General features: G+C 62.0%; 56 protein-coding genes and 1 pseudogene (1 of these 57 cut by a window edge). 26 read left to right on the forward strand and 31 right to left on the reverse strand.

Annotation, left to right across the window (positions count from 1 at the left end):
* A partial coding sequence (locus G9X68_RS31680; RefSeq protein WP_206679920.1) for a hypothetical protein occupies positions 1-219 on the forward strand: 219 nt, incomplete at its 5' end.
* Here the strand turns inward: G9X68_RS31680 and G9X68_RS30350 are convergent.
* The 6 genes from G9X68_RS30350 to G9X68_RS30375 all read right to left on the reverse strand — a co-directional run bounded on the left by G9X68_RS30350 (position 216) and on the right by G9X68_RS30375 (position 6,504).
* The gene (locus G9X68_RS30350) at positions 216-1,667 is read right to left on the reverse strand and encodes a homospermidine synthase (protein ID WP_171605535.1); all 1,452 of its coding nucleotides are present in this window, start codon (positions 1,665-1,667) and stop codon (positions 216-218) included. The two genes, G9X68_RS31680 and G9X68_RS30350, sit on opposite strands and share 4 nt — an antisense overlap.
* A gap of 197 nt (positions 1,668-1,864) precedes the next feature.
* Positions 1,865-2,230, reverse strand: a complete 366-nt coding sequence (locus G9X68_RS30355) for a nuclear transport factor 2 family protein (protein ID WP_171605536.1) — start codon at positions 2,228-2,230, stop codon at positions 1,865-1,867.
* A 17-nt stretch (positions 2,231-2,247) separates the two neighbouring features.
* Positions 2,248-2,532, reverse strand: coding sequence for a YciI family protein (locus G9X68_RS30360; RefSeq protein WP_171605537.1), 285 nt, complete (start codon positions 2,530-2,532; stop codon positions 2,248-2,250).
* 2 nt (positions 2,533-2,534) lie between these two features.
* A complete protein-coding gene (locus tag G9X68_RS30365) occupies positions 2,535-3,164 on the reverse strand; it encodes an aminotransferase class IV family protein (protein WP_171605538.1) in 630 nt (209 codons plus the stop codon).
* Entirely contained in the window at positions 3,161-4,315 is a 1,155-nt protein-coding gene (locus G9X68_RS30370) for an aminodeoxychorismate synthase component I (protein ID WP_171605539.1), read from the reverse strand. Before G9X68_RS30370 ends, G9X68_RS30365 begins: the two co-directional genes overlap by 4 nt.
* A gap of 335 nt (positions 4,316-4,650) precedes the next feature.
* A complete protein-coding gene (locus tag G9X68_RS30375) occupies positions 4,651-6,504 on the reverse strand; it encodes a M3 family oligoendopeptidase (protein ID WP_171605540.1) in 1,854 nt (617 codons plus the stop codon).
* Positions 6,505-6,829: 325 nt separating this feature from the next.
* Here G9X68_RS30375 and G9X68_RS30380 point away from each other — a divergent pair, with 325 nt between their 5' ends.
* Both G9X68_RS30380 and G9X68_RS30385 read left to right on the forward strand, forming a co-directional pair.
* Positions 6,830-8,371 (forward strand): sigma-54-dependent transcriptional regulator, encoded by a 1,542-nt coding sequence (locus tag G9X68_RS30380; protein WP_171605541.1) that lies wholly within the window; start codon positions 6,830-6,832, stop codon positions 8,369-8,371.
* Between the two features lie 178 nt (positions 8,372-8,549).
* Positions 8,550-10,400 carry a peptidoglycan L,D-endopeptidase MepK gene (locus tag G9X68_RS30385; RefSeq protein ID WP_171605542.1) on the forward strand — a complete coding sequence of 617 codons (1,851 nt, stop codon included), beginning with the start codon at positions 8,550-8,552 and terminating at the stop codon, positions 10,398-10,400.
* A gap of 154 nt (positions 10,401-10,554) precedes the next feature.
* Here G9X68_RS30385 and G9X68_RS30390 read toward each other — a convergent pair whose 3' ends face one another.
* The 3 genes from G9X68_RS30390 to G9X68_RS30400 form a co-directional block, all read right to left on the reverse strand.
* On the reverse strand, positions 10,555-10,818 hold the full coding sequence (locus G9X68_RS30390) for a DUF2312 domain-containing protein (protein ID WP_008533181.1): 264 nt from the start codon (positions 10,816-10,818) through the stop codon (positions 10,555-10,557).
* Positions 10,819-10,909: 91 nt separating this feature from the next.
* Complete coding sequence (locus tag G9X68_RS30395; RefSeq protein ID WP_003542852.1) at positions 10,910-11,215, reverse strand: DUF1244 domain-containing protein; 306 nt, start codon at positions 11,213-11,215, stop codon at positions 10,910-10,912.
* A 31-nt stretch (positions 11,216-11,246) separates the two neighbouring features.
* Positions 11,247-12,035: an N-formylglutamate amidohydrolase gene (locus tag G9X68_RS30400; protein ID WP_171605543.1), complete on the reverse strand. Its 789-nt coding sequence runs from the start codon at positions 12,033-12,035 to the stop codon at positions 11,247-11,249.
* A 201-nt stretch (positions 12,036-12,236) separates the two neighbouring features.
* Between G9X68_RS30400 and G9X68_RS30405 the strand changes: the two genes are divergently transcribed.
* The 3 genes and pseudogenes from G9X68_RS30405 to G9X68_RS30415 all read left to right on the forward strand — a co-directional run bounded on the left by G9X68_RS30405 (position 12,237) and on the right by G9X68_RS30415 (position 14,918).
* Positions 12,237-12,722 (forward strand): DUF1036 domain-containing protein, encoded by a 486-nt coding sequence (locus G9X68_RS30405; protein ID WP_020051593.1) that lies wholly within the window; start codon positions 12,237-12,239, stop codon positions 12,720-12,722.
* Positions 12,722-14,161 carry a pyruvate kinase gene (pyk, locus tag G9X68_RS30410; protein ID WP_171605544.1) on the forward strand — a complete coding sequence of 480 codons (1,440 nt, stop codon included), beginning with the start codon at positions 12,722-12,724 and terminating at the stop codon, positions 14,159-14,161. The genes G9X68_RS30405 and pyk overlap by 1 nt, the downstream gene beginning before the upstream one ends.
* Positions 14,162-14,283: 122 nt before the next feature.
* Positions 14,284-14,918, forward strand: a pseudogene (locus G9X68_RS30415) (LysE family translocator).
* A gap of 2 nt (positions 14,919-14,920) precedes the next feature.
* Here the strand turns inward: G9X68_RS30415 and G9X68_RS30420 are convergent.
* A complete protein-coding gene (locus tag G9X68_RS30420; protein ID WP_171605545.1) occupies positions 14,921-15,478 on the reverse strand; it encodes a DUF4865 family protein in 558 nt (185 codons plus the stop codon).
* Positions 15,479-15,509: 31 nt separating this feature from the next.
* A complete protein-coding gene (locus G9X68_RS30425; protein ID WP_171605546.1) occupies positions 15,510-15,929 on the reverse strand; it encodes a tautomerase family protein in 420 nt (139 codons plus the stop codon).
* Positions 15,930-16,046: 117 nt separating this feature from the next.
* Between G9X68_RS30425 and G9X68_RS30430 the strand changes: the two genes are divergently transcribed.
* The gene (locus G9X68_RS30430; RefSeq protein ID WP_171605547.1) at positions 16,047-16,943 is read left to right on the forward strand and encodes a LysR substrate-binding domain-containing protein; all 897 of its coding nucleotides are present in this window, start codon (positions 16,047-16,049) and stop codon (positions 16,941-16,943) included.
* Between the two features lie 229 nt (positions 16,944-17,172).
* Positions 17,173-17,979, forward strand: a complete 807-nt coding sequence (locus G9X68_RS30435; RefSeq protein WP_171605548.1) for a phytanoyl-CoA dioxygenase family protein — start codon at positions 17,173-17,175, stop codon at positions 17,977-17,979.
* Positions 17,980-18,120: 141 nt separating this feature from the next.
* Here G9X68_RS30435 and G9X68_RS30440 read toward each other — a convergent pair whose 3' ends face one another.
* The gene (locus G9X68_RS30440) at positions 18,121-19,065 is read right to left on the reverse strand and encodes a GlxA family transcriptional regulator (RefSeq protein WP_171605549.1); all 945 of its coding nucleotides are present in this window, start codon (positions 19,063-19,065) and stop codon (positions 18,121-18,123) included.
* A gap of 127 nt (positions 19,066-19,192) precedes the next feature.
* On the opposite strand from G9X68_RS30440, the gene G9X68_RS30445 reads away from it, so the two are divergent.
* Positions 19,193-19,990 (forward strand): SDR family NAD(P)-dependent oxidoreductase, encoded by a 798-nt coding sequence (locus G9X68_RS30445; protein ID WP_171605550.1) that lies wholly within the window; start codon positions 19,193-19,195, stop codon positions 19,988-19,990.
* A 57-nt stretch (positions 19,991-20,047) separates the two neighbouring features.
* Here G9X68_RS30445 and G9X68_RS30450 read toward each other — a convergent pair whose 3' ends face one another.
* The 8 genes from G9X68_RS30450 to G9X68_RS30485 form a co-directional block, all read right to left on the reverse strand.
* Positions 20,048-21,022: a threonine ammonia-lyase gene (locus G9X68_RS30450; RefSeq protein ID WP_171605551.1), complete on the reverse strand. Its 975-nt coding sequence runs from the start codon at positions 21,020-21,022 to the stop codon at positions 20,048-20,050.
* Positions 21,023-21,177: 155 nt separating this feature from the next.
* Positions 21,178-22,914: a gamma-glutamyltransferase gene (gene ggt, locus G9X68_RS30455; protein WP_171605552.1), complete on the reverse strand. Its 1,737-nt coding sequence runs from the start codon at positions 22,912-22,914 to the stop codon at positions 21,178-21,180.
* A gap of 239 nt (positions 22,915-23,153) precedes the next feature.
* Positions 23,154-24,230: an alpha/beta fold hydrolase gene (locus G9X68_RS30460; RefSeq protein WP_171605623.1), complete on the reverse strand. Its 1,077-nt coding sequence runs from the start codon at positions 24,228-24,230 to the stop codon at positions 23,154-23,156.
* A 114-nt stretch (positions 24,231-24,344) separates the two neighbouring features.
* Positions 24,345-24,980 (reverse strand): tetratricopeptide repeat protein, encoded by a 636-nt coding sequence (locus G9X68_RS30465; RefSeq protein ID WP_171605553.1) that lies wholly within the window; start codon positions 24,978-24,980, stop codon positions 24,345-24,347.
* Positions 24,981-25,090: 110 nt separating this feature from the next.
* Positions 25,091-25,216, reverse strand: a complete 126-nt coding sequence (gene ykgO / locus G9X68_RS30470) for a type B 50S ribosomal protein L36 (RefSeq protein WP_003566454.1) — start codon at positions 25,214-25,216, stop codon at positions 25,091-25,093.
* A gap of 163 nt (positions 25,217-25,379) precedes the next feature.
* Positions 25,380-26,456, reverse strand: a complete 1,077-nt coding sequence (locus tag G9X68_RS30475) for a 5-(carboxyamino)imidazole ribonucleotide synthase (protein ID WP_171605554.1) — start codon at positions 26,454-26,456, stop codon at positions 25,380-25,382.
* Entirely contained in the window at positions 26,453-26,947 is a 495-nt protein-coding gene (purE, locus tag G9X68_RS30480; protein ID WP_011653459.1) for a 5-(carboxyamino)imidazole ribonucleotide mutase, read from the reverse strand. The genes G9X68_RS30475 and purE overlap by 4 nt, the downstream gene beginning before the upstream one ends.
* Positions 26,948-26,965: 18 nt before the next feature.
* The gene (locus G9X68_RS30485; protein WP_171605555.1) at positions 26,966-27,169 is read right to left on the reverse strand and encodes a YdcH family protein; all 204 of its coding nucleotides are present in this window, start codon (positions 27,167-27,169) and stop codon (positions 26,966-26,968) included.
* 228 nt (positions 27,170-27,397) lie between these two features.
* Here G9X68_RS30485 and G9X68_RS30490 point away from each other — a divergent pair, with 228 nt between their 5' ends.
* Entirely contained in the window at positions 27,398-27,571 is a 174-nt protein-coding gene (locus tag G9X68_RS30490) for a YdcH family protein (RefSeq protein WP_003542831.1), read from the forward strand.
* Positions 27,572-27,777: 206 nt separating this feature from the next.
* Here the strand turns inward: G9X68_RS30490 and G9X68_RS30495 are convergent, their stop codons facing one another.
* The gene (locus G9X68_RS30495; RefSeq protein ID WP_003542830.1) at positions 27,778-28,038 is read right to left on the reverse strand and encodes an ArsR/SmtB family transcription factor; all 261 of its coding nucleotides are present in this window, start codon (positions 28,036-28,038) and stop codon (positions 27,778-27,780) included.
* A gap of 123 nt (positions 28,039-28,161) precedes the next feature.
* The gene (locus tag G9X68_RS30500; protein WP_171605556.1) at positions 28,162-28,926 is read right to left on the reverse strand and encodes a sulfite exporter TauE/SafE family protein; all 765 of its coding nucleotides are present in this window, start codon (positions 28,924-28,926) and stop codon (positions 28,162-28,164) included.
* Between the two features lie 107 nt (positions 28,927-29,033).
* Here G9X68_RS30500 and G9X68_RS30505 point away from each other — a divergent pair, with 107 nt between their 5' ends.
* Positions 29,034-29,687 carry a thiamine phosphate synthase gene (locus G9X68_RS30505; RefSeq protein ID WP_171605557.1) on the forward strand — a complete coding sequence of 218 codons (654 nt, stop codon included), beginning with the start codon at positions 29,034-29,036 and terminating at the stop codon, positions 29,685-29,687.
* Positions 29,688-29,697: 10 nt separating this feature from the next.
* Complete coding sequence (locus G9X68_RS30510; protein WP_171605558.1) at positions 29,698-30,780, forward strand: tetratricopeptide repeat protein; 1,083 nt, start codon at positions 29,698-29,700, stop codon at positions 30,778-30,780.
* 135 nt (positions 30,781-30,915) lie between these two features.
* On the opposite strand, the gene G9X68_RS30515 is transcribed toward G9X68_RS30510, so the two are convergent.
* Positions 30,916-32,658, reverse strand: coding sequence for a chemotaxis protein (locus tag G9X68_RS30515; protein ID WP_171605559.1), 1,743 nt, complete (start codon positions 32,656-32,658; stop codon positions 30,916-30,918).
* A gap of 341 nt (positions 32,659-32,999) precedes the next feature.
* On the opposite strand from G9X68_RS30515, the gene G9X68_RS30520 reads away from it, so the two are divergent.
* The 13 genes from G9X68_RS30520 to G9X68_RS30580 all read left to right on the forward strand — a co-directional run bounded on the left by G9X68_RS30520 (position 33,000) and on the right by G9X68_RS30580 (position 47,949).
* Entirely contained in the window at positions 33,000-33,329 is a 330-nt protein-coding gene (locus G9X68_RS30520) for an STAS domain-containing protein (RefSeq protein ID WP_171605560.1), read from the forward strand.
* Complete coding sequence (locus tag G9X68_RS30525) at positions 33,326-33,694, forward strand: response regulator (protein WP_003552634.1); 369 nt, start codon at positions 33,326-33,328, stop codon at positions 33,692-33,694. Before G9X68_RS30520 ends, G9X68_RS30525 begins: the two co-directional genes overlap by 4 nt.
* A complete protein-coding gene (locus G9X68_RS30530; protein ID WP_171605561.1) occupies positions 33,691-35,751 on the forward strand; it encodes a chemotaxis protein CheA in 2,061 nt (686 codons plus the stop codon). The genes G9X68_RS30525 and G9X68_RS30530 overlap by 4 nt, the downstream gene beginning before the upstream one ends.
* Positions 35,748-36,257 carry a chemotaxis protein CheW gene (locus G9X68_RS30535; RefSeq protein WP_171605562.1) on the forward strand — a complete coding sequence of 170 codons (510 nt, stop codon included), beginning with the start codon at positions 35,748-35,750 and terminating at the stop codon, positions 36,255-36,257. Before G9X68_RS30530 ends, G9X68_RS30535 begins: the two co-directional genes overlap by 4 nt.
* 31 nt (positions 36,258-36,288) lie before the next feature.
* On the forward strand, positions 36,289-37,995 hold the full coding sequence (locus tag G9X68_RS30540; protein WP_171605563.1) for a methyl-accepting chemotaxis protein: 1,707 nt from the start codon (positions 36,289-36,291) through the stop codon (positions 37,993-37,995).
* Positions 37,996-38,217: 222 nt separating this feature from the next.
* Positions 38,218-40,140, forward strand: coding sequence for a HAMP domain-containing methyl-accepting chemotaxis protein (locus G9X68_RS30545; RefSeq protein WP_171605564.1), 1,923 nt, complete (start codon positions 38,218-38,220; stop codon positions 40,138-40,140).
* A gap of 170 nt (positions 40,141-40,310) precedes the next feature.
* On the forward strand, positions 40,311-42,131 hold the full coding sequence (locus G9X68_RS30550; protein ID WP_171605565.1) for a methyl-accepting chemotaxis protein: 1,821 nt from the start codon (positions 40,311-40,313) through the stop codon (positions 42,129-42,131).
* On the forward strand, positions 42,128-42,610 hold the full coding sequence (locus tag G9X68_RS30555; protein WP_003552622.1) for a chemotaxis protein CheW: 483 nt from the start codon (positions 42,128-42,130) through the stop codon (positions 42,608-42,610). The genes G9X68_RS30550 and G9X68_RS30555 overlap by 4 nt, the downstream gene beginning before the upstream one ends.
* 29 nt (positions 42,611-42,639) lie before the next feature.
* Entirely contained in the window at positions 42,640-43,494 is an 855-nt protein-coding gene (locus tag G9X68_RS30560) for a CheR family methyltransferase (RefSeq protein ID WP_171605566.1), read from the forward strand.
* A 61-nt stretch (positions 43,495-43,555) separates the two neighbouring features.
* Positions 43,556-44,653, forward strand: a complete 1,098-nt coding sequence (locus G9X68_RS30565) for a protein-glutamate methylesterase/protein-glutamine glutaminase (RefSeq protein ID WP_171605567.1) — start codon at positions 43,556-43,558, stop codon at positions 44,651-44,653.
* A gap of 244 nt (positions 44,654-44,897) precedes the next feature.
* Positions 44,898-45,698 (forward strand): inositol monophosphatase family protein, encoded by an 801-nt coding sequence (locus G9X68_RS30570; RefSeq protein ID WP_171605568.1) that lies wholly within the window; start codon positions 44,898-44,900, stop codon positions 45,696-45,698.
* 112 nt (positions 45,699-45,810) lie between these two features.
* Complete coding sequence (locus G9X68_RS30575) at positions 45,811-46,914, forward strand: MotA/TolQ/ExbB proton channel family protein (protein ID WP_171605569.1); 1,104 nt, start codon at positions 45,811-45,813, stop codon at positions 46,912-46,914.
* Positions 46,915-46,917: 3 nt separating this feature from the next.
* The gene (locus tag G9X68_RS30580; protein WP_171605570.1) at positions 46,918-47,949 is read left to right on the forward strand and encodes a peptidoglycan -binding protein; all 1,032 of its coding nucleotides are present in this window, start codon (positions 46,918-46,920) and stop codon (positions 47,947-47,949) included.
* 84 nt (positions 47,950-48,033) lie between these two features.
* Here G9X68_RS30580 and G9X68_RS30585 read toward each other — a convergent pair whose 3' ends face one another.
* The 5 genes from G9X68_RS30585 to G9X68_RS30605 form a co-directional block, all read right to left on the reverse strand.
* The gene (locus G9X68_RS30585) at positions 48,034-49,299 is read right to left on the reverse strand and encodes an RNA polymerase sigma factor (protein ID WP_171605571.1); all 1,266 of its coding nucleotides are present in this window, start codon (positions 49,297-49,299) and stop codon (positions 48,034-48,036) included.
* Positions 49,300-49,306: 7 nt separating this feature from the next.
* A complete protein-coding gene (locus G9X68_RS30590) occupies positions 49,307-49,645 on the reverse strand; it encodes a YciI family protein (protein WP_171605572.1) in 339 nt (112 codons plus the stop codon).
* Positions 49,646-49,908: 263 nt separating this feature from the next.
* Positions 49,909-50,097 (reverse strand): YegP family protein, encoded by a 189-nt coding sequence (locus G9X68_RS30595; protein WP_064651210.1) that lies wholly within the window; start codon positions 50,095-50,097, stop codon positions 49,909-49,911.
* 285 nt (positions 50,098-50,382) lie between these two features.
* Positions 50,383-51,375 (reverse strand): Bug family tripartite tricarboxylate transporter substrate binding protein, encoded by a 993-nt coding sequence (locus tag G9X68_RS30600; protein WP_171605573.1) that lies wholly within the window; start codon positions 51,373-51,375, stop codon positions 50,383-50,385.
* A gap of 143 nt (positions 51,376-51,518) precedes the next feature.
* The gene (locus tag G9X68_RS30605) at positions 51,519-53,321 is read right to left on the reverse strand and encodes an ABC transporter transmembrane domain-containing protein (RefSeq protein ID WP_171605574.1); all 1,803 of its coding nucleotides are present in this window, start codon (positions 53,319-53,321) and stop codon (positions 51,519-51,521) included.
* 192 nt (positions 53,322-53,513) lie between these two features.
* Between G9X68_RS30605 and rpmE the strand changes: the two genes are divergently transcribed.
* Positions 53,514-53,735: a 50S ribosomal protein L31 gene (gene rpmE / locus G9X68_RS30610; RefSeq protein ID WP_003542805.1), complete on the forward strand. Its 222-nt coding sequence runs from the start codon at positions 53,514-53,516 to the stop codon at positions 53,733-53,735.
* Positions 53,736-53,924: 189 nt separating this feature from the next.
* Here the strand turns inward: rpmE and rcdA are convergent, their stop codons facing one another.
* The 3 genes from rcdA to G9X68_RS30625 all read right to left on the reverse strand — a co-directional run.
* Positions 53,925-54,440 carry a protease adaptor protein RcdA gene (gene rcdA, locus G9X68_RS30615; RefSeq protein ID WP_171605575.1) on the reverse strand — a complete coding sequence of 172 codons (516 nt, stop codon included), beginning with the start codon at positions 54,438-54,440 and terminating at the stop codon, positions 53,925-53,927.
* Positions 54,441-54,831: 391 nt separating this feature from the next.
* Positions 54,832-55,023, reverse strand: a complete 192-nt coding sequence (locus G9X68_RS30620) for a DUF1192 domain-containing protein (RefSeq protein ID WP_171605576.1) — start codon at positions 55,021-55,023, stop codon at positions 54,832-54,834.
* Between the two features lie 81 nt (positions 55,024-55,104).
* Positions 55,105-55,498, reverse strand: the 3' portion of a protein-coding gene (locus G9X68_RS30625) for an MFS transporter (RefSeq protein WP_171605577.1). Its footprint extends 905 nt past the window's final position; 394 of the gene's 1,299 nt are visible here — the last part of the coding sequence; the start codon falls outside the window, past its right edge; the stop codon is at positions 55,105-55,107.

A 55,498-nucleotide genomic window follows, 5' to 3' on the forward strand; every position in this document is an offset into this window, starting at 1 on the left:
CATCCGATGCTGGCCTCCACTCCAGCCAGCATCTTGAATCACAAAACAGCCAAAAACGGAATCCCTTCCGATTCAACTAAATCCGGATACGCTCTAGAGCGGTGCAGCTTTTCATGGAAACGCAGAACCGCTCTAAGTTTTTATCACGCAATTCCCGGCAAAAGCGCTTCGCGCCTTGCCTCGGAAAACCGCTGCGCACTTTTCCTGGAATTGCTCTAGCGAACCAGAATGTTCCTGAACTGCCAGGGATCCTTGGTGTCGATATCCTCGGGGAAGAGGCCCGGACGGCCGTCGAGCGGGGTCCAGTCGGTGTAGTGGCCTTCGACCGGGCCGAGATAGGGCATCTGCACTTCGAGGCAGCGCTTGTAATCGATCTCGTCGGCCTCGACGATGCCGGCATTCGGGTTTTCCAGCGCCCAGACCATGCCGGCCAGGACGGCTGATGTGACCTGCAGGCCGGTGGCGTTCTGGTAGGGCGCGATGCGGCGGGTTTCTTCCAGCGACAGGCGCGAGCCATACCAATAGGCATTCTTCTCATGGCCGTAGAGCAGGACGCCGAGTTCGTCGATGCCGTCCTCCAGCTCGTCCTCGTCGAGAACGTGATGGACCGGCTGCGGCGTGCCGCCATTGCCGAACATCTCATGCAGCGAGAGAACGGCGTCGTTGGCCGGATGGTAGGCGTAGTGACAGGTCGGGCGGAAGGTCACTTCGCCGTCCTTGTCGCGGACCGTGAAAAAGTCGGCGATCGAGATCGACTCGTTGTGGGTGACGAGGAAGCCATATTGCGGGCCGGGCGTCGGGCACCAGGTCCGCACGCGGGTGTTGGCGCCCGGCTGCTCCAGGTAGATCGCCGCCTTGTTGCCCTTCTTGTGCTTCTTGGCATTCTTCGGCATCCACTCTTCGTGCGTGCCCCAGCCGAGTTCGGCGGGCTGCATGCCTTCGGAGATGAAGCCTTCGACGGACCAGGTGTTCCAGAAGACGTTGAGCGGCTTCGGATGCTTGGTGCGCTGGGTGTCGCGCTCGGCAATGTGGATGCCCTTGACGCCGACCTTCTTCATGAGCTTTGCCCAGCCTTCGCGGTCGTGCTGGTCCGGTTCCTCGAATTTGAGGCCGATGTCATGGGCGAGGTTGACGAGCGCCTGCTTGACGAACCAGGAGACCATGCCGGGATTGGCGCCGCAGGTGGAGACGGCAGTGGCGCCACCCGGGTTCTTCGCCTTTTCCTTGCGCATGGTTTCGCGCAGCGCATAGTTGGTGCGGTCGGCATTGCTCATGCTCTTGTCGAAATAGAAGCCGAGCCAGGGCTCGACGACCGTGTCGATATAGGGAACGTCGAGTTTGCGGCAGAGCTTGATGATGTCGAGCGAGGAGGTGTCGACCGAAAGGTTGACGCAGAAGCCCTGACCTTCGCCTTCCGTCAGCAGCGGCTTCAGCAGTTCCTTGTAATTGTCCTTGGTGACATATTCCTTGATGTGGCGAACGCCGTGCTTCTTCAGGATCTCCATGTCGGAGGGCTCTTCACGAGGGTCGATGACGACCATCCGGCTCTTGTCGAATTTGAAATGGCGCTCGATCAGGGGCAGGGTGCCGCGGCCGATGGAGCCAAAGCCGATCATCACGATCGGACCGGTAATTTCGGCATATACCGGATAGTTCTGTTCCGTCATTCTTTTCTCCTGTGGAAGGGGACGAAGGCGTTCAGCCCGAAGAATTATTTTGAAATTGCCGCAGAGAGTGCGAGGTGACCGGCTCTAATCATAAAATGGCGTCACAATAAAGAGCGTTGACGGGGAAAGCCCAAATATCGAGCGGCGATAGGGGCCGGCGAAACCGTCCTGGGGATCGGCAGGCCGCATGGATTGGCTTAACCGATGACGGTGCCCTGGTGGAAGAGCATGCGCCAGTGCCCGTCCTCTTCCAGCCGCCAGATGGAACTGCGCAGCGTCCGCCTTTCGCTTCCGTCGGTGTCTGTGTAAATGGCGCGGTAGGTGACGAGCGCGATGTGCTCGGCAAGTCTTTGGGTTTCGAAATGCTCGCCGCGGGACGTTCCCGTCCGTTGCTCGGCCAAGAGACTGGGCACAATGACTTCAAAGGTATAGAGCCGTCCGGAACTGCCGATTTCGCGGAAATCGCGCGAGAGCAGCGCGGTCAGCATGTCCCGCGAGGCGCGAACCGACGGATCGAAGAGTTTTTCTTCGAGCTCTTTCAGATGGGCTGCTAGATCATCCATGATCGGCTCCTGCGAATTCAGCGCTTCAGGATTTCCAGTCCTTCGACCGCCGTCGTCACGGCAAGCTCGGTGATTTCGTATTCGGCGACGCCGTGGATGGTGAAGGGATCGGCGGCGACATAGGCCTCGATTGCGGCGCGATCGCCGATTGCCAGGACAATGCCGCCGGTGCGCGGCACCTTGCGGCCGGAGGCGAGGAACCAGCCCTTGGCGTAGCCCTCCTTCACCCAGGCCATGTGCGGCTCCATGTGCCTGTCGGCTTCGTCGTTGGATTTCACATAGGTGAGGGAGAGAATGAACATGGTCAGCTCCTGACGAGGTTTGCGCGGATCAGACCGCGCAGCGAATTGCCGATATAAAGCGTGCCGGCATCGAGATCGGCAAGCGTGATACGGCCGACGCGGGCCCTGCGGCTGCAGATTAGTTCGGTGCGCAGCACGCCGGCGAGCAGGCCGCAGGAGATGGGAGGGGTGCGCAGAATGCCGGTTCCGTCGTCCAGGAAGATGGAGGTGATGGTGCCCTCGCAGACGTCGCCGTGCTCATTTAAAAGGATGACCTCATCGGCTTCGGCTGCCGTATATTCGCCGCGGGCGCTCTCATAGATAGCGCGGCGCGTAGTCTTGACGCGCAGCAACCTGTCAGAGGAATCGAGGCGGGTCTTGGCGATGCGGACGGTCCAGACCGTATCCTGTCCCAGCGGGACGAAAGCTGCACTCGTCACCTCGATATGGCCTTGCGCGTTGAAAGTCAGGCGGATGCGCCGCGGACCGGCGGCACCTGCAACGGCCGTTTCGAGCTTTGCTTCCGCCTCGATCGGTGGGGGGAAACCAAGGCGGCGGGCGGAGCGGGAAAGCCGGGCGAGATGCAGCCGCAGCCGGATGAAGCCCTCGCCGGGCTGCCAGCGTAGCGTCTCGATCAGCGAAAAATCGATCATCGCGCAATCCATTGGTCGCCGATAGCGAAGCGGGCCTTGAGCAGGCATTCCTCATATTCGGCCTCGGCGGTCGAATCGAAGACGATGCCGCCGCCGACATTGAAGACGGCCCTGCCGCCCTCAAAAAGCGTGATGGTGCGGATGGCGACGGAAAAACGCATGGCACCGGTGGGCGAGATCATGCCGATCGCGCCGCAATACGCGTCGCGCGGGACATCCTCGAGCGCATGGAGGATTTCCATTGCCCGCATCTTCGGCGCGCCGGTGATCGAACCGCAGGGGAAGAGCGCGGAGAAGATGTCGCGGATCGAAAGATCGGGTTGCAGCCTTGCCTGGACATGGCTCACCATCTGGTGGACGGTCGGATAGGTCTCGATGTCGAAGAGCTTCGGGACGTCGAGCGTGCCGACCTCGGTGATGCGGGAGATATCGTTGCGCAGGAGATCGACAATCATGCGGTTTTCCGCCTGCGTCTTGATATCGCGGCGCATGGTCTCGATGATTTCGGCATCCTCGGCGGCGGTAGCGCCGCGTTTCGCCGTGCCCTTCATCGGATGGGTCTCGATCCAGCCCTCTTCATCGGTGCGGAAGAAAAGTTCGGGCGACCGCGAAAGGATGATCGGGCCGCCGAGATCGACCAGCGCGCCGTATTTGACCGGCTGGCGTTCGATCAGCGACCAGAAGGCGGCCCGAGGATCGCCGTTCCAGCGAGCCTCGACCGGCATGGTGAGGTTCGCCTGATAGGCGTCGCCGAGCCGCAGGTGCTGGTGGAGACGGTCGAAGCGCCCTTTATATATAGGGAAATCCCAGGCAGCTTTCGGAGCGGTGAGGAATTCCTCGTTTTCGAGGCGCTGTTTTGGCTTGGCAAGCGGATGCGTATCGGCCTGCGGAGTGTCGAACACGCCGAAACAGATGAGCGGGGTCTCGCGATGTTCCCCGGCGAAGGGAGCAAGTTTTTCCTCGAAGAGGTACCCGGCCTCATAGGCCATGTAGCCGGCAAGCCATTTGCCTGCGGCCTTTGCCTGCTGCATACGGGCAAGGCCCGCAAAGAACTCGGCGCGCGTCCTGGCAACGATGATCTCTGCCGGCTCGGCAAAAAGCATCACCTGTCCTGATGTGTCGTCGCGGAAGAGAATGTAGGGGTCAGACATTGTTCGCGGCATATTGCTTGGTTATCCGACGGTCGCGTCTGCGATGCCGGGCGATGCGAAACTCGTGGTTTTGCTGCGGTAGGCCGAGACCGCAGTGGCACCCACCTCCCTCATTCCTGTGCTCGTCACAGGAATCCAGCCACGGCGCGTCCGCGCCGTGAATGATCTATTTTCGGCAAACAAGGAGTCCCCGGCGCCCAAGGACTTGGGCGCGCTGGATTCCTGTGACGAGCACAGGAATGAGGGAGAGTGGGGTGCCGTCATGGATCCTCATGGACGTTGCAGAATGCGGTTGAGCCTATCGTGGCACTCGCTTTTCTGGTCGTGGCCGAGCCTCAGCCTCTATCCAAAGCCTCCAACTCATCAATCAGCCCTTCGATCATCGACAGGCCCTGGCTCCAGAACGACGGATTAGTGGCGTCGAGGCCGAAAGGCTTCAGCAGGTCCGAGTGATGCTTGGTGCCGCCGGCCCTCAGCAGTTCGAAATACTTCTCCTGGAAGCCCTTCTCGGCCTTCTGGTAGACGGCATAGAGCGAATTCACCAGGCAATCGCCGAAGGCATAGGCATAGACATAGAAGGGCGAGTGAATGAAGTGGGGGATATAGGCCCAGTAGGTCTCGTAGCCCTCGGAAATGTTGATCGCCGGCCCAAGGCTTTCCGACTGGACGGAGAGCCAGAGTTCGCCGATGTCGTCGGCTGTGAGTTCGCCAGCCTTGCGGGCGGTGTGCAGCTTGCGCTCGAATTCGTAGAAGGCGATCTGGCGCACGACCGTGTTGATCATGTCCTCGACCTTCTGGGCAAGCATCGCCTTGCGCTCGCGCGTATCGGTGGTCTTTTGCAGGAGGGCGCGGAAGGTCAGCATTTCGCCGAAGACGGAAGCGGTTTCGGCAAGTGTCAGCGGCGTCTGGCACATCAGTGCCCCCTGCGCACCGGCGAGAACCTGGTGCACGCCGTGCCCGAGTTCATGGGCGAGCGTCATCACATCGCGCGGCTTGCCCATGTAATTGACGAGCACGTAGGGATGGGCCGAGGGAACCGTCGGATGGGCGAAGGCGCCGGGCGCCTTGCCGGCACGGACCGGCGCATCGATCCACTGTTCGTCGAAGAACCGCCTGGCGATATCAGCCATTTCGGGGGAAAAATTGCCATAGGCCGAAAGCACCGTGTCCTTCGCCTCCGGCCAGGAGATGATGGCGCTGGAGGTTTCCGGAAGGGGCGCATTGCGGTCCCAGAAATTCATCTGCTCCATGCCGAGCCATTTCGCCTTCATCTTGTAATAGCGATGCGAAAGGCGGGGATAGGCTTCGCGGACGGCTGCGGCCAGCGCATCGACGACCTCGCGCTCGACGCGATTTGCCAGGTGTCGGCTGTCGGCGATGTCCTCGAAGCCGCGCCAGCGGTCGGCGATCTCCTTGTCCTTGGCAAGTGTATTGGTGATCAGCGTGAAGGTGCGGATATTCGTCTTGAAGGTTTCGGCAAGCGCCATGGCTGCCTTGCGGCGCACTTCCGGATCCTTTTCCTGCAGCTTGTTCAGCGCCACTTCGAGCGGCACTTTTTCGCCATCGATATCGTAGCGAAGTTCCGCCATGGTTTCGTCGAAGAGGCGGTTGAAGGCTGCGGCCGATGTCATCGATTTCTCGAGGAAGAGCTGTTCCAGTCTGTCGTCGAGCTGGTAGGGCTTGTCCTTCCTGAGGTCGAGCAGCCATGGGCGATAATGTCCGGCGGCGGGATCATTCGCCATGCAGGCGTCGATCACCGCGTCGTCGATGCGGTTCAGTTCCAGCGCGAAGAATAGGAGATGGCCGGAGAATTCGGTGATCTTGGCCTGTACGTCGCCGTAGAGCTTGCCGTTTGCCGGGTTGATGGTGTCGGAGAAATAGGTGAGGCCGGCGAAGGAGCCGAGACGGCCGATGATGTCATCCAGCGCCTCATATTCCTTCAGCGCCGCGCCGATGCCCTCAGCGCCAGTCTTCGTCGCTGCCTCAGTGAGTGTGCCCTTCCACTTTTCTTCAAAGGCGATCGCGGCCTTGCCGGCCTTTTCCATGTCGGCGACGAAGGCGGTGGAGGTGGCGGAGGGATAAAGATCCTGCAGCTTCCAGACCGGCAGATCGCCGAGCGCCGCATCGGCGGCCCCGGCTGGCGCTGCCGCCGATAGAAGAAGGCCGGCGTGCGGGAGCTTGTTTTTCATGAGCGCAATTCCTCTCCACTTTTATAACAGGTCTGCCGTAACAGGTCAGCTTGTCTACCGCATCGGCCCGAAAATCGGAATCGATTTTCGGAAAGCACGATGCGTCGATTGAAAGTGTTACAGCGTCCTTTGCGCGTCTGAAAAGACGCGCGGCGCTGTAAGCGTGCTAACGCCCCGCATCAAGGGGTTTTCGGCTCATGAAAGGCCTCGCTTCGGCACGAAAACGACCCGTTGCAATCGTTAAAATGCAATTGTTTCTCAAAACTGGATGTTCAAGCCTTGCTGTCAGAGTGCGGTTCATGGTTTCGCATGAAGTGAGGCGACAATGACCGGTTACAATGAGCTCAAGGGAGCAGGGCAAATCCTCGTGGTCGAGGACGACCCCGTGCAGCGCCGCCTGCTCAAGAACGCAATCGAGCGTCACGGCCATGTCGTGCACCAGGCGGAAAATGGCCGCATCGGCCTGGAAATGGTCAAACGCGACAGCGGCCTTTTCAACGTCATCGTGCTCGACTTGATGATGCCGGAGATGACCGGCCTCGAATTCCTCGATGCGCTTCATGAATTCGGCACACAGATCCCCGTCATCGTGCAGACGGGGCAGGGCGGCATCGAGACGGTGGTGCAGGCGATGCGCGCCGGCGCCTTCGATTTCGTCGTCAAGCCGGTCTCGCCCGAACGCATCGCCACTTCGATCTCGAACGCGATGAAGCTCGACCAGCGCGAGGTGAAGGCGCGGGCCGGACGCCGGTCGCGCTCAGGCTCGGTCGGCTTCGACGACATCGTCTCGGCAAGCCCGGCGATGCTCCGCGTCATCGATCTCGCCCAGCGGGCGGCTCAGTCCAACATTCCCGTCGTGCTCGAAGGCGAATCCGGCGTCGGCAAGGAACTGGTGGCGCGCGCCATCCAGTCCGGCGGCGACCGCTCGAACAAGCCCTTCGTCACGGTCAATTGCGGGGCGATCCCGCATAATCTGGTCGAGAGCATTCTCTTCGGTCACGAGAAGGGTGCGTTTACCGGCGCGACCGAGCGTCATATCGGCAAATTCATGGAAGCTGACGGCGGCACAATCTTCCTCGACGAGATTGGCGATCTGCCGCTCGACGTGCAGGTGAAGCTCCTGCGTGCCGTGCAGCAGGGCGAGATCGAGACAGTCGGTGCGCGCACCGCGCACAAGGTCAATGTCCGGCTGATCTCTGCGACCAACAAGGATCTGATCGAGGAGGTCAAGAACGGCCATTTCCGCGAGGATCTCTACTATCGCCTCAACGTCTTCCCGATCACCATTCCGGCGCTGCGCAAACGCAAGGAAGACATTCCGCATCTGGTGCGCGTCTTTGCCGACCGCTTCTCCAGCGAGCAGAAGAACGGCCGCCGCATGACGGTGAATGCCGGCACGCTGGCTTTGCTGACCGCCTATGACTGGCCGGGCAATATCCGCCAGCTCGAAAACGCGATCTTCCGTGCGGTCGTGCTGGCCGAAGGACCGGAGCTGACCGAGGCGGATTTCCCGCAGATTGCCGCCCAGCTTCCGGAATATGAAGTGATAGATCACCTGGCGCTCGTTGCCGACAATACCGGCCTCGATCCCGACGATGGCTATGGCGAGGACTTCAGGGCGTCGATGGGTGAGGTGCACCACCGCCTGTCCGAGACCTCGGAAAATGCGATCGCCAGCGTCAATCCTGCCGGAGACGTGCGCAAGCTTGCCGATGTCGAGGAGGAACTCATCCGATTCGCGCTCAAATTCTATCGCGGGCAGATGAGTCAAGTAGCACGCAAGCTCGGCATCGGCCGATCCACACTTTATCGCAAGCTCAAGGACTACGGCATAGACCCTGACAATCCCCAGAAAGATGCGGCTTAAGCGCTTTTCATTAAGATTAAGGCAACCACGTTTTGTTACTAGTCATAAACCACTTGTTAGTGGCGCGTTCACTATGTAAAGAAAAGGTTGATCATGTGTGGCATTTTTGCCATCGTGTGACCGCATTTGACAGTCATCTGAGACAGTACGGGACATTGTCTGTCTGACGGGGATCGAGTTGCCGAATCTGAATGGGAATTCCAAGCCTTCGCGCTTGAGCTGGCGTTTGTTGTGCGCCGACATTTGCGGAAAGGCAATGAGGACGGTAGCGGCCGCCCTTATTGCGCTCGCGGTTTCCTCACCGGTATTCGTTGGTACGCCTTCGCAGGCAGCGGGCGACACCCGCAGCCTCAAGCTCTATTTCATTCATACCGGCGAAAAAGCCGTCATCACCTACAAGCGTAACGGCAAGTTCGACCCCAAGGGTCTGGAGCAGCTGAACCGCTTTCTGCGCGACTGGCGCAAGAACCAGCCGACGAAGATGGACCCGCGCCTGTTCGACCTGATCTGGGAAGTCTATCGCCAGAGCGGTTCGAGGGATTACATCAACGTCGTCTGCGGTTTCCGTTCGCCGGGAACCAACGAGATGCTGCGCGGCCGCTCGCGCAAGTCCGGTGTCGCCGAAAAGAGCCAGCATATGCTCGGCAAGGCGATGGACTTCTTCATTCCCGACGTCAAGCTGGCGACGTTGCGCGCCATCGGCATGAAAATGCAGGTCGGCGGCGTCGGCTTCTATCCGAAATCGGGCTCTCCCTTCGTGCATATGGATGTCGGCGGCGTTCGCGCCTGGCCGCGCATGAGCCGCGACGAACTGGTTCGGCTCTTCCCGAACGGCAATACCATCCATATTCCGGCCGACGGTAAGCCGCTGCCGGGCTACCAGCAGGCAATGGCCGAGTATAAGCGCCGCGGCAGCGGCCCGCAGATCCAGATCGCCAGCGCTTCCGAATCGGCGGCGCCGAAGCATAAGACGCTGTTTGCCGCGCTCTTTGGCGGCGGAGCGGACGAGCAGGAAGACGAGTCGGACGATTCCACGCCTGTTGCCGTCGCCAAGGCGACGCCGCCGAAGGCCGAGCCCGCTCCTGCCGAGCCGCAGCAGACCGAAGTCGCCGACCTGAACGCGCCGGTACCGCAGGTTCGCCCGGCATTCAGCAACCAGCCGACGGGCAGCGAAGTGGCGAGCGCGCTCGTCGCGCCGCCTTCGGGTAATGCCGCACAGCAGGCTCTTGCGGCGGCCCTTCCGGCCGATCAGGCCCAGCCGCAGCAGTTCGCCGATCTCAGCGCCTACAGCATTCCGGTTCCCTCGCTTCTCGGCCAGCGCCGGGCGCCTGGCGACGCCGAGGTGGCATTGGCCGATCCCATGCTGACGGGCGCGAATGCGCTGCCGGTTCCCACGCCGATCGAACGTCCCGCCGTTGCAGAGAACCTTCTTGCCGCGGCCGATGCCGATCCGGAAGCAGAGGCCGACGAAGCCGATCAGGACGCGCTGTCTCCTGCCCTTGCCGATGCGCTCGACCAGCAGCGGAACGAGGATGCGGAAAGCCAGATCGCGTCGAAGGCGCCGCCGCAGACGGTTGAGCAGGCGATCAACGCCGCGATGACGCAAAAGGCGCCTGCCGCAAAGCCGCCGCTCGAACTCGCCGCCTTGGCGCCGATGACCAAATCGGCAAGCTTTGGCGACGGCTTCGACGAACCGGCTGTCGAAAGCGCCGTGGCGCAGGGGCTTCCTGCCAAGGGTGGTCGCCCGACGCATAAGGAAGCCGCGGCAGCGGATGCCAGCCGCACGACGGTGCGCACCGAGCCGAAGCTGACGGAAAAGATGATCTCGCAGTGGGCGCTCACCAATGCCCGCCTGGAAATGGCTTCCAAGCAGGTCAAGGCGCCGCGGTTCGTCAGCCAGACGATGCGCGCCCAGCCGACCGCCGTCTATGCCGAAGGCTTCAACGTCAAGACCGCTTCGGTCGACCCGGCCCGTTTCAGCGGCACGGCTGTGAACTTCATGGAAGTGCGCAAGTTCAACACGAACTGAGCCTGCCGATTACGGAATGTCGAAACCGCCGGAGCGATCCGGCGGTATTTCTTTTTGCTGTTTCGATGGAGCGAGATGGCCGTTCCGCCTTGCGCGCAAAAGAAAAGCCGCCGAAAGGCCCGGCGGCTTGTCGATATCGGCGATGTGGGGCGGATCAGCCTTCCGGCGGCGCCTCGATCATGCCGAGCGCGTGCAGGTAAGTGTCGAGGATTGCTTCCTCTTCCATGCGCTCCTGCTCGTCTTTCTTGCGCAGCGCCACGACTTTCTTCAGGATCTTGGTATCGAAGCCCATTCCCTTGGCTTCGCCATAGACGTCCTTGATGTCGTCGGCGATGGTCTTCTTTTCTTCTTCCAGCCGTTCAATGCGCTCGATGAAAGCGCGAAGCTGATCGCGGGCGACGCCATGAGCATCAGACATCGTGTTCTCCTGATTTTTCGGTGATCAATTTTGGATGCCAGTGACTGCCGCGAAGCGGCGTCACGGTCAAGCCTGTTCGCGGCCACCCGAGCTATTTGTGTGGGTTGTTCAGTTCAAAAGCAGCCTTTTGCACAGGCGAGGCCTCGTTCTGGTGAAGATTCTTCCAGTCCTCATAGGACATGCCATAGACCATTTCGCGCGATTCGTCCCTGGTAACCGGGACACCTTCGGCCTCGGCGGCTTCGCGATACCAGTTCGACAGGCAGTTGCGGCAGAAGCCGGCCAGATTCATCAGATCAATGTTCTGAACGTCGCTGCGTTCGCGAAGATGTGCGACGAGGCGGCGGAAGGCGGCAGCTTCGAATTCGGTCTGTTGTTCCTTGCTGAGCGCGGTCATCTCGCTTCCTTTCGTTAAATCGGGCCTTCGTTCAGTAGGGGCCGGTGCGCGACAAATGAACGTCGTATCCGTGCAAGGCGGGGTCGGCATTCATCGCCGCAAAGATCGGCGCCAGGCGTTCGGCCCATGCCGATATGCCGGTCTCGTCTGCGATCAAGTCCTGCCGCACTTCGAGCAGCGCATGCGGGATGCCTGTGATCATGCAATGGCGGTACATGGTATCGCCCTTCAGTGCGCCGTCATAGGGTTCGTTGTCGCCGACGGCGAGATCGGGGTCGGCGCGCAGCATGTCGAGCAGCGGGCCGACGGCGCGATGGTCGCTATCCCAAAGCACAGCGGCGTGCCAGGGACGGGGAATGCCTTTCCAGGCCGGCGTGAAGGAGTGCAGCGACAGCACCAGCGGCGCCCTGCCGGTGGCATTCGCCACGCTGTCGATCGTTGCGGCGACAGCGTCGTGATAGGGGCGATGGAAGGTTTCGATGCGGTAGTCCCATTCCTCCGGTGTGATCGGATGATTGCCTGATATGACGGCGCCGTCGGAGATCTTCATGATCAGCGTCGGATCGTCTTCGCCGCGATTCGGATCGATCAGCAGACGCGAAAAGCCGCCGAGCACGGCAGGAACGCCGAGCTTCGCCGAAAGCTGCCGCGTCAGGCCCTCGATGCCGATGTCATAGGCGATGTGGCGGGCGAAGGCCGCGTCGGGCAGTCCGAGCCGGCCATATCGCGCGGGAAGGCGGTTCATCGCGTGATCCGCGAGGATCACCATGCCTTTGTCATGTTTGCCGGATAGGATTTCGAAGGATTGGAAGTCGTCCATCAGGAATTGCCGTTCGTCATTGCGCCGTCGGGCGCAGTGATCGCATGCACCTGCGGCGGGTTCAAGCGTGGCAGGCGGGGAGAGGTTGAGCCGGACCCTCGACAGGTGGATTATGAAAGGAAATATAATCGATTAGCATTGCGTTGACTTTCGCTTGACGGCGGCGCAAGAAGACACGGATACGAATAACCGTGGAGCTATTTGGGAGCCGTGTTGATCCAAGCCGCGCCAAGTTTCCTCACGCGGTCCGGACCCCTGGTCCGTCTCGCTTTGTTCGCTCTTGCAGCCGCCATGCCGTTTTTCATCGCAGATGCCGCACGCGCCGATTTTCGCGTCTGCAACGGAACACAGAATCTCGTCGGCGTCGCGATCGGATACCGGGCCAAGGATGGCTGGGTGACGGAGGGCTGGTGGCAGGTGCCGGCAACGACCTGCGCCACGTTGATCGAGGGAGAATTGCAGTCGCGTTATTATTATCTCTACGCAGAGGACGCCGCCCGGGGAGGACGATGGACGGGTGACGTGCAGATGTGCGTGGCGGAAAACGAATTCAAGATCGCGGGTGTGCAGGATTGTTATGCCCGCGGTTACCAGAAGATGGGATTCAAGGAATATGATACGGGCCGCCAGGGTAGCTGGATGGTTCAGCTCTCCGACACCCCAGGGACGCAAGAAAGCCAGAATTGATGAAGCGTAATCGCAAAGTTAAAATCCTCGCCACCCTCGGGCCAGCCTCCTCCGAGGAATCGATGATCGAGAAGCTGCACCAGGCCGGTGCCGATGTCTTCCGCATCAATATGAGCCATGCGAGCCACGACCTGATGCGTACGCTTATTCAGCGCATTCGCTCGGTCGAGGCCCGCTCCGGCCGGCCGATCGGCATTCTCGCCGACCTGCAGGGACCGAAACTGCGTGTCGGCAAGTTCGTCGACAGCAAGGTAGATCTGAAACCCGGCCAGACCTTCACGCTTGACAACAACGAAGCGCTCGGCGATCAGAACCGCGTCTATCTGCCGCACCCCGAGATCCTGGAGTCGGTGCAGCCCGGCCACCGTCTGCTGATCGATGACGGCAAGCTCGCCCTGCGCGCAGAAAAATGCGACGGCAAGAGCATCGTCACCACCGTTATTTCGGGCACGCGCATCTCCGACCGCAAGGGCGTCAGCCTTCCCGACACGCTGCTCGGCGTCGGCGCGCTGACGGACAAGGACCGCGCCGATCTTGACGCCGTGCTTGCCACCGACGATGTCGACTGGGTGGCGCTTTCCTTCGTCCAGCGTCCCGACGACCTTGCCGAAGTGCGCAAGATCGCCCGCGGCCGCGTCGGCCTGATGTCGAAGATCGAAAAGCCGCAGGCTCTCGAGCGCATCGAGGAAATCATCGAGCTTTCCGACGCATTGATGGTCGCCCGCGGCGATCTCGGCGTCGAAATGCCGCTCGAATCGGTTCCCGGCATCCAGAAGCAGCTGATCCGCGCCTGCCGCCGTTCGGGCAAGCCGGTGGTCGTTGCCACCCAGATGCTGGAATCGATGATCTCAGCGCCGGTGCCGACACGTGCCGAAGTTTCCGACGTCGCGACCGCCGTCTTCGAAGGCGCGGATGCCGTCATGCTCTCGGCCGAATCGGCCTCGGGCGACTATCCCGTCGAAGCCGTCTCGACGATGGCGTCGATTGCCACCGCCATCGAGCGCGAGCCGCATTACCCCGGCATCATCTATGCCCAGCGTGCCCAGCCGGAAGCGACCGGCGCCGATGCGATCTCGCTTGCCGCCCGCCAGATCGCCGAAACGCTGAAGCTGTCGGCGATCGTCTGTTACACCTCGTCGGGCACGACAGGCCTTCGTGCCTCGCGCGAGCGTCCGCAGGTGCCGATCCTGGCGCTGTCGCCGATCATCAAGACGGCGCGCCGTCTTGCCGTCGTCTGGGGCCTGCATTGCGTCGTCACCCATGACGCGACCGACCTCGACGACATGGTCAACCGCGCCTGCCGCATCGTCGCGGACGAAGGCTTCGGCAAGCCGGGCGATCGCATCATCATCTCGGCCGGTGTGCCGCTCGGCACGCCCGGCGCCACCAACATGATCCGCATTGCCTATATCGGCTCCGACGGCCAGAGCGGCGTCTGATCCAATCGCATGGATTCTAGAGCCCGCTGCCTGAAACGGCGCGGGCTTTTTCGTTTATGGGCCGGCATTGCCAAAGGCGGCGGCGCATGCAAATTTCGATGTCCTGGGTTCGGAGGAGCATCATGGATATCGTCACGCTTCTGGCTTTTGCGGCCGTTTCCTTCGTTGGCATCGCGACGCCGGGGCCAACGGTGCTGCTGGCGCTGACCAACGGCTCTCGGCACGGTCTGCGCCGGGCCGTTGCCGGCATGATCGGCGCGGTGCTGTCCGATTTCGTGCTGATCGGCGCCGTCGCGATCGGGCTTGGTGCGCTGCTGGCGGCATCGGAATTCTGGTTCTCGATGCTGAAATGGGCAGGCGCCGCCTATCTCGCTTTTCTCGGCATCATGCTGCTGCGTTCGAAGGGCACGATCGATGCGGCGTTGAAGTCCGGAGCGCCTGCGAGTGCGACATCGCCCCTCTCGATCGGACTGAAGAGTTTTATGGTCGCGGCGACCAATCCGAAGGGCTACCTGTTCTTCTCGGCCTTCCTGCCCCAATTCATCGTCCGACCATGCCGCAGGCGATGCAATATATGCTGCTCGCCCTTGTCTTCGCCGCGCTCGATTTCCTCATCATGTTCGGCTACGCCTTCTTCGGCTCGCAGGCGGTGCGTTTCCTGAAAACCTCGGGTGCCATGTGGCTGGAGCGGGCCTGCGGTGGCGCGCTGCTGGCGCTTGCCGGCTCGCTCGCATTCTATCGCCGGGCGACCGTCTGAGTTCAGGGTCGAGCCAGGGATAGATGACCGACGCGATAGGCTTGCGTGTGCTCACCGATCTCGGGAATCTCCCGCCAGAGCCTGAAGCGCACCCGCGTCCAGGTCGTCGGTTCGAAGCCGGAGACGGAGGCGAGTGCGGCGCCTGTCGCAACGGCGGCTGTGGCCTCTGCGCTTTCGGTGCGGCGGATATCGGCAAGCGGCGCGTAACGCTCCGTTTGCAGAATATCGCGTGTGGCGAACCGGGCTGAGGCGATATCAGGCGAGATTTCTGCCTGCCAGACGATCCACGTTCTCACCTGTGGCCAGCCGAAGGCGCTGGTGAGAGCCTCGAAACCTGGGCTGCACAGAAAGTCGCTTGCTCCTTCCGGCCTCCGCCAGAGATAGAAGGGCGCATAGAGATTGTCGTGGCTGCCGAACTCCCCCTTGCGGGCGCTGAGATAGGCCTTGAAGCCGAGATCGGGAGAGCCGTCGAGCATCGGCCCCTTGTCGCGGATGCGGCGATCGATGATCGACATGTCGTAATCGGCGGGCAGGGTGAAGCTGTACTGCATGGTGATCATGACCGTGCCTCCACGGGTTGCCGCCATTTCCTCATTGCCCACCTCCAGCCACACGAAGCCGCCAGTCTGGGTCGGTCATCTGGGCAATGCCGTCGCCGAAGGACCAGTCTTCCGGTGCGCTGGTGCTGATGACGATCATCACATCCTCAGGCCGGAGGCCCAGCGATTGCGCCAGGAGATCGGCGAGCCGCCGATAGAGCGCAGCCTTCATCTCGCCGGTGCGAGGCCTGCCGATCGTGATCGAGATATAGACGAAATCGTCGGAGCGCGGGCCGGCGAGATAGCTGCGGTCGAAGATCAATTCGTTCTCGTCATGCTGGTGGATGGTCTGGAAGCGGTCGTTTTCGGGCACGTCGAAGGTCTCGACCAAGGCGCGCTGAATGTTGTCGGCCAGTGCCATGAGGTAGTCCGGCGACTTGCCTTTGCGAAGGGAAATGCGAACGAAGGGCATCGGAATCTCCATGGTTCAGGCCGTCGGTCGGCCTTGACAGCAGAACCATCGCACGGCACGATGATGCTGAAAATCAGAATTTTATGGATTATTGATCCTTAAAAACGGGATTTTGTAATGCGACGGACGAACTTCGATCTCGACGTGCTTCGAACCTTTTCGACCGGTATGGAGCTTGGCAATTTCGCCAAGGCGGCCGAGCGGCTCGGGCGTTCGACCTCGGCAGTGAGTGCGCAGCTGAAGAAGCTGGAGGAACAGGCCGGCACGCCGATCTTCCGCAAGGCAGGGCGCGGGCTGGCGCTGACCGATGCCGGCGAGACGATGCTCGGTTATGCCAGGCGACTGCTGGAGCTCAACGACGAGGCGGCTGCGGCCGTCAACAGCGTCGAGCTGGAAGGTTGGGTGCGGCTCGGCCTGCAGGAGGATTTCGGCGAGACCTTGCTGCCGGAGGTGCTTGGCCGCTTCGCGCGTGCCCATCCGAAGGTCCGCATCGAAGCGCGGGTGGTGCGTAATGCCGAGTTGCTCGAGCGTGTCACATCAGGCAAGCTCGATCTGGCGCTTGCCTGGAGCGACGGCACGCTGACGGCGCATTGCGAGCGGATCGGCGAAGTGCCGATGCGCTGGATCGGACCTTCCGAGGGGCAGCCGGGCTGGCAAGCCGCAAGCGGCGAGCCGATGCCGCTCGCTTCGCTGGAGGCGCCGTGCCTGCTGCGCAGCGCGGCGACCAAGGCACTTGATGAGGCGGGCATTTCCTGGCGGCTCGCCTTCGTCAGTCCCAGTCTCGGCGGTCTCTGGGCCGCGGCGGCGGCGGGCCTCGGCCTCACCATCCGCACGCCGATCGGCCTGCCGGCGAAGGTCCGGCCGCTCGCGCCGGAGACAATCGGCTTGCCGGATTTGCCGAAGCTCGGTTTGGTTCTACATCGGGCGGAAGCCGAACCGCAACCGGCTGCGGCCCGCCTTGCCGAGCTCGTGCTTCAGTCGGTGCATGGCGCGTTGCGCGAGGTGTTGGCTTGACATCTCCGCATTGACCCCTCGGGCGCAAGCCTGTAGCCTCGAACCGCTATGAAGACGTTCACCCTCAATATCGCTTCGGTCTTCTTCTTGAGCCTCTAAGGCTCTGCCTTCGGGCATCAGAAGATGCGGCCGCTGACCAGCCGTCGTGGCTGGCGCGTTGCCGTGGATGTAACCACCCTGCATCTGGCCAAGGAAAGGGCCGGCAGGTTTGGCGATAGAGAGATATGTCATGACATCAAATGTTTACCCGCCGGCACTGAGTGCTGCGCAGATCGAGCGATTCATCGAGGATGGTTTCGTCAGGATCGACGATGCTTTTTCCCGCGAATTGGCCAAGGAAGCTCGTGCCATCATGTGGCGCGATATTCCCTTCGATGCGGATGATCCAAGGACGTGGACGCAGCCAGTGGTGCGGCTTGCCGGTTATGGCGGCGGACCTTTCGAGAAAGCCGTCAACACGCCGGTATTGCATTCGGCCTTCGATCAGCTCGTCGGCACCGGGCGCTGGGAGCCGCGCAGTGGGCTTGGCAGTTTCCCGGTCCGCTTTCCCCATCCCGATGATCCCGGCGATGCCGGTTGGCATGTCGATCTGAGCTTTCCCGGCGAGGGTTCCGATCCGGACGAGCGGCGGGATTTTTCTGCCTGGCGGGTGAACATCACCTCGCGCGGGCGGGCGCTCCTCATGCTCTTCCTGTTTTCGGATGTCGGAGAGGAGGATGCGCCGACCCGTATCCGCGTCGGTTCTCACAAGGATATTGCTCGTCTTCTAGCGCCGGCGGGGGAAGCGGGGATGGCGCATCTCTGGCTGGAGCATGTGGGAGAAGACCGTCCGCTGGCGTTAGCGACGGGCCTGGCGGGCACGGTCTATCTGTGCCATCCGTTCCTCATCCATGCAGCGCAGATGCATCGCGGCAAGGAGCCGCGTTTCATGGCGCAGCCCGGCCTTGCACCCGCCGAACCTCTTCGGCTTGAACGGAAGGACGGCGCCTATTCGCCGATCGAGACCGCGATCCGCCGGGCGCTTCAGGAGCAGTAGTCGGGACATGATGCATCCGGCCGCCGACAGCGCCGCGCGTCGTTTCAGACGCGCTAAGGACGCTGTAGCGCTTTGAATTGCTGCATAATTTTATCCTTAAATCGAATCCGATTTAAGGAATTAGGCAGCAGGCCGGGTGCATCAGATCTGCTGTTCCTGCACGGCGGCGCGTCGAATTGCCTGGGGCGGCTGGCCAAAGGCGCGAAGGAAGGCGCGGCGCATGCGCTCGCGATCGGCAAAGCCGGTTTCGCGGGCAACGATATCGATCGGGTGGCGGCCCTGCTCCATCATCAGACGGGCCGCTTCCAGCCGCAGATTCTCGACGGCCTTGGCCGGCGATTGTCCGGTTTCGGCGCGGAAAGCGCGGCTGAACTGGCGGGGGCTGAGATGAGCGGCTTCCGCCAACTCCTCGACTGAAAGCGCCGATTTCAGATTGCTGCGGGCGTGAGCGAGCGCCTTCTGGATGCGGTCCGATTTAGGCTCCAGTTCCAGCAGGGCGGAAAATTGTGACTGGCCACCAGCGCGGCGATGATAGACGACGAGCTTGCGGGAAACGGCGCGCGCTACCTCGAAACCATGATCCTTCTCGACCATCGCCAAAGCCAGATCGAGGCCGGCCGTCATGCCGGCCGAGGTCCAGATGGAACCATCGATAATGAAGATCCGGTCCTCTTCCATCTTTATCTTGGGATAGCGGCTTTGCAGTTCGCGGGAGACATACCAGTGCGTCGTCGCGCGGCGGCCATCGAGGATGCCGGCTTCAGCGAGAAAGAAGGCACCGGTGCAGATCGAGGCCAGACGACGCGCGGCCGGCAGGGCTGCGCGGATGAAGTCGGCTTCTGCGGCATTCGGCAGCCTGATACCGGGCGCTCCTGCCACGATCAGCGTGTCGAGCTCTGGGTCGCCAAAGGCTTCCGTCTTCATCATCATGCCAAGCGAGTTGGCAATCAGCCCGCCATTTTCGGAGAGGTAGCGGATCTCGTAAACCTTTTCCTCAAGCTCGAGATTGGCGAACTCGAAGGCGGAGACGGCCGCCAGGCTCATGATCTGGAAGCCGGGATAGAGCAGAAAGCCGATTTGCTGCATGATCATCACCTTCGAAAAAGAGGATGTCCTGAAAAGTGGTATATATGACATTCAGGACGCACGCAATCGAGCGTAAGACTCTCATCAAGCGCAAGGCATCGGGCCGGCGCATGCGAGGAGATAGATCATGATACAGGAACATAAGGGCACGGCGCTTGTCACCGGCGCATCCTCGGGCATCGGAGCAGTCTATGCGCACAGGCTGGCAAAGCAGGGTTATGACCTGATCATCGTTGCCCGCAACGGTGAGCGGCTGAAGGCCTTGGCAAGCGGACTGACTGAGGAGACGGGCAGGACGGTCGAGACCGTTGTGGCTGACCTCGGCAACACGGCCGACCTCGCCCGTGTCGAAGGCGTGCTGAAGCAAGACCGGAGCATCACGCTTCTGGTCAACAATGCCGGCGTTGGCGGAACGGCGCCGCTGCTCGCCGCTGATGTCGACAAGATGCAGAAGATGATCGAACTCAACGTGACGGCGCTGATGCGACTGACCTATGCCGCCGCTCCCGGTTTCGTTGCCCGCGGCGGTGGCACGATCATTAACATTGCTTCCATCGTCGCGATCGCGCCAGAGCGCCTGAACGGCGTCTATGGCGCCACGAAAGCCTTCGTGCTCGCCTTCAGCCAGTCGCTGAAGCATGAACTGACGGAGAAGAACATCCGTATACAGGCCGTGCTACCGGGCGCCACAGCGACGGAATTCTGGGGCATTGCCGGCACGCCGATAGAGCATCTGCCGAACGAGATCGTAATGTCGGCCGAAGACATGGTCGATGCCTCGCTCGCCGGCCTTAAGCAGGGTGAGTTCGCAACGATTCCGGCGCTTGAGGATGCAGGCTTGCTTTCTGCTTACGAGCAGGCGCGCCAGGCATTGATTCCGAACCTGTCTCGCAGTGTGCCGGCCAAGCGTTACAAGCTGGCATAATGGTTTGCTGACAAAAACCATCCGCGGCATATGCTGCGGATGGTTGGGGCACTTACCTCAACCGAAGCGTTCCAAGGCGGTGGAGAAAGTATCGGCATCGACGTTGCCGCCCGATGTGACGGCGACGATCGTGTCGCTTTCCAGGGCGTCGCCATGGAAGAGGGCGGCAGCAAGCGCAACGGCGCCGCCGGGCTCGACGACGATCTTTAGCCGTGTGAAGGCGAGTGCCATGGCGCGCAGCGCCTCCTCGTCGGTGACGACGATGCCGGCGCCGGCGAGGCGTTTGAGGATCGGGAAAGTGATGTTGCCGGGCTGCGGCGTGACGATCGCATCGCAGATCGAGCCTGATACCGCCGCGTTGCGTTCGATCTTGCCGGAGGCGAGCGAGCGGGTGGTGTCGTCGAAATCCTTGGGCTCGCAAGGGCGGACGCGAAAGCCGGGGGCGCTGGCTTCAAGGGCGAGCGCAATGCCGGAGGTCAATCCGCCGCCGCCGCAGGGAACGAGGACTTCGGCTGATGTCACGCCCTCCTCCCCAGCCTGCTCGGAGATTTCGAGACCGGTCGTGCCCTGACCAGCGATGACAAGCGGTTCGTCGAAGGGCTTGATCAGTGTCAGGCCGCGCTCGGCCGAAAGCCTTGCGCCGATCTCGTCGCGATCCTCGTTGACGCGGTCGTAGAGCACCACCTCGGCACCGAAGGCACGGGTGTTGGCAATCTTCAGCTTCGGCGCATCGCTCGGCATGATGATGACGGAGGGCACGCCGTGCAGCTTGGCCGCAAGCGCAACGCCCTGGGCATGGTTGCCGGAGGAGAAGGCGATGACGCCCTTCGAGCGCACCGCCGGATCGAGGCCCGAGACCGCCGACCAGCCGCCGCGAAATTTGAACGAGCCGGAATGCTGCAGACACTCCGCTTTCACGAACAGACGCCGGCCGGCGATCTCATCGAGGAAAGGGGAGGAGAGAAGCGGTGTGCGCCTTGCATGACCGCGCAGACGGGCGCGAGCTGCGACAATCATTTCAATGCTGGCCATTCGGGAATCTTTCTGCTTGCGAGTTCGCCCATGCATAGGGCGCGGCAAGCCAATTGTGAACGGCGACTTTGTCACGGTGACATGAATGGTGCCACCGCTGCGTCTTGAGCCGCGTTGCGCTTCCGCCGACTGTTTGATCAGGCGATCGCGAACCGTCAGTAGCCGCTTGCCGACCCTTCTGCCGCGCGGCTGTCCATGGCGCCGTTATAGCGGGCACCGCCACCCTTTTCGATGGCAGCAAGGCTTTTGCCGCCGACGAGGATGCCGGCGGCCTGGCCCCATTGCGGCGCGTCATTGCCGCCATCGAAGCTGTAGCCCATGGCGGCAAGCGTCTTTTCGGTATCGGGCGAAAGCGCATAGGGTTCGAGAAAGACTTTGTCGGGCTGCCATTGGTGGTGGAGGCGCGGGGCATTGACCGCCTGGCTGATATCCATGCCGAAATCGACGACATTGAGGATCGCTTCCAGTGTGATGGTGATGATGCGCGAGCCGCCGGGGCTGCCGATCACCATAAAGGGTTTGCCGTCCCGGGTGACGATTGTCGGGCTCATCGAGGAGAGCGGCGTCTTCTTCGGGGCGATGGCATTGGCCTCGCCCTGCACCAGTCCGTAGAGGTTCGGCACGCCGGGCTTGGAAGTGAAATCGTCCATTTCGTTGTTCAGCAGCACACCGGTGCCGGGCGCTACGACGCCGGCACCGAAGGAGCCATTCAGCGTATAGGTGACGGCGACCGCATTGCCCTCGTCGTCGATGATCGAATAATGCGTCGTCTCGTTGCTTTCCTTGCCGCCGAGCGGTTTCAGGTTCGCCGAGGTGCCGGCCTTGTAGGGATCGATCTTGGCGGCAATTTCCAGAGCATATTTCTTGTCGAGCAGCTTTGTGACCGGGTTCTCGACGAAGTCGGGATCGCCGAGTGCTGCATTGCGGTCGACATAGGCATAACGCATCGCCTCGACCATGATGTGCACGGTTTCGGCCGAGTTATAGCCCAGATAGGAGAGCGGATAGCCTTCGAGAACATTGAGGATCTCGCAGGTGATGACGCCGCCGGAGGAGGGCGGCGGCGAGGAGATGATGTCGTAGCCGCGATAATTGCACTCGATCGGCTTCAATTCGCGCACGGCATATTGCTCGAAATCCTCCTTGGCGAGGATGCCGCCCTTGGCCTGGCTCGCCTCGACGATCGCCTCGGCGGGCGCGGCCTTGTAGAAGGCGTCGGGGCCTTTTTCGGAGATGCCTGACAGGACTGCGGCAAGGTCCGGCTGCTGGAGTTTTTCGCCGGATGCATAGGGTTTGCCATCAGGTTTCAGGAAGATCTTTGCCGTGGCTTCATCCTTGGCGAGGCGCTTGGCGTTGCCGGCGAAACTTGCGGCGTCGCCCTGTTCCAGCGTGAAACCTTCCTTGGCGAAGCGGAGCGCCGGTGCGATCAGTTCTTCGCGCGGTTTGGTGCCGTATTTCTCGCGCGCGGTCTCGAAGCCCATGACGGAGCCCGGCACGCCGACGGCAAGATAACCGTCGAGGCTGGCGCGCGGCACGATATCGCCCTTGGCATCGAGATACATGGTCTTGGTGGCGGCAAGCGGCGCGCGTTCGCGAAAATCGAGGAAAGTCTTGGTGCCGTCCTTCAGGCGGATGGTCATGAAGCCGCCACCACCGAGATTGCCGGCCGAGGGATAGACGACCGCCAGCGCATAACCGACGGCGACCGCCGCATCGACTGCATTGCCGCCGCCTTTCAGCACCTCGACGCCGACATCGGTCGCCAGATGCTGGGCGGTGACGACCATGCCGTGCTCGGCTTCGACGGGCGCAGGCGAGGCGGCAAAAGCCGAGGTCAGGCTCAGCGACAATGCTGATATGACGGAGATCGTCCCGATATGCAGGCGGCTCATGATTTCCCCTCCTATGGACAATGATGGAAAAACATATGGGACTGCCTGGGCCCGAGGCAATGCAAGGGGTTGGCTTTAAATCATGTCGCGCAAAAGCGTGCGCCGGGTTTACGACGACGATATGCGTAAAAACAAAAGTTAAAGCGTCAGGAGTTCGGCGAGTTTCCGGTTGGTGTCGTCGTCAGGCCGCGGTCGAAGGACATGCGGCCCTTGGCCGGATAGTGATACAATTCAATATGCTACAGCGTGTTTTGCGCGTCTGAAAAGACACGCGGCGCAGCAGGCGCCAGCGCCGGCGCGGTTGCGACCGTCCGATCGCGTGAGGTGGCGGCAAGCCTCGCTTCGGCCTTGCGGGCGATGGCCTGCAGGTCGCGCGGCTTGCCGGCGATCTTTTCCATGGCGGCGATGGCGACATCGGTCGCGAGATAATCCGGTTTGTGGCCGACGCCCCTGACGGTGATGAGTTCGGAACCTGATATATCGCGGGCAAGGCCGCGCGAATGCAGGTGCTCCCAGACGATCTCGTCGCGGTCGCCCGTTATGATGACGGTCGGCGCGGTGATCTGCGAATAGAGCAGCGACTGCTCCTTCACATAGGCGAGCAGTCTTTTGAAATCGGCGGCATTGTTGTGGAAGGCGCTGGGGCGCAGCACCAGCGACGGACCGGTTTTTTCGATGTAGTCGGCCGGGCGAGGATTGGGACGGAAGACATTCAGCGTGCCGCGCTCCAGCCGGCTCAGCCCGAGCGGCACGACGATCGCATGGTTGAAGAGCCAGCCGACGATCGGCACTGTCGCCACATGATAGTACCAGTCGATGCCGCCCGGCCAAGGATGGGTGGCGGGCGCGAGGAAGAGTAGGCCGGCGGTCTTGTCAGGATGGCGCAGGCCGAAGGCGGCGGTGATCGCGCCGCCGAAGGAATGGCCGACGATGATCGCCTTCTCGATGCCACGCTTCTCCATCAGCCTGGCGATCGCATCTGCCTGGCCGGAGGGGACGGCGTTCTCAGGGCCGCCGCGTTCGGAATAGCCATGACCGGGACGATCGACAAACAGCATTTCCGCTCGGCCTTCGAGTGCGGCGCGGAAGGCAACGACCTGGTCGAGCAGATTGCCGCTGGCACCGTGAATGAAGACCAGCGCCGGCAGATCCGCATTTTCGGGACGCTCGACGTGGACGGCATTCATGCGGTAGCCGCCGACATCCGTCAGTTCGCCGATATTCGGATAGGCGTGTTCGAATTGCCGCGCCTTATAAGTGGAGTAACCGATAGCGGCGGCGAGCGGGGCGAGAAGAGCGGAAACTTCTGCAAGCATGATCTCAACGAGCGATAATTGCGGGACGTCCTGCGAGCGGACAACCGCCACATCGTTCCCTCTCTATTCTAAAATTGTGCAGCGTGATCCGACGTCAAGATCGCTGACCGGGAATCAGGTGCGGTTGCCGGCAAGTTTTTCCGCAAGCGTGTTGGCCTGTTCCTGCGCGGTGCGTTCGGCGGGATAGATATCGAGAAAACGCTCCCACGCCTTTAAGGTCAGCTGGTCGTTGCCGGAATTGCTGAGGATCGCCGCCATGCCGGAGAGCGCGCCGAAATGGCGCGGCTCGAGATCGAGCACACGTTCGATGTCGGACATCGACTTGCGATAATTTCCCATGACGAAATTCAGCGTGGCGCGGCGGTTCCAGCTTTCGGCATAATCGGGCTTCAGCGCGATCGCTTCATCGAGGAAATCGAGGGCGGCCGGATTGCGCTTTTCCTCGATCGCCTTGTCGGCCCACTGCATCAGCAGATTGATGGTAGCGCTGCCGGAATCGTTCCATTCCATGCGGATTTCATTGGCGATGCCGCTGGCCTTTTCGGGATCGCGTTCACGCTTCAGCTGGCTGAAGAGCTGGTCGATGTGCTGCTTCGGCGAACTGTTGGCATCCGCCTGCTCGACGATGACGTCCTTTTTCGCGGCGGCAACGGGCTCTTCCGCGGCGGCGGCCGGAAAGGAGGAGGTGAGGAAAGTGAGGGCGAGCGGCAGCGCCGCTGATGTCAAAGCAAAAAAGCGCATGGCGGACATATTAGCCCGCCAGCGCTGAAGATCAAACAAATTTGACGTGATCACCGGAGCGACCCACCGGATATCTGCCGGCGCAAGCGCACGCGGCAGGGCGATCCGGACGCGCGAAATCAGCCCTGACGAGCCTTGAAGCGCGGGTTCAGCTTGTTGATGATGTAGATGCGGCCCTTGCGGCGAACCAGACGGTTGTCACGGTGACGAGCCTTGAGCGACTTGAGCGAATTCTTGATCTTCATTTTTCTGATCCGCGATCTCTATGGGGGAATTCACATTCGCCCGTATCTTTAACAATCAAAAGCGCGCCATCGGGCGCGCTGTTTAGGTGGGGAGCAGATACCTCTTCACCTTTTCCGTGTCAACCACATGAAGGTGTTTTTCCCAAGGCGTCGCGGTGTTTTCTCAGGCTAAAACCGGCGATTTCGGCGTCAAGGTGGTGACATGGCCCATCTTGCGGCCGGGGCGCCACTCGGTCTTGCCATAGAGATGAACCAGCGTCTCGGGGCGCCGCAGCCAGTCGGGAACGGCAAGGATATCGTCGCCGATCAGGTTCTGCATGACGCAGTCGGAATGGCGCTCGGCATTGCCGAGCGGCAGGCCGGCAACGGCGCGGATATGCTGCTCGAACTGGCTGACGACGCAGGCGGCTTCCGTCCAGTGACCGGAGTTGTGGACACGCGGCGCCATCTCGTTGGCAATCAGACCGCCATCGGCAAGCACGAAGAATTCGATGCCGATGACGCCGACATAGTTCAATGCGGCAAGGATTTTCTCGGCCGATTGCCGCGCGGCGTCCGCCGCCGGCGCGGAGATCGCGGCGGGAACCGTCGAGGTGTGGAGGATACCGCTGCGGTGGACATTCTCGGCGGGATCGAAGCAGACGACCGTACCGTCGGTAGCGCGGGCAGCGATGATCGAGACCTCTCGCTCGAAGGCGACGAAGCTTTCGAGGATGAGCGGCACGCCGCCAAGTGCCGCATAGGCGCCGTCGGGGCTGTCTGCGGCCGAGCGGAAAACCTTCTGGCCCTTGCCGTCATAACCGAGACGGCGGGTCTTCAGCACGCCCTGGCCGCCGAAATCCTTCAGTGCCGTTTCGAGATCGGCCTGGCTGTCGATCGCATGGAAGCGGGCAGTGGTTATGCCACAGCCGTTGAGAAAGCGTTTTTCGACGAGACGGTCCTGGGCGGCTTCCAGCGCCTTCGGCGGCGGATAGACGGACACGCGCGCCGACAGCGTTTCGGCGGCTGCAACGGGCACGTTCTCGAATTCGTAGGTGACGACGTCGCAGATATCGGCGAGTTCGGCCAGTGCCGCCGGATCGTCATAGGCGGCGGTAATCTGCCGGTTGGCGAGCTGGGCGGCCGGGCAGTCTGCCTGCGGCTCGAGGATGACCGTGCGAAAATTCAACCTGGCGGCGGCAATGGCCAGCATGCGGCCGAGCTGGCCGCCGCCGATAATGCCGATCGTTCTTGCCGTCATAGATCGTCCATCGGGTATTCGGCGACGGCAGCACTCTGGCGCTCGCGCCATTCGTCGAGCCGGTCGGCGATCTCTTCGTCGGAAAGGGCAAGCACCGCGGCGGCGAGAAGGGCGGCGTTGACCGCGCCGGCCTTGCCGATGGCGAGCGTACCGACAGGAATACCGGCCGGCATCTGCACGATGGAAAGGAGGCTGTCCTGGCCGGACAGGGCTTTCGACTGGACCGGCACGCCGAAGACCGGCAGCGGCGTCATCGCGGCGGTCATACCCGGCAGATGGGCGGCGCCGCCGGCGCCGGCGATGATGACCTTGAAGCCCTCCGCGCGTGCGCCCTTGGCGAAATTGACCAGCCGGTCGACTGTGCGGTGCGCTGAAATGATGCGCGCGTCATAGGGAATTTCCAGCGCCTCCAGCGTGTCGGCGGCGTTTTTCATGGTCTCCCAGTCGGACTGGCTGCCCATGATGATGGCGACGGGCGGTCTGTCTGTCATCGTTGCTGCTCTTCCCTCTCAGGCGATGATGTCAGGGATGATCTGATCTTCCAGCTTGGAGAGCTTGTCCTTGATAACGAGCTTCTTCTTTTTCATGCGCTGGATCCGCAGAGCATCGCATCCGGTCTGGATCATGGCGTTGATCGCGGCGTCGAAATCCTCGTGCTCCTGGCGCAGACGCGCCACCGTGAGCCTGATTTCCGCCTGTTCCTGATCGGCCATATGCATTCCCCGTTATCGTCCCTGGACCTTGTCCGATCTGGCGATGATTTCCGCAAGCTCCTATCACCAAATACAGGTAACGGCTAGTTAGTCTTGATCATGAAATTGCCATCCAGTCTTCATCTTTTGGCCTTCGACAAGCCTTCAAAAATGTGTCACAGTCCCGCCCGTTGACACCTTGATCCCCGACGATGTTGGCCGGGGAGGGTAAGAGGAAGGAAGGGTCATATGACTGTTCAAGCTCATCTTGAGTCACTCCAGAAAAAGCATGTCGCTCTCGAGGAGGAGTTGCACGCGCTCAGAACATCTCCCTCTATTTCCGATACGGAACTTGCCGAATGCAAGCGCCGCAAGCTGCGCATCAAGGACGAGATTCAGCGTCTTAAGTCATCCGTCCACTAGTCTTCCCAAGGGTCGCCGGGCGATCATCTTGCGCAACAAGGTAAATCCATCCATTCCACCAAAAATTTGCAAGAACCGGTGATTTGACACCATATTTGCGCCAGTCCGATGCATCCGGCATCGTGGCTGGCGCTTTTGGGTCGCCACATCTCACATCGCATTCCTTGTGATTTGCATCGTATTCCCAAATCTCATGGGAACGTGCATCAGGCCCAGAACTGATCCAGCCACAAATTGAGCTTGTCGAAGCCGCGGTTGTTGACCGTGTAGATGCGTTTGGTGCCTTCCGAGGTCACGGAAACGAGATTGCTGTCGAGAAGCGCCTTCAGGTGCTGCGAAACAGCAGGACGGCTGATCGGCAGGCCTTCGGCGAGCTCATTGACCGTCCGTGGCGCGCGACGCAATTCCTCCAGCAGAAACCGCCGGTTCGGATCGGCAATCGCAGAGAACGGGTCTGTGTTCGACATGGCGGCAACGCTACGTCAAACAGGCCGTGCCAGCAAGGAAATTGTGCATTGCAGCGTGCAGCCATTCAAAGTGCTACAGCGTCATTTGCGCTCTTGAAAAGACGCGCGGCGCTGTAGGGCCGCTTACCAGCCAAAGCCCTCGCGCAGGATCAGGAAGGCGGCGATCAGAGCCATTGCATACATGAAGGGGTAGAAGATCTGTGGCTTCATCCGGCGCACGCACCAGGCGCCGGCAATGGTGGCGAGCGGGGCGAAGGGCAGAAGCGTTGCGGAGGTCGCAAGGTTCTGGGTGCCGAGTTGGCCGAGCGCGAAATAGGGGACCAGCTTGATGGCGTTGAGGATCGCGAAGAAGCGCACGCTGGTGCCGGTATATTCGCGTGGCTGCAATTTGAGCGGCAGGGCATAGATCTGGAAGGGTGCGCCGCCGGCATGGGCGACGAAGCTGCCGTAACCGGAGAATGTGCCCCAGAGGCTGGCTGCTACCGACCGCTGGCCGCGCGGTGGGGCCACCTTGCCGGCGCCTGGGCCGAAATTGCTCCAGAAATAGCGCAGGCAGAAGAGGATTGTCACCGCGCCGATGACGATGCGCAGCATGTTGCCCGGAACCAGCGCCGAGGTCGCCCAGCCTAGCGCAATGCCGAAGACGGCGCCCGGCAGCATGATCTTCAGCGTCGTCCAGTCGCCATGCTTGCGCCAGATGACGAGCGAGATGACGTCCATGAAGACCAGGATCGGCAGCAGGATCGCCGCCGCCTCGACCGGCGAGACGACGAGGGCGAGGAAGGGCAAGCCGATCAGCGACAAAGCGTCGCCCATACCGCCCTTTGCGAGGCCCACCAGCAGAACGGCGGGCACGGCGGCGTAGTAGAATGAAAAATCCTGCGGCATGCTTTCGACGTCCTCCTCTTGCAAGCCTCGTCTAACGGAACTACTCACACAAAACGAGTGCGGATCCCTCATTTCGAAGGGGAATTCGCAGGAAACGGAAAGACCCCATGACCGAACCGGAAAACCGCTGCCGCCTTGTGCTCATCGCACCTGATATCGCCGATGCCGATGAACAGGCAAAGATCGTCGCCGACGCGCTGAAGGGCGGCGATGTCGCCTCGGTGATCGTGCCGCAATACGGGCGCGACGACGGCACCTTCCAGAAACATGCCGAAAAGCTGGTGCCGTTGATCCAGGACGCTGGCGCCGCCGCGCTGATAGCAGGCGACAGCCGTGTCGCAGGCCGGGCGAAGGCCGACGGCCTGCACCTTTCCGGCAATGCGGAGGCCCTTTCGGAGGCGATCGACAAACATGCGCCGAAGCTGATCGTCGGCGGCGGCAACGCGGCTGACCGCCACCACGCGCTGGAGATCGGCGAAGTCAGGCCGGACTATATCTTCTTCGGCAAGCTCGACGGGGACATCAAGCCGGAGGCGCATCCGAAGAACCTGGCGCTCGGCGAATGGTGGGCCTCGATGATCGAGATTCCCTGCATCGTCATGGGCGGTACCGATCCGGCTTCGGCGCTCGCCGTCGCCGAGACCGGAGCGGAGTTCGTGGCGATGCGGCTGGCGGTCTTCGGCGAGCCCGCCCGGGCGCCGTCCGTCGTTGCCGAGATCAATGCGTTGCTTGACGAAAAAGCGCCACGGTTTGAGGATTGAAATCGCGCTCATGCCGATCCCGCCCGCCCGTCTTTTGAAATATCTCCTCGCCGGCATGGCCGCCTTCCTTGCGGCCGGGCCGAATGTTGCCTTGGCGCAGGCGCCGGACAGCGTCATCAGCCAGCCGGACACGGGGCCGGCTTCGACCTTCCGCACCGACCGGCCTTCCAGCCCGGGCGTGCAACCTTCCGATGGTGTCGGCGTATTCGACCGCATGGGCGCGAAGCTGCCGGACCTGCCGCCGGAGAAGGATTACAAGGGGCCGATCGACGAGGCCTACGGCGCCTTCCAGCGCGGTTATTACCTGACGGCAATGGACAAGGCGCTGCCGCGCGCCCAGCTCGGCGATCCGGCGGCGCAGACGCTGATCGGCGAAATCCTCTCGCAGGGCCTCGGCGTCAAGAAGGACGTGAAAAGCGCTGCCTTCTGGTACGGCAAGGCGGCCGAAGGCGGCGATGCGGCGGCGATGTTCAAATATGCGCTGATCCTGATGGAAGGCGAGGGCGTGCCGCGCGACAAGGTCAAGGCCGACGACTACATGCACAAGGCGGCCGAAGCCGGCAATCCTTCGGCGGAATTCAACTGGGCACAGCTTCTCATCGCCGACAATCCCGGCGAGAAGGGACTGAGGCTGGCGCTGCCATTCTATGAGAAATCGGCCGAGCAGGGCATTGCCGACTCGCAATATGCCGTGGCGCAGATCTATGCGACGCTGAAGGACCTGCCGGAGGAAAAGAAGAAGCTCGCTCGCGAATGGATGGCACGCGCGGCGCGCGCCGGCTTCGACACGGCCCAGCTTGATCTCGGCATCTGGCTGGTCAACGGCGTCGGCGGGCCGAAGGATTACGTCAAGGGCTTCGAATGGCTGAAACTTGCCGCCAATGGCGGCAATGTCGCCGCGCAGAACAAGCTCGCCCATCTCTATATCAACGCGATCGGCACGGCGCCCAATCCGATCGAGGCGGCGAAGTGGTACGTGCTCTCACGCCGGGCCGGGCTCGCCGATCCGGCGCTCGAGGATTTCTATCTCGGCATCGAGGACACCCAGCAGAAGGCGGCGATCGACGCCGCCAACAAGTTCCGGCGGCGATAGCGACCGCTTGGCGACCCGGCCGACGAGGCGGACGGGCTATTGCATAATCCCTTAAATCTGAATCGATTTGGGCATTATGCTGCTACAACATCCTTTGCGCGTCTGAAAAGACGTGCGGCGCTGTCGCGTTCCAACCTAAAAAAGCGCATCGGCGAAAAGGTCTTCATCGTTTTCGGCTTTGGCGGTTTCGGCGGGAGCGGAGGTGCTGTCCTCGCTCGCCGGAATGATGCCGCGATGAATGCTGCGCTCCTGGACCATCGTATAGTGCTTGAAGATCTTGCGGTCGAGCGGCGCGATCGTCTCGGCGAGATCGGAGATGTCGGCGACATCGGTGCCGGCGACCCCTTCGAGCATATCGGCGCAGCCGGCAAGGACTTCGCCGAGATTATGCTGGAAATCGAGCTTGCCGATCAATAGGCTGATCTTGTTGGCGACCTCGCGACCGTTCTCGGCGAGCACCTTCAACTCGTTTTCCATCACGTTGGCTGCAGAGCGGATGTTGCCGACGGCCGAGGTCAGGCTTTCTCCGAGATTGCCGGCTCCGGCATCCGTGGCGGGGGCGACGCGCCCGGCCGCAGCTTCGAGCGCCGGCAGGCCGTTGACGATGGCGTCGGCGGAATCGTCGAGCTTGCCGGCGAAGATGCGCAGCTCGGCGGTGACGACGTTGATCGACTTGCCTTCCTCGCCGAGCCGGCTGCAGCGCAGGTTGGTATTCAAAGCCATATAGTGAATGTCGGTCTTGACGGCGCGGATGTTGCCGATCGCTTCGGAGAGCTTGGCGGCCGTACCGATCGTCGACTGGCTTACCTGGTCAGCCTGGCGGCTTGCCGTGTCGACCTGCTTGACGATTTCATGGGCGGCTGAAACGCTGGATTCCAGCGCGCGCATGAAGTTGCCGCCGGCCTCGCCACCCTCACCGCTCATCTGATCGCGCAGCTTGAGAATCTCCCGCATGTCGTGGTCGAAACTCGCGATCGTCTTGACGACGTTTTCGGAATCCCGCTGGAAATTTGCGCACATGTCGCTCATCTGCGCCGCTGTCAGATGGTGAATGACGTTCTGGAGGCGCTGGCGCGCGTCGGCATCGAGCCTCGCGCCATCCTCGCCGGCAAAAAAATCTTCAAGCAGCGAAAAGGTGGCCTGCACATGCTCGATGCGCTGGCGGGTGATATCGCCGATCTGCAGGGCAGACAGGGTCGAGGCGACCTTACTTTGGACGGCGCGGGCAATTGCGCCGACCTCGCGGGCGATGACGCCGAGATCCTTGCGATGTCCGGCGATCTTGGCGGCATCATCGCGGAGCGCTGCCGCGACGGCCGGAACGGTATCGGCATAGCCCTTGGAAACACCGGCGCCAAAGGAGGCGGCGAGCTTGACCTCCTTATCGAGACTGTCGAGGTGCGTGGCGAAACGGTTGACCTCATCGGTGCCGGAATAGATGCGCTCCAGGATCTCCTGAGCGAAGCCGGCGAATTCGGCAAGGCCGGCACCGGTGATCTTCACGGTCACCGCGAAGGTTCTGAGATAACGCATCGTCTCCTGCATGTCGGCGACGTGCTTGCGCAGTTCCCTGCCGGTATGCGCCAGCGAAACGAGCGCCTGCTGCCGGTTTTCCTCGGTGACGGGCAGCGCCATCAGGCTCTCCACCGTGGCGCGGAGATCGGCGCTGGTGTCGCTCGCCTCCTTGTTGTCAAGCGTTGTGGTGACGCTCTCGAGCGAGTTCAACAGACGGTTGAGGACATCCATCACCGAGAGCAGCACGGTGCCGCCTTCGAGGAAACGTTCCTCGACCTGGCTCCGAGCAGATTCCAGGGTCTGGCTGATGTCCCGCCCTGATGTGTAGGCTGCAGCGTTCGGTGATACCAGAGCGTGTGCCACTTTTATACCTTTTCTTAATATACAGGCAATTCGACTCTATTTTTACGGGCAGGATGGAAACGTCCGGTAAACGCGCCGGGACTCGCCAGCGTTGTGATTAACGAAAGATGTTGATGGTGTGTCGGTGAAAGCCTAACGCTCGGCTTTATGATTCAACATATTGTTTTTATTTTATTTATTTCTAAATTTTGAGGGAAAAATACAACTTATCCCGGATGAGAATTGGGAGTCGCGGAACGTGCTATACGGCAGTTTCCTACAACCGCTGTTTACTCTGCATTAACGCTGCCGTGAGAGTCCTTTTAGGGTCATCAAGTATTTTTCTGGCCCAGGAGGCTGCATTGGATACTCAGAAACAATATTACGAATCTATAAATTTCCCGGACGTGCTCACTATTCGTAACATGTCCGAACTATATTCAAAGATTACTGATGAATTTCATAGCAATGATACAATCACCATCAACATTCCCGAAGGCGCGGAAGCGGATCTGAGTTTCGTTCAACTTATCGAATCCTCGCGCCGCCAAGCAAAGGCCAAGGGAAAGACGTTCAAACTTTCTTCTCCGGCCAGCGGCTCGGTGCTGAAGGTACTTGAGCGCGCCGGTTTCATCGAATCCTTCGATCGAGAAGACGCAAATTTCTGGTTGCATAAAGAGGTGACGTTATGAGTGCAAATATCCTGACTGTCGACGATTCCGCCAGCATTCGTCTGACCACCAAAGTCACGCTGACCAATGCCGGCTATAGCGTCACCGAGGCGGTCAACGGGGCAGAGGGCCTCGCAACGGCCAAGGGAAGCAGCTTCGATCTGATCGTAACCGATCTCAACATGCCTGTCATGGACGGTCTGACGATGATCGAGGAACTGCGCAAGCTGCCGGCGCAGGCCGGCGTTCCGATCATCTTCCTGACGACGGAATCGGACGCCGATCTCAAGGCGCGGGCCAAGGCCGCCGGCGCGACGGGCTGGCTGACCAAGCCGTTCGACCCGGAAAGCCTGGTGAAGATCGTCAAGAAGGTTCTCGGACGATGAGTACGCTCGATCCCGTCGCCGTATTCCGCACCGAAGCCGCTGAATGCCTCGAAGCGATCGAGGCCGGTCTTCTCGACCTGACCCATCAGCTCGACAATATGGATCTCGTCGACGCCGTGTTCCGCGGGCTCCACACGCTCAAGGGCTCCGGCGCGATGTTCGGTTTCGAAGCGCTCGCCGCCTTCACCCATCATTGCGAAACAGCCTTCGACCGTGTCCGCAAGGGCGAGGTCGCGGCGACCAGCGAACTCGTGGCCGCCGTTCTCGCCGCCCAGGACCACATGCGTGCTCTGGTCGACCAGCCGGACGCCGATCACGGCGATACCGGGCATAAGCTTCTGGCGCAGCTGCAGGCTGCCGTCGGCGGCAAGGAAGCGGCGCCAGCAGCGGCGGCTGCTCCCACCCCCGCCGCCATTCGCGAGGCAACGGCGAAAAAGAAAAACAGCTCGCGCATCCGCTTCAGCCTGCCCGCCAATTCGATGGCCAACGGCACCAACCCGCTCGGCCTGCTGGACGAGCTGCGCGATCTCGGCGAATGCACCGTGCGCGCCAACACCTCGGCCATTCCGCCCCTCGACGAGCTCACTCCGACGGAACTCCACATTTCCTGGGACGTGACGCTGACCAGCGAGCAGGACCGCTCGGCGATCGACGACGTCTTCATCTTCGTGCTCGACGACATGGAACTTAGCGTCGAGGAGATCGACGGCGCGGCAGCGGCACCCGCAGCACCCGCCGCACCGGTCGAGGAAGGGGCAGTGCCCGCCCCGGTCGCGGCGGCATCGGCGCCGCCCGTTCCGCCGTCCGCCGTCCCGGAATTCCGTCCTGTCGAGGCGGTTCCGGCCAAGCGAGAGGCGCCCGCCGCCGTCAGCCAGGCGAAGGCGGCCGAGAATGTCCGCGTCCCTGCCGAACGCCTGGACGAGTTGATGGACCGCGTCGGCGAGCTCGTCATCGCGCAATCGCGCCTCAGCCAGCTCGCCAGCGCCAGCACCGATATCGCGTTGCGCTCCGTCTCCGAAGAAATTGAACGCCTCTCCGGCGAATTGCGCGACACGATGATGGTGCTGCGCATGGTGCCGGTCGCCACCCTCTTCTCGCGCTTCCGCCGCCTCGTCCACGATCTCGCTCGCGAGACCGGCAAGGTGATCGAACTGGTGACGGAGGGCGAGAGCACCGAAGTCGACAAAACCGTTATCGAACGTCTGGCCGATCCGCTGGTGCATCTGGTGCGCAACTCGATCGATCACGGCCTCGAAATGCCTGCCGACCGCCTTGCCTCCGGCAAGACCGAAGCCGGCACGGTGACGCTTTCGGCCCGTCAGGCCGGCGGCGAGGTGATCATCGCGATCAAGGACGACGGCCGCGGGATCAATCGCGAACGGGTTCGCGCCAAAGCGGAATCCTCCGGCCTCATCCAGCCCGGTCAGCCGCTTTCCGACGCCGAGCTGCTGCAGCTGATCTTCGCCCCCGGCTTCTCGACGGCAGCCGCGATCACCAATCTGTCCGGCCGCGGGGTCGGCATGGACGTGGTCAAGAAAACGGTCGAGGCGCTCCGCGGCGCGATCGACATCGTCAGCGTGCCGGGACAGGGTTCGGAAGTGTCGCTGCGCATCCCTCTGACGCTCGCTATCATCGACGGCCTGCTGGTGCGCGTCGGTTCCGGCCGCTACGTCATCCCGCTTTCGGCGGTCGAGGAATGCCTCGAACTGTCGCTCGAGGAAGATCTTCGCTCGCGCGGCCGCAGCTTCATCTCGCTGCGCGACAGCCTGGTGCCGTTCCTGCGCCTGCGCGACCTCTTCCGCACCGGCACCAAGCCCGATGTGCATCAGAAGGTCGTCGTCATCTCGACCGGCACGGAGCGCGTCGGCCTGGTCGTCGACCAGATCATCGGCGACCACCAGACGGTCATCAAGTCGATGTCGAAACTGCACAATAACGTCGCGACCTTCTCGGGCGCCACCATTCTCGGCGACGGCAGCGTCGCTCTCATTCTCGACGTCGGGCACCTGGTGGCCGCGGGTCAGCAACAGGAGGCGCAATTGCGCGTAGCAGGATGAGTGCAACAGCAGTAGCTGAACGATTTGACAATCACTGGAACTATGCCGAGGAAGTCGAGGTCCTGACCTTCGATCTCAACGGCGAAACCTTCGCGCTGGAAGCGGTCATCGTCCAGGAAATCCTGGACCTGCTTCCAGAGACCGCGGTGCCGGGCAGCCAGCCTTTCGTCGCCAGCGTCATCAACTTTCGGGGCAAGGTCATTCCGCTCGCCGATCTGCGTCTCGCCTTCGGGATGGAAGCAGCAGAGGCGACGATCGACAGCCGCTTCATCGTCATCGAGATCGATCTGCAGGGCGAGCCGACGCTCGTCGGCCTCAGGACCGATAAGGTGAACGAGGTGACGACGCTTGCAAAGTCCGCCAGCGAGGCGCCGCCGAGCGTCGGCATGCGCTGGCGCGCCGATTACATCAACTGCCTGGTGAAGAGGGGCGGAGAATTCATCATTCTCCCCAATCTGCAGGCGATCTTTTCATCGAGGCACGACGCGGCCGGGGCCGCCAGCTGATGTCGGCCGAGTTAAATTTGGGGTTAGACCGATGCAATTGACAATCAAGACAAAACTGGTGACGGCGTTCACCTTCATCATCCTCATGCTCATGGGCACCGCTGCCTACGGCATTTTCAGCCTAGGATCGCTTAACGACACGATTGGCAATCTCCTCGCCGGTCCGGCAGCCCGTCTCGACCTCGCCCAGCAAATCAACATTGCTCAGCTCGAGGCCATCCGCCAGCAGAAGAACCTGCTCGCTGCCCGCACTGCCGACGAAACCGCAGGTGCGATCGCCAAGGGCAATCAAGCCCGCAAGGACTTCACAGATGCCTTCGGCCAGGTACTGGCGTTGGCAACCGAAGAAGGCAAGGCGCGCTGGGCGCGCATTGCCGAACTTTCCAAGACCTTCACGGCAGCCGACGATCAGATCCGTGACTATGTGAAGGCCGGCAACGCCGAAGGCGCAAATACCGTCTCCGTGACCGCGGCGCGGGCCGCTGCCAACGACATCGACTCGACGCTTAGCGAAATCCTGGCACTTGAAAAACAGCGCATGAAGGCCGCGGACGATGACGCCGACGCCCGGTATGCTGCCACACGCACCATGATGATGGCGGTGGCAGCCGTTGCCCTGCTGGTTGCTGCGATTACCGCATTCTGGATCGCCAGCACGATCAGCAAGGGCCTTAGCCGTGCCAACGCCGTGGTTCGTGAAGTGTCGGAAGGTGATCTGACGAAGATGGCCGACATCACCAGCCGTGACGAAATCGGCGAACTTCTGGGCAACGTCAATACTATGATTGAACGTCTGCGCGGCGTCGTTGCCGACGCACTGTCGGCCGCCGACAATGTCTCTTCCGGCAGCCAGGAACTTTCGGCGAGTTCGGAACAGGTATCGCAGGGCGCCACCGAACAGGCCGCGTCGGCCGAAGAGGCTTCCGCCTCGATGGAGCAGATGGCCGCCAACATCAAGCAGAACGCCGATAACGCCGCCCAGACCGAAAAGATCGCCCGCCAGTCGGCCAAGGATGCGGAGATGAGCGGGGAAGCGGTGACGCGTGCCGTCGACGCCATGCGCACGATCGCCCAGAAGATCGGCATCGTCCAGGAGATCGCCCGTCAGACCGATCTGCTGGCTCTCAACGCCGCCGTCGAAGCCGCTCGTGCGGGTGAACACGGCAAGGGCTTTGCGGTCGTCGCTTCAGAAGTGCGCAAGCTTGCCGAACGCAGCCAGTCGGCCGCGGCCGAAATCAGCGCGATGTCGACAGATACGGTCAAGGCTGCCGCCGATGCCGGCGACATGCTCGGCCGGCTGGTGCCCGATATCCGCAAGACGGCGGAATTGGTTTCCGAGATCAGTGCCGCCTGCCGCGAACAGGATATCGGCGCCTCGCAGATCAACGAAGCGATCCAGCAGCTCGACAAGGTGACGCAGCAGAATGCCGGCGCCTCCGAGCAGATGTCGGCAACTTCCGAGGAACTCGCCTCCCAGGCCGAAGAGTTGCAGACGTCGATCGCCTTCTTCAAGGTCGATACGGCAGGCAGCGTGCGATCCGGCGCCAACAAAGCGCAGCCAAAAGCTTCGGCCAAGGTGAAGGCCCCGGCCGCTGTCCGTAAAGCTGTCCCGCAGGCCCACAGCCAAGGCCGAGGCCAGACGATTTTGGCTCAACAGCAGCGTCTCAAAGGCTTTGCTCTCGATATGTCGATGGGTGGTCCAGACGCCAGCGACGACGATTTCAGGGAAAGCGCTTGAGCGCCTTCGCCTCAAAGTGATCCCTCGGGCTGCTCCTGCGGCCCGAGGCGGGAATATCCCCCAACGCATGTAGGCGTTGGCGCTGCGATCGATAGATGTCCGGCTGCCGGGAAGTGAATGTAGTCGCTTTCCCCCTTTTCAGACACATCACTTTCAAGCTCGACGCCCCACCGATGGGACGTGTCGCTATCCATTCATTTTGACCGCAAATAGGGGTATCACATGCGTTTCACCATCAAGCTCAAACTGGGTCTTGCCTTCGGCATCATGACGCTGCTGCTGATCGGCATCGCGGTTTATGGAAGCCTGAGCCTCGGCACCTTGAACGATGCAAGCGGCAAAATGATCGACGGCCCGATGCGCCGCCTGGAACTGGCGCTGAACGCCAATATTGCCGAAGTCAACGCCATCCGCGCTCAGAAGAACGCGCTGCTTTCCACCGAACCCGACGCCGCTGCCGGTTTCTACAAGGAGGCCGACCAGAACTTGCAGGCGATGTTCGACGCCCTCGATGCCGGCCACGCCATCGCTTCGCCCGAAGGCAAGCCCTATTGGGAAAAGCTGCAGACGGTCGGTGCGAAATTCCGCGACAGATCCGCCGAACTGCAGCAGCTTGACGCCAGGGGCGATCAAGCCGGCGCATTGGCGCTGTCGCTCGGCGACCTGCGCACGATGACCAACGACATGGGTGACGCGATTGCCGCACTCATCGAGATCCAGCGCAAGGGCATGAAGGCGACCGATCAGTCGAACACCGATCTTTACAACTCGACGAAGCTGATCCTCGGCACCGCTTCCGGTATCGCCGTGCTCATCGCTCTCGGCGCTGCACTGTGGATCACGCTCGGCATCAACAACGGCCTGCGGAAGATTACGACCGTCGTAAACGCCGTCGCGATCGGCGACCTCAACCAGAAGGTCGATGTCAAGACCAATGACGAGATCAAGGATCTCATCAATACGGTCAATGCCATGACTGCCAATCTGAATGCCACGGCAGCGCTTGCCGATCAGATCGCCATGGGCGACCTCAGCACCGACGCCAAGCCGCTTTCGGATAAGGATGCGCTCGGCATTGCCATGCGGAGCATGATCTCCAACTTGCGGACCACCGCCGGCATCGCCGATCAGATCGCGAACGGCGACCTGACGGTGTCTCCAAAGCCGCTCTCCGACAAGGATGCACTGGGCATCGCGCTCGAACAGATGGTCGAGCGCCTGCGCGGCGTCGTCGCCGATGCGATCTCGGCCGCCGAGAACGTCTCATCCGGCAGCCAGGAGCTTTCGGCAAGCTCGGAACAGGTGTCGCAGGGCGCCACCGAACAGGCGGCTTCCGCCGAAGAGGCTTCCGCCTCGATGGAGCAGATGGCCGCCAACATCAAGCAGAACGCCGACAATGCCGCTCAGACGGAAAAGATCGCTCGTCAGTCGGCCAAGGATGCGGAAGCCAGCGGAGAGGCTGTCTCCCGCGCTGTCGACGCCATGCGTACGATTGCCCAGAAGATCGGCATCGTTCAGGAAATCGCCCGCCAGACCGATTTGCTGGCTCTCAACGCTGCTGTCGAAGCCGCGCGTGCCGGCGAACATGGCAAGGGTTTTGCGGTCGTCGCCTCGGAAGTGCGCAAGCTTGCTGAACGCAGCCAGTCGGCTGCTGCCGAGATAAGCTCAATGTCGAGCGATACGGTGACGGCGGCCCAGGAAGCGGGCGACATGCTCGGCCGGCTGGTGCCCGATATCCGCAAGACGGCCGAGCTGGTTTCCGAGATCAGTGCTGCCTGCCGTGAACAGGATATTGGGGCGGCCCAGATCAACGAGGCAATCCAGCAGCTCGACAAGGTGACGCAGCAGAATGCCGGCGCCTCCGAGCAGATGTCGGCAACCTCGGAGGAACTCGCCTCCCAGGCTGAAGAGCTGCAGACGTCGATTGCCTTCTTCAGGGTCGACATGGCAGGCGGGCGCCGCGAGCGTGCGCCGGCTGCAAAACTCACGGTCCGCAGCCGGGCTCCGGCCGCACCGCGAAAACCGGCTGGCAAGGCGCCCGCCAATACGGTCGCTGGCCAGCAGGCCCGCGTGAAGGGCTTTGCCCTCGATATGTCGATGGGCGGTCCCGATACGACCGATGACGAGTTCCGTGAAAGCGCATAGGGCTTTTCCGATGCAGAAGCGGGGGCCGCGGTGGATAGCGGCCCTCGATTGAACCGGTGCATGGACGCACCTGGTCATGCCGGCTCCGCTGGTGACGCATGAAGCGTTTTTACGACGGCACGATGTGCGATCTGGCGGAATATCCGCCGCGGTACTAACGGGGGTTTGAAATGCGCTTCACAATCAAATTAAAACTGAGCCTAGTGTTCGGTTTCATCGTTCTCCTGACCTGTGCGATGGCCGGTCTTTCGATCTATAATCTCTCGTCGCTGAACAGCGAGATCTCGATCATGGTTGCCGGTCCGGTCGCCAATCTGCGCGATTCCGGCGATCTCTCCGATGCCGTGATGCGCTCGATCCGCGCCGAAAAGGATGCGATCATCAACACCGATCCGACCAAGATCGCCGGTTATGTCGATGAGATCTCGCAGCAGCGCGAGCAGATCAAGACATTGCAGGCTCGCCTCGCTGCTTCGGAAGACCCTGATATCAGGAATGGCATGGGCCAGTTCGGCGATCTCTACGGCAAGTGGACAGCGCTGCAGGATCGCGTCGCCGGTCTCGCCACGCAGAACACGACGGAGTCCAACACTCAGGCCGGCGTCATCTCGATGGGCGAAGGCCAGCAGGTGACTACCCAGCTACTCGGCATCCTCACCAAGCTGAACGACACGGTGACCGGCAATGTCGCCGAAACCGACGCCGCCACCAACGACCAGTATGCGCACTCGCGCAATCTGCTGGTCATGATGACGATCGGCCTGATCATCGTCTCGTCGGCAGCAGCGATCTGGATCCTGCTCAACATTTCGCGCGGCTTGAAGCGCGCCGTCAACCTTGCCGATGCCGTCAGCATCGGCGACCTCGAACAGACTATCGAGCACAAGAGCAACGACGAGATCCGCGATCTCGTCCATTCGATGAGCCGGATGACGGCGAACCTGCGCACTACCGCAACGATCGCCAACCAGATCTCGAACGGCGACCTGACTGTCTCTCCGAAGCCCCTTTCGGAGAAGGATATGCTCGGCATCGCGCTGGAGCAGATGGTCGAGCGCCTGCGCGGCGTCGTCGCCGATGCGATCGCCGCCGCTGAGAATGTCTCGGCCGGCAGCCAGGAACTGTCCTCGAGCTCCGAGCAGGTGTCGCAGGGCGCCACCGAACAGGCGGCTTCGGCCGAAGAGGCTTCCGCCTCGATGGAAGAAATGGCCGCCAACATCAAGCAGAACGCCGATAACGCTGCACAGACAGAAAAGATCGCCCGCCAGTCGGCCAAGGATGCCGAAGCCAGCGGCGAAGCCGTCTCTCGCGCTGTCGATGCGATGCGCACGATCGCGCAGAAGATCGGTATCGTCCAGGAGATCGCCCGCCAGACAGACCTTCTCGCCCTCAATGCCGCCGTGGAAGCGGCACGTGCCGGCGAGCACGGCAAGGGCTTCGCGGTCGTCGCCTCCGAGGTGCGCAAGCTTGCCGAGCGCAGCCAGTCGGCGGCTGCGGAAATCGGCGCGATGTCCGATGATACTGTCAAAGCCGCCCAGGAAGCGGGCGACATGCTCGGCCGGCTGGTGCCCGACATCCGCAAGACGGCGGAGTTGGTCTCCGAGATCAGCGCTGCCTGCCGCGAACAGGATATCGGCGCTTCGCAGATCAACGAGGCGATCCAGCAGCTCGACAAGGTAACGCAGCAGAATGCCGGGGCCTCCGAGCAGATGTCGGCAACCTCGGAGGAACTGGCCTCCCAGGCGGAAGAACTGCAGACATCGATCGCCTTCTTCAAGGTCGACATGGCAGGCGGGCGCCGTGAGCGCGCACCGGCCGCCAGGATGACTGTCCGTAGCCAGGCTCCGGCCGCTGCCGCCCGCAAGCCTGCGCCCAAGAAGCCGGCTGCCAATAGCGTCGCCGGCCAGCAGGCGCGGGCGAAAGGCTTCGCCCTCGATCTCTCCATGGGCGGTCCCGATGATGGGGACGCCGAATTCAAGGAAAGCGCATGATCATGGCCACGACCTCCCTGGAAGCGCAATTCGTGACCTTCAGCCTCGGCGACGAGATCTTCGCAGTGCCGGTTGAGGTGGTGCGGGAAATCCTCGATTATGCGGAAGCCTTCAAGATTCCGAATGGTCCCGACTATCTGCTTGGCCTGCGCGATGTGCGCGGGCAGGGCGTGCCGACGATCGATCTTCGCCTGAAGCTCGGCATGACGAAGACCGTGCCGACGCCGCACACGCGCGTGCTCGTCCTCGATGTGCCGATGGAAAACCGGCTGCTGACGCTTGGCCTCGTCGCCGACCGCGTCTTCGAGGTCACACCGTTCCGGCGCGAGCAAATCGAGGCGGCGCCTGATATCGGCGTGCGCTGGCGCTCGGACTATATCGCCGGCGTCGTTCGCCGTGAAAACGGCTTCGTCGTCATCATCGATCTTGCACGGCTGCTGTCGCGCGAGGACGCCTCGGCACTGCAATCAGCGGCCTGACCGCGTATCAACCTGGAGTACTGCGTTCTATGGGTATGGCAGCAGTGGAAGCCCAATTGCCGGGCGACCGGATCAGCAAGCGCAATTTCGACAAGCTTGCCCGGTTCATCTACGATTATAGCGGCATCAAGATGCCGCCGACCAAGCTGACGATGCTCGAAGGGCGGTTGAGGCGCCGCCTTCGCGCAACCAACCATTCGACCTTCGACGATTATTGCGACTTCCTGTTCAATGACGATGGCCTCGCCCAGGAGACCGTCTACCTGATCGACGTCGTGACGACGAATAAGACCGACTTCTTCCGCGAAGCCAAGCATTTCGACTATCTGCAGAGCGTGGCGTTGCCGGCGATCGCCAACAGCGGCGTGCGGACCATCCGCACCTGGAGTTCGGCCTGCTCGACGGGGGCGGAACCCTACACGATGGCGATGGTGCTGGCAGAATTCGCCGAAGGCCGCAACGACGTCTCCTACAGCGTGCTGGCGACCGACCTTTCCACCGACGTGCTGCAGACGGCACGGCGGGGCATCTACCCAGAAGATTTGATCGCGCCTGTGCCGCGCGATCTGCAGCGCAAATATGTGCTGACGGCCAAGCAGCCGGGTCGGCGGGAGGTGCGCATCACGCCGAGATTGCGCAGCAAGATCGGTTTTGCCCGCATGAACCTGATGGACGAGAAATACGCGATCGGCGAGCCGATGCACGTCATCTTCTGCCGCAACGTGCTAATCTACTTCGACAAGCAGACTCAGGCCGGTGTTCTCAACCGCCTCTGTGATTGCCTGGCGAAGGGCGGCTACATGTTTATCGGCCATTCTGAATCAATCACCGGCTTCGATCTGCCGTTGAAGCAGGTCTCGAATACGGTGTTTCAGCGTATCTAAAGCGCATCGCGTCATCCCAAAACCGCTGCGCACTTCTGGACGGCATGCATTAGGGGCATTCATGGCTAAGAAAATCCGCGTTCTCATCATCGACGATTCCGCCAGCATCCGCCAGACGCTGACCCATGTGCTGGAGCAGGATCCCGATATCGAGATCATGGCGGTCGCATCCGACCCCTTCATGGCGGCGCGGAAGCTGCAGGAAGAGATCCCCGATGTCATCACGCTGGATGTGGAAATGCCGCGCATGGATGGCATCACCTTCCTGCGCAAGCTGATGTCGCAGCGGCCGATCCCTGTCGTGATGTGCTCGTCGCTGACGGAGGCGGGGTCGGAAACGCTGCTCCAGGCGCTGGAGGCCGGCGCCGTCGACGTCATCCTGAAATCGAAGATCGGGGCCGCCGACAGCCTTTCCGACGACGCGATGCGCATTCGCGAAGTCGTCAAGAGCGCCTCGCATGCACGGCTTTCCAATGTCCGCCGCGCCGCCGGAACCATCCGCTCGGCCTCAGTGGAGGGGCCGGCCAAGAAGCTGACGGCGGATGTGATGTTGCCGCCACCGACGGGGCGGGCCATGGCGAAGACGACCGACATGGTCGTCTGCGTCGGTGCCTCCACCGGCGGCACCGAAGCGCTGCGCGAGTTCCTGGAGGAACTGCCGGCCAATGCGCCTGGCATGGTGATCGTCCAGCATATGCCGGAGAAATTCACCGCCGCCTTTGCCAAGCGGCTGAACGGGCTCTGCGAGGTCGAGGTCAAGGAAGCCGTCGATGGCGATCCGGTGCTGCGCGGCCATGTGCTGATCGCGCCAGGCGACAAGCACATGCTGCTCGAACGCCAGGGTGCGCGCTACTATGTGAGCGTCAAGACCGGGCCGCTGGTGTCGCGACACCGGCCTTCCGTCGACGTGCTCTTCCGCTCGGCGGCGCGCTCGGCCGGCTCAAACGCCATGGGGATCATCATGACCGGCATGGGCGACGACGGCGCGCGGGGTATGCTGGAAATGCATCAGGCCGGCGCCTACACAGTGGCGCAGGACGAGGCGAGTTCGGTTGTCTTCGGCATGCCGAAGGAGGCGATCGCCAAGGGCGGCGTCGACCGTGTCCTACCGCTCGACCAGATCGCTCGCGAAGTGCTGATCACGCAGCAGAAGTTCTGAGATCGTTTCAACGGAACGCAAGAAAATGGACGGCCTCGGAAGATGTCGCCGATTTATCCGTTCAGCATAACCGGCGGTTTTTGGCGCCGCAGGGCAGCCATGCGCGCCTCCCCTTGAAATTTCCCTGATTTTGTGGTCTTGAGGCCGCCAATCTTCGCAGCGCTGCCTGTCATGCATGTTCAGGGACACTTCCCGCCCCTGGCAGCGCGCGCGCCCCGTATCAGTCCCAAGGAAAAATGCGCCGATGGCCCGTTCAGCTCTTCTCAATGTCATGGTTCAGGCTGCCCTCAAGGCAGGAAAGTCGCTGGGACGTGATTTCGGCGAAGTGCAGAACCTGCAGGTTTCCGTGAAAGGACCGGGCGATTTCGTTTCCACCGCCGACCGCAAGGCCGAAAAGATCGTCAGGGAAGAGCTGCTCAAGGCGCGTCCGACCTATGGCTTCCTCGGCGAGGAAAGCGAGGAAATCAAGGGCACCGACGGCGCGCATCGCTGGATCGTCGACCCGCTCGACGGCACGACGAACTTTTTGCACGGCATCCCGGCCTTTGCTGTCTCGATCGCGCTCGAACGCAATGGCGAGATCGTTGCCGCCGTCGTCTTCAATCCGGCGACCGACGAGCTCTATTCCGCCGAGCGCGGCGGCGGCGCCTTCCTCAACGACCGGCGCCTGCGCGTCGCTGCGCGCCGGGCGCTGTCGGATTGCGTCATCGGCTGTGGCGTGCCGGCGCTCGGCAAGCGCAATCACGGCAAGTTCCTGGTCGAGCTTCGCCACGTGATGGGCGAAGTGGCGGGCATCCGGCGCCTGGGCTCGCCGACGCTCGATCTTGCCTATGTCGCGGCCGGTCGTTTCGACGGTTTCTGGGAGGCGGAGCTTGCGCCTTGGGACATGGCCGCCGGCATCTTGCTCATCCGCGAGGCCGGCGGTTTCGCCACCGACTGGGACGGCGGCGCAACGATGCTCGAGAGCGGCACGATCGTCGCCGGCAACGAGATTATCCACAAGGCGTTGATCGAAGTCGTCAAGCGGCCGGTTCCCGCCAAGTGATCGAACGAAAATCTGGCTGTTGTAAAGTCACGGTTTTCTCCCCGGCATACTTCAATTCGGCACAATGTTGCTCTAGTCTCCGCCAGCAGGGAATCCGGAGGCTGCGTAACCTATGGAAAATGTGAATGTGGCGGAGATCGGCTCCACCGAAAAGACGGCGGGCACTTATGCCCACAGGCTTTCGAGCCCCATGCCCTTCCTCTGGACGATGCTGCTTTTCCTCGTCATCGTCGGTTTTATCGCCGCCATCCTCTTCCGCCAGACGCAGACCGCCTTCATGCACAATCCGGGCCTCAACGGCCTGATCGTCGGCGTTCTCGCGGTCGGAATCATCCTTGTTTTCAACCATGTACTGGCGCTTCGCCCCGAAGTGCGCTGGTTCAATTCGTTCCGCGCCGCCGGCAGCGCCGACAAGGTCAACCGCAATCCGCGGCTGCTTGCGCCGATGCGGGCGCTGCTCGGCAGCCGCAAGTCCTCAGTGGCGCTGTCGACGACGGCGCTGCGCTCGATCCTCGATTCGATCGCCACCCGCCTCGACGAATCACGCGACGTTTCGCGCTACCTGATCGGCCTCTTGGTCTTCCTCGGCCTGCTCGGCACCTTCTGGGGTCTCATCGGCACGATCGGTTCGATCAGCATCGTCATCCAGTCGCTCGATGCCGGCTCGAACGGCACGGGGGACGTGCTCTCGGCGCTGAAGGAAGGGCTCTCGATGCCGCTTTCGGGCATGGGCCAAGCCTTCTCCTCTTCGCTGCTCGGCCTTTCCGGTTCGCTCATTCTCGGCTTCCTCGACCTGCAGGCCGGCCGCGCGCAGAACCGCTTCTACATGGAGCTGGAAAACTGGCTGTCCTCGGTCACGGATGTCGGCTCCGATCTTGCCCCGGCTCTCGAGGCCGTTTCCGGCGCTTCCTCGGACGACATGCGCGCGCTCTCCGATTATCTGCGCAAGGTCTCCGAAGAGGGCGGCGCCGGAAGCCAGCGCTCCGTCGCTGCCATGGCAAGCCTTGCCGAAGGTATTCAGGGCCTCGTCAAGAACATGCGCAACGAACAGCAGATGCTGCGCGACTGGATCGAGGCACAGCAGGACGAGGCCAAGGCCATGCGCCGCACGCTGGACCGGCTTGCCGAACGCATCGGCGTGCAGGACCGCGCCGGCGAGAGGGGCGAGCGTTTGCGGGACCGCGCCAGCCAGGCAGAAAAGAGCGAGGGCAAGTAGGCCATGGCTCTTGCCCGCAACCGCCGCCGCGAACGCACGGTGGATTATTGGCCGGGTTTCGTTGACGCACTGTCGACGTTGCTCATCTCCATCATGTTCCTGCTGACGGTTTTCGTTGTCGGGCAATTCATCCTTAGCCGCGAGATCACCGGACGCGATGAGGTGCTCAATCGCCTCAACAGCCAGATCAACGAGCTGACGCAGCTTCTCGCGCTCGAAAAGGGCAGCAACCAGGATCTGCAGGATTCGGTCGCCAATCTGCAGGCCTCGCTGGCCAGTGCCGAAGGCGACCGTTCGCGGCTGCAGGCGCTGCTGAATGCCGGTTCGGGCGGTCAGGATGCGGCGCAGAAGCGGATCGGCTCGATGACGCAGGAGCTCGACGAGCAGAAGCAGGTGAGCGAACGGGCGCTCAGCCAGGTCGAACTGCTGAACCAGCAGATCGCGGCACTTCGCAGCCAGATCGCCGCCGTCGAAGCAGCCCTTCAGGCGTCGGAGGAGAAGGACCGGGTTTCGCAGACCAAGATCGCCGACCTCGGCAGCCGCCTCAACGTGGCGCTCGCCGCGCGCGTCCAAGAGCTGAACCGCTACCGTTCCGACTTCTTCGGCCGGTTGCGGGAGATCCTCTCGGACCGCGAGAATATCCGCATCGTCGGCGACCGGTTCGTATTCCAATCGGAAGTGCTGTTTCCCTCGGGCGGCGCCGATCTCAATCCGGAAGGACAGACCGAGATGGCGAAGCTTGCCGCCGCCCTTCTCGATCTCGCCAAGGAAATTCCGCCCGAGATCAACTGGGTGCTGCGCGTCGACGGCCATACCGACAATGTGCCGCTTGCCGGAACGGGCCGCTATCGCGACAATTGGGAGCTCTCCTCGGCGCGCGCGATTTCGGTGGTCAAGTTCCTGATCGCGCAGGGCGTGCCGGCCGACCGGCTGGTTGCCGCCGGCTTCGGCCAGTTCCAGCCAATCGCCCCGGGCGACACGCCGGATGCGCGCTCCACCAACCGCCGCATCGAGCTGAAGCTGACCGAGAAGTGATTACAGCGCCGCGCGTCTTTTCAGACGCGCAAAGGACGCTGTAACACTTTGAATGGCTGCATCATTCCTTAAATCGATTCCGATTTAAGGAATGATGCAGTGGCCTGATATCGCCTGCCGCGCTTCTTTTAGCCGGCCGGCGAGAAAATCGCGCACGGCGGGGCTGTCGCTGAGGCCGATCGCTGTCATATAGGCATCGGCTGCCGCAGTATCATCGCCGGCCTGGGTCAGGAGAAAGGCACGCACGGCCCAGTAGGGTTGGTAGCTTGTGATGTCATGCGGATCGAGCTTGTCGAGCTGCTCCAGCCCGGCAGCGGCGCTCGAGGCCCTGCCGATCACCGCAGCCTGGCTGACGCGTGCACCGAGCGTCGGCTTCATCATCACCAGCGCCGCGTAGAGTGTCGTCAGCGCCTGCCGGTCGGTCGTTCCCGACAGCCGGCGCGCTGCATGCACGGACTGGATTGCCGCCTGACACTGGAAGGGGCCGAAACGGTCGAAGCCGCCGGCCTTGCGCAGCAATGCATCCGCCTCGGCAATCATGATCGCGTTCCACGCGGCCGCGTCCTGCTCGTCCAGCGGCACATATCGGCCGCTATCGTCGCGCCGGGCGCTGCGGCGGGCTTCGCAGTGGAGCATCAGCGACAGCAGGCCGATCGCTTCCGGTTCGTCCGGCAGCACCGTCAGAAGCGCACGGCTGAGCCAGATCGCCTCGCCGGCGAGTGAATGGCGCTCTTCCTCGCCGTCGAGACCGTCCCAGCCGAGACCGTAGGCCGCGTAGATCGCCGAGAGCACCGCCGCAAGCCGCCCGGGCAAGGCGGGGCGGGGCGGGACGGCGAAAGGAATGCCGGCATCCCGGATCTTCACCTTGGCCCGCACCAGCCGCTGGCTCATCGCCTCCGGCGAGACGACGAACGATCGGGCGATGGTCTTTGCTTCGATGCCGAGAACGGTCTGCAGCATCAGCGCCGTATGCACGGAGCTGTCGATGGCGGGATGGGTGCAGGCGAAGAGCAGCTTCAGCCGCTCATCGGGAAAGACGGCGTTACCGGCCTCGTTCATGCGTTCCTCCGCCTCCTCGAGGGCGACCGATATCGTCGTTTGCGCATTGGCCTCGACGGTGCGGTGGCGGGCCGCCTGCATGAGGTTGCGGCGGGCGGCCACCAGCAGCCAGGCTTCCGGATTGCCGGGAACGCCGCGCTCCGGCCAGACGCGAAGGGCCGAAGCCAGCGCTTCCGATAATGCATCTTCTGCCGCCGGCACGTCGTGCGAGCGGGCGGCGAGGAAGGCGATGAGCTTGCCGTAGGACTGGCGCGCCACCTTTTCGGCGGCGCGTCCGGCATCGGGCGGCATGACGGCCTCACATCTGCAGGCGTGGGCGCACCTCGACCGAACCCTTGTCGGAGATCGGAACGCGGGTCGCCCATTCGAGCGCGATGTCGATGTCGGGGACGTCGATCAGATAGAAGCCGCCGAGCTGTTCCTTGCCGTCCGGATAGGGGCCGTCCTGGACATCATGGACCTCGCCTTTGCGGCGCACGATCGTGCCGGTCTCCGGGCCTGTCAGCCCGGCGCCGCCAGTCATGATCCCCGCCTGGGCGAGCGCTTTGCTGTAGGCGACCCAGCCGTCTCGATAGGCGGGATCGGCGCGGCGAGCGAAATCCTCGGCGGCTTCGCGAATGATGAGAGCATATTGCATGGAAAACTCCTGATCTCGTTGTTGCGTTGATCCGGGCATGCCGACAGCGGGGATCGAGATCCCGAAAACCGTGAAGCCCGGCGGAGCGGAGCGGCCGTTCCGAAACAATGAGGCGCGGCCACCGGTCGTTTCGACATGGCTTTCAAAAATATGCGAAAAGAAAAATGGCGCCGAAGATGGCAAGCGGGCCGGCTCAAGGGCGTCGGCGCTGCTCAAGGGCGCGAAAGGGCAGGGCGGCAATCACGCCGCCGCTGCCGGTCTGCTCAGGACTCGGCCTTTGTCTGGTCGACGACCTCGGCGCTTGGTGTGTTCTTCTTGATGGATTCGATGGCACTCACGGCGGACGCCTTCGCCTTGTAGCCTTCGGACAGGAACATGGTTTCCCCGTTCGATGCCTTGAAGCGGAAGCGGAACTCGCCGGCCTTATCCTTATAGACTTCGAATTTATACATAGATGTCTCCCGAAATCCCAAAACGCTGAATTGCAACCATCAGCTTAGTGGAGGCTAGATCAAAATGGCGAGCTTTTCCACTGCCTTAATCAGGATTGGGTTGCCTAGCGTCCAATTGTCACCGTTTCCATTGGACGCAAGCGAATGAATACGCCGGCGCCTATGCCCCGGGAGCAGGATGATTTCAGGCCGGGCCAGCCTGAAATCTGATTCCGGTTCTCAATTAAAGAATAGAGCATGATGTCATCCGAAACCGCTCACACTTTTTGGCATCATGCTCCGGCATCACTCCATTTGGATGTTCGCGCCCTTGACGACCGGTCCCCATTTGGCGAGCTCGGCCTTCACATGCGCGGCGAGTTCCTCCGATGTCGAGCCGACGATGGTGGCGCTGAATTCTTTCATGCGTTCGGCGACGGCTGGGTCGGCAAGCGCCTTTTTAGCCGAGGCGTTGAGGCGCATCACGACCTCGCTCGGGGTCTTGGCCGGGGCGAAAAGCGCGTTCCAGGTGTAGGTCTCGTAACCTGGAATGCCTGACTCGGCGACTGTCGGTACGTCGGAGAAGGACGGCGCGCGCTCGGCCGTGGTCACCGCCAGCGCCCGCAGAGTGCCGGCCTTGATGTGGCTCGACGAGGAGGGCAGGTTGTCGAACATGATCGGCACTTGGTTGCCGATGACGTCGTTCAATGCCGGGCCGGCGCCCTTATAGGGGATGTGCTGCATGCTGACACCCGCCATGGACTTGAAGAGTTCACCGGAAAGGTGCAGCGGCGTGCCGTTGCCCGACGAGGCGTAGCTGTATTTGTCGGGCTCGGCCTTCAGCAGCGCGATCAGCTCCTGCACGGTCTTTGCCGGCAGCTCCGGATTGACGACCAGCACATTCGGTACGACGACGAGCAGCGAGATCGGTGCGAAATCCTTTTCGGCGTCATATGGCGTCGATTTCAGGATCAGCGGATTGAGGGCGTGGGTCGCGACCGTGCCCATCAGGATGGTGTAGCCGTCCGGTTCGGCGCGGGCGACGTTACCGGCGCCGAGATTGCCGCCGGCGCCGGCGACGTTCTGGACGATCACCTGCTGGCCGAGATCCTCCGACATCTTCTGCGCGACGATGCGGGCGACGACGTCGGTCGAGCCCCCGGCCGCGAAGGGCACGACCATGGTGATCGCGCGATCGGGAAAATCCGCAGCAGTGGCAGACGCGCCGACGGCAAGGGCCGCAAGCACACCCAAACCGAGCGCAAGGCCCGTACGTCGCGTCATATCGGAAAGCGCCATTCCTATCTCCTCCCAAGGATTTCAGCAGCAATATCCCCACCCCGGGGAATGAAGAGGTTAGGGCAGGACGCGCGAAAGACAACCGCAGAGAGACGCGGCGGGTTCAGACTTTAGTCTCTGTTGGCGGGAGAAGTGCGCGCGGGCTATTTCGCGGCGGCGAGCACATCCTCGTTGGCGGCGTCGAATTGCAGCCGCGCCAGCCGCGCATAGATGCCGCCGTGACGGATCAGGCTCTGATGCGTGCCCTCTTCGACGACCCGGCCCTGATCCATGACGAGAATGCGGTCGGCCTTCAGCACGGTTGCCAGGCGATGGGCGATGACGAGCGTCGTGCGGCCGTCCACCAGGCCGTCGAGCGCCTTCTGAACCAGTGTCTCGCTTTCGGCGTCGAGCGCAGAGGTCGCCTCATCGAGCAGCAGCACGGGCGCGTTCTTCAGGATGGCGCGGGCAATGGCGATGCGCTGTCGCTGGCCGCCGGAGAGCGTGATGCCCCGTTCGCCGACCTCGGTCTCATAACCCTGGTCCAGCCGGGCGATGAATTCGTCGGCCTGCGCGGCAAGAGCTGCGGCACGGACCTCGTCACGCGAGGCGCCGGGGCGGCCGAAGGCGATGTTGTCATGGATCGAGGCGGCAAAGATGGTGACGTCCTGCGGCACGATGGCGATGCGCTGGCGCAACTCGTCGGGCTTCGTCAGCTGCGCATCGACACCATCGATCTTCACGCTACCCTGCTGCGGATCGTAGAAGCGCAGCAGCAGCGAAAAGACGGTGCTCTTGCCGGCACCGGAAGGGCCGACGATGGCGACGGTCTCACCTGGCGTGACCGCGAAGCTTAAACCATGCAGCGCCGATTTGCCGGGGCGCGAGGGATAGGCAAAATGCACGCCCGAGAATTCGACGCGGCCGCGGCTGGGCGAGGGAAGCGGCTCAGGGCTGGCGGGCGCTGCGATCGGCGAGACCTCGTCGAGAAGCTCGGTCAGCCGGTCTGCGGCACCGGCTGCCTGCGAGAGTTCACCCCAGACCTCCGACAGCGCGCCCAGCGAACCGGCGGAGATGACGGCATAGAGCAGGAACTGGCCGAGCGTGCCGGCCGAAAGCGTGCCGGCGAGCACGCTGTGGGCGCCGACCCAGAGCACGGCAACGACACTGCCGAAGATCAGCGTGATGGCGATCCCGGTTAGCAGCGCGCGCGAGCGGATGGCGGCGCGGGCGGCCTCGTAGGCGGATTCGACGGCGGTGCCGTAACGCGTCGCTGCGGCATCCTCTCCGTTGAAGGCCTGGACGGTGCGGGTCGCGGCGATCGTCTCGTTGGCGAAGGCGGAGGCATCGGCGAGCGTATCCTGGGCGGCGCGCGAGCGCTTGCGCACCGAGCGGCCGAAGGCGACGAGCGGGAAGACGATCAGCGGGATCGCTCCGATGACGAGGCTCGAAAGCTTCGGCGAGGTGACGATCATCATGCCCATGGCGCCGATACAGAGGATGAGGTTCCTGAGCGCCACCGAGGCGGTGGCGCCGACGGCGGACTTGATCTGCGTCGTATCGGCGGTCAGCCGCGAGACGATCTCGCCGGATTGGTTGACGTCGAAGAAGGAGGGCGACAGCCTGGTCACATGGGAAAAGACATCGCGGCGAAGATCGGCAACGATGCGCTCGCCGATGGTGATGACGAAATAATAGCGCAGCGCGCTGGCGACCGCGAGCACGATGGCCATGACCATCAGCATGGCGAAGTAGCTGTTGATGAAGCGGCCGTCGGATTGGGTGAAGCCGTGATCGATCATGCGACGCACGGCGAGCGGCAGCGCCAGCGAGGTGATGGCGGCAAGTGCCAGCGAGATCAGCGCACCGGCCACCAGGCCGCGATAACGCATGAGATAGGGCGTCAGCCTGCCGAGCGATCGCAGCGATCGCTTCTTGTTTTCCTCAGCCCGTGCCTGCTCTGCCAATTCGTCTCCGATCGCCCGCAGGACCCGCGCAATGCGGCCTGTTGGCTCTTGTTATCCCGGCGTCCTTCATGTATAGGCACCGCATCCTAATGGGAAGCCGTAGCCATCCGACTGCGGCTTCATTTATTCAATCGGTTCGTTGGCCGCAACTGCATGCGGCAAATTGAACTCCGGTATCGCAGGAAGATTGTTATGAAGGCAGGCATCCATCCCGAATATCACATGATCAAGGTGGTCATGACCGATGGCACTGAGTACGAAACCCGCTCGACCTGGGGTTCGGAAGGCGCTGTCATGAACCTCGAAATCGATTCCAAGTCGCATCCGGCCTGGACTGGCGGCAACCAGCAGCTCATGGACCGCGGTGGCCGCGTTTCCAAGTTCAACAAGCGTTTCGGCGGCCTCGGCCTCTAATCGCTTTTGCTCGACGGAATTCGAAGAGAGCCCGGTTTCGCCGGGCTTTTTTGCGTTTGCAACGGCTTATAGTGCCGCGCGTCTTTTCGGACGCGCAAAGGACGCTGTAGGGATGCCGGCCTTCAGCGGCAAATAAAAACCGGCCGCGTGAGACGCAGCCGGTTTGTATTCGAATTCTTGCAGATCTGGTCAGTTGTTGCCGAAGGCGGTCTGCAGCAGGGAAAGCTGGGCCTGGACGCTGTTCTGATTATCGTGAACGATCACGGCTTCGGACGGGCGGTAGATCTCGCGGTCGAGCAGAGCAATGCGGTTCTGCAAACGCAGCGAGCGTTCAACGAGGTCGCGGAAGGATTCCGGCAGGTCACCCCAGCCGGGTGCGGCGCGATCGACGTTGAAGCCGTCGAGGCGAACCTTGTTCTTTTCGGCGAGCACCTGGTCGCGGGACATTTCGCCATTGTTGACGGCGCGCTGCAGCAGCAGCCAGGAGGCCATCTGCATCAGGCGAGTGGTGAGACGCATCGATTCCGCGGCGTAGAGAACCGAGGCCATCCGCGGCAGAACCTTGGAAGCGGCGCGGCCCTGACCGTCGAGATAGGCGGCGGTCTCTTCGACCAGCAACATGCCTTCCGCATAAAGTGCCTTGAACTGCGAAGATGCAGCGGCGCGACCTGCAAAACTGATCGTGTTCAATCCAACTTCCGACATCGCAATAGTCCCTGTTCGCACGCAGCTACATATATTCAGGTAACGCCGGTTCCGATGGAAAAGTTTCCAGGCCGGGTCTTTATGACTTTAAGATGGTATCATTAGCCCAAATGCGCAAGCCGTTTCTTAAGAAAGGGTTAATCTCCACAGTTTCGTGGAAGTGCGCCGGCGATGGGAAAAAGAAGAGCCGCAAACGCGGCTCTCAAGGTAAAACAGGGAGAAAAATCAGACCAATTCACCGCTTGGAAAACTGTCTGAGATCCAGAGGAAATCCGGATGAATACAGTAATACCTTATAAAGCTTAATATTTTATTAACATTGTGCCGAAGTAAGACTTGAGGCGGGCTATTTTGGCCGCCTACAGCCTTGTTTTTCGGGGTTTTTATCGGATCACGAACGGAAGAAGCTTTCCGCCGCCTGCCGCCCGGAGGCTTTGCGGGCGGCCTCGGCTTCGAGACGGGCGATCTCCGTCTTCAGCAATTCCACCCGCGCCCTCAATTCGTCGACTGAAAGCATGGAGAGATCGGCGCCGATCTCGTGGGCGACTTTCTTCTGCGGCCGGTCATCATCGATGAAGCTCATGGTTCGTCCTCCGTTCGCTGCCTGGCATTTTTAAGCAATTCCGGAACGCAAAGTCGCTGCACACTTTTTCCGGAATTTGCTCTAGCCGAACTTTACAGCAGGATCGCCGCTTTCGGGAGACTTTCCGGTTTCGGGAGGTTTGCCGGCGCCGCGATCGGCAAGCGACATGCTTTGCGGTGTCAGCATCGGCGAGGTGCCGGTCGGGATCGTGGTGTAGGCGTCGCGGTCGCTGGCGGGGACCGCGGCGCGGATGCGGCTCCTGATGATGGCATAAACGGTGATCATCACATGGGCGATGGCGGTGACGAGGAAAAGCGCATGCGGCGTGATCGCCGACATGACGGGACCGCTGAGCGTCGGGCCGATCACCGTGCCGATGCCATAGAGCAGCAGCAAGCCGCCCGAGACCTTGACGAAATCCTCCGACGCCGCGAAGTCGTTCGCGTGGGCGACGGCGATCGGATAGAGCGTATTC

The organism is Rhizobium changzhiense, from assembly GCF_013087625.1.
Taxonomy (GTDB): domain Bacteria; phylum Pseudomonadota; class Alphaproteobacteria; order Rhizobiales; family Rhizobiaceae; genus Rhizobium; species Rhizobium sophorae.

Excerpts from the sequence above, each read along its gene's own strand:
- G9X68_RS30350 (WP_171605535.1), bottom strand. The coding sequence starts at position 1,667 with ATGACGGAACAGAACTATCCGGTATATGCCGAAATTACCGGTCCGATC.
- G9X68_RS30355 (WP_171605536.1), bottom strand. The coding sequence starts at position 2,230 with ATGGATGATCTAGCAGCCCATCTGAAAGAGCTCGAAGAAAAACTCTTC.
- G9X68_RS30360 (WP_171605537.1), bottom strand. The coding sequence starts at position 2,532 with ATGTTCATTCTCTCCCTCACCTATGTGAAATCCAACGACGAAGCCGAC.
- G9X68_RS30365 (WP_171605538.1), bottom strand. The coding sequence starts at position 3,164 with ATGATCGATTTTTCGCTGATCGAGACGCTACGCTGGCAGCCCGGCGAG.
- G9X68_RS30370 (WP_171605539.1), bottom strand. The coding sequence starts at position 4,315 with ATGTCTGACCCCTACATTCTCTTCCGCGACGACACATCAGGACAGGTG.
- G9X68_RS30375 (WP_171605540.1), bottom strand. The coding sequence starts at position 6,504 with ATGAAAAACAAGCTCCCGCACGCCGGCCTTCTTCTATCGGCGGCAGCG.
- G9X68_RS30380 (WP_171605541.1), top strand. The coding sequence starts at position 6,830 with ATGACCGGTTACAATGAGCTCAAGGGAGCAGGGCAAATCCTCGTGGTC.
- G9X68_RS30390 (WP_008533181.1), bottom strand. The coding sequence starts at position 10,818 with ATGTCTGATGCTCATGGCGTCGCCCGCGATCAGCTTCGCGCTTTCATC.
- G9X68_RS30395 (WP_003542852.1), bottom strand. The coding sequence starts at position 11,215 with ATGACCGCGCTCAGCAAGGAACAACAGACCGAATTCGAAGCTGCCGCC.
- G9X68_RS30400 (WP_171605543.1), bottom strand. The coding sequence starts at position 12,035 with ATGGACGACTTCCAATCCTTCGAAATCCTATCCGGCAAACATGACAAA.
- pyk (WP_171605544.1), top strand. The coding sequence starts at position 12,722 with ATGAAGCGTAATCGCAAAGTTAAAATCCTCGCCACCCTCGGGCCAGCC.
- G9X68_RS30420 (WP_171605545.1), bottom strand. The coding sequence starts at position 15,478 with ATGATCACCATGCAGTACAGCTTCACCCTGCCCGCCGATTACGACATG.
- G9X68_RS30425 (WP_171605546.1), bottom strand. The coding sequence starts at position 15,929 with ATGCCCTTCGTTCGCATTTCCCTTCGCAAAGGCAAGTCGCCGGACTAC.
- G9X68_RS30430 (WP_171605547.1), top strand. The coding sequence starts at position 16,047 with ATGCGACGGACGAACTTCGATCTCGACGTGCTTCGAACCTTTTCGACC.
- G9X68_RS30435 (WP_171605548.1), top strand. The coding sequence starts at position 17,173 with ATGACATCAAATGTTTACCCGCCGGCACTGAGTGCTGCGCAGATCGAG.
- G9X68_RS30440 (WP_171605549.1), bottom strand. The coding sequence starts at position 19,065 with ATGCAGCAAATCGGCTTTCTGCTCTATCCCGGCTTCCAGATCATGAGC.
- G9X68_RS30445 (WP_171605550.1), top strand. The coding sequence starts at position 19,193 with ATGATACAGGAACATAAGGGCACGGCGCTTGTCACCGGCGCATCCTCG.
- G9X68_RS30450 (WP_171605551.1), bottom strand. The coding sequence starts at position 21,022 with ATGGCCAGCATTGAAATGATTGTCGCAGCTCGCGCCCGTCTGCGCGGT.
- ggt (WP_171605552.1), bottom strand. The coding sequence starts at position 22,914 with ATGAGCCGCCTGCATATCGGGACGATCTCCGTCATATCAGCATTGTCG.
- G9X68_RS30460 (WP_171605623.1), bottom strand. The coding sequence starts at position 24,230 with ATGCTTGCAGAAGTTTCCGCTCTTCTCGCCCCGCTCGCCGCCGCTATC.
- G9X68_RS30465 (WP_171605553.1), bottom strand. The coding sequence starts at position 24,980 with ATGTCCGCCATGCGCTTTTTTGCTTTGACATCAGCGGCGCTGCCGCTC.
- ykgO (WP_003566454.1), bottom strand. The coding sequence starts at position 25,216 with ATGAAGATCAAGAATTCGCTCAAGTCGCTCAAGGCTCGTCACCGTGAC.
- G9X68_RS30475 (WP_171605554.1), bottom strand. The coding sequence starts at position 26,456 with ATGACGGCAAGAACGATCGGCATTATCGGCGGCGGCCAGCTCGGCCGC.
- purE (WP_011653459.1), bottom strand. The coding sequence starts at position 26,947 with ATGACAGACAGACCGCCCGTCGCCATCATCATGGGCAGCCAGTCCGAC.
- G9X68_RS30485 (WP_171605555.1), bottom strand. The coding sequence starts at position 27,169 with ATGGCCGATCAGGAACAGGCGGAAATCAGGCTCACGGTGGCGCGTCTG.
- G9X68_RS30490 (WP_003542831.1), top strand. The coding sequence starts at position 27,398 with ATGACTGTTCAAGCTCATCTTGAGTCACTCCAGAAAAAGCATGTCGCT.
- G9X68_RS30495 (WP_003542830.1), bottom strand. The coding sequence starts at position 28,038 with ATGTCGAACACAGACCCGTTCTCTGCGATTGCCGATCCGAACCGGCGG.
- G9X68_RS30500 (WP_171605556.1), bottom strand. The coding sequence starts at position 28,926 with ATGCCGCAGGATTTTTCATTCTACTACGCCGCCGTGCCCGCCGTTCTG.
- G9X68_RS30505 (WP_171605557.1), top strand. The coding sequence starts at position 29,034 with ATGACCGAACCGGAAAACCGCTGCCGCCTTGTGCTCATCGCACCTGAT.
- G9X68_RS30510 (WP_171605558.1), top strand. The coding sequence starts at position 29,698 with ATGCCGATCCCGCCCGCCCGTCTTTTGAAATATCTCCTCGCCGGCATG.
- G9X68_RS30525 (WP_003552634.1), top strand. The coding sequence starts at position 33,326 with ATGAGTGCAAATATCCTGACTGTCGACGATTCCGCCAGCATTCGTCTG.
- G9X68_RS30530 (WP_171605561.1), top strand. The coding sequence starts at position 33,691 with ATGAGTACGCTCGATCCCGTCGCCGTATTCCGCACCGAAGCCGCTGAA.
- G9X68_RS30535 (WP_171605562.1), top strand. The coding sequence starts at position 35,748 with ATGAGTGCAACAGCAGTAGCTGAACGATTTGACAATCACTGGAACTAT.
- G9X68_RS30540 (WP_171605563.1), top strand. The coding sequence starts at position 36,289 with ATGCAATTGACAATCAAGACAAAACTGGTGACGGCGTTCACCTTCATC.
- G9X68_RS30545 (WP_171605564.1), top strand. The coding sequence starts at position 38,218 with ATGCGTTTCACCATCAAGCTCAAACTGGGTCTTGCCTTCGGCATCATG.
- G9X68_RS30550 (WP_171605565.1), top strand. The coding sequence starts at position 40,311 with ATGCGCTTCACAATCAAATTAAAACTGAGCCTAGTGTTCGGTTTCATC.
- G9X68_RS30555 (WP_003552622.1), top strand. The coding sequence starts at position 42,128 with ATGATCATGGCCACGACCTCCCTGGAAGCGCAATTCGTGACCTTCAGC.
- G9X68_RS30560 (WP_171605566.1), top strand. The coding sequence starts at position 42,640 with ATGGGTATGGCAGCAGTGGAAGCCCAATTGCCGGGCGACCGGATCAGC.
- G9X68_RS30565 (WP_171605567.1), top strand. The coding sequence starts at position 43,556 with ATGGCTAAGAAAATCCGCGTTCTCATCATCGACGATTCCGCCAGCATC.
- G9X68_RS30570 (WP_171605568.1), top strand. The coding sequence starts at position 44,898 with ATGGCCCGTTCAGCTCTTCTCAATGTCATGGTTCAGGCTGCCCTCAAG.
- G9X68_RS30575 (WP_171605569.1), top strand. The coding sequence starts at position 45,811 with ATGGAAAATGTGAATGTGGCGGAGATCGGCTCCACCGAAAAGACGGCG.
- G9X68_RS30580 (WP_171605570.1), top strand. The coding sequence starts at position 46,918 with ATGGCTCTTGCCCGCAACCGCCGCCGCGAACGCACGGTGGATTATTGG.
- G9X68_RS30585 (WP_171605571.1), bottom strand. The coding sequence starts at position 49,299 with ATGCCGCCCGATGCCGGACGCGCCGCCGAAAAGGTGGCGCGCCAGTCC.
- G9X68_RS30590 (WP_171605572.1), bottom strand. The coding sequence starts at position 49,645 with ATGCAATATGCTCTCATCATTCGCGAAGCCGCCGAGGATTTCGCTCGC.
- G9X68_RS30595 (WP_064651210.1), bottom strand. The coding sequence starts at position 50,097 with ATGTATAAATTCGAAGTCTATAAGGATAAGGCCGGCGAGTTCCGCTTC.
- G9X68_RS30600 (WP_171605573.1), bottom strand. The coding sequence starts at position 51,375 with ATGGCGCTTTCCGATATGACGCGACGTACGGGCCTTGCGCTCGGTTTG.
- rpmE (WP_003542805.1), top strand. The coding sequence starts at position 53,514 with ATGAAGGCAGGCATCCATCCCGAATATCACATGATCAAGGTGGTCATG.
- rcdA (WP_171605575.1), bottom strand. The coding sequence starts at position 54,440 with ATGTCGGAAGTTGGATTGAACACGATCAGTTTTGCAGGTCGCGCCGCT.
- G9X68_RS30620 (WP_171605576.1), bottom strand. The coding sequence starts at position 55,023 with ATGAGCTTCATCGATGATGACCGGCCGCAGAAGAAAGTCGCCCACGAG.